We start from the raw sequence: 57,671 nt of genomic DNA, 5'->3' as shown, positions 1-57,671 counted from the left end.
ACGTCACATTATGTTGGCTTATATTCAATAAAAATCTATGTTCACCATTTTTAATGTGATATGTAAATCCTCTCGCTCCGTCAGATAATGTATTAAAGTATTTTGTTTCAGTACTAGTAAGTTCATACGCTTCTTTTTTCTTATCAACCACAATGGCATTATTGACGATTAATTGATCACGTTCTTCGCTTGCTTCAACTAATGGCAATACCGGATTGATGCCTTCGGTAAGGACATCTCTACGCAGTTTGAACAGGTATCCCGTGACGATATACGGGCTTTCATTTGCCGTTTCTCCAAAAGTATTGAATAAGGCAACTGACGCCGGGGCTTCGGTTGAAGGCTCGACTTTTAAAATAGTTTCAGCAGAAGGTTTTGCCCCTGCGATGAAAGCAATTAATGGAATATCACCACGTCGAAAAAAATAATCCATAAATGACTGCATGTGATTCGTCAATAGTTTCTCATGTATCACGATCGTCTTCATTTGACCAAATTCCAATACTTTATCTACATGCGTCTCGAGCATACGGATAGCTTCGCCAATCGATTCTCCTTCTTTGGAAAGATAGGCATATTCCGGTTCAGTCGATTCTTTAATGGCACCAAAAGGGAGGGCTACTTTCAATGTAATTTTAAAACCGTCTTCTAAATTCTCGGATGGATCGATTCCAATTGCCGTTACAAAAAGACGTTTGTCAATATCTTTAAATGCACACCCAGATTGCAGTAAGATACACACCATGCACAAAGAAAGTATTAGTCGGTTGGTGAGAAATCCGATCTTCATAATTTCGCCCTCCTATTGACTAGCCACATGAGTAACATTAACCCTAAAAAAGAAATGGGTATAGTATTGAAGTAATACTTGCTATATAAAAACAAATCATATTCAGTCACTTTCAATGTAGAGAAAATTGCAATTGTCCAAAATACTACAACCATTATCCCGATACCAATATTCTTCTTCATTCCAGCTGACATATTCTTCACACCAAATACATTTTCAAATAATTTAAACGAAACATGCCAATGAAGTATAATATTCAAAAATGCAATAGCAAGAAAAATAAGTAAAAAGATAAAAATAACTCGTTCAATTATGCCAAATTTCATGCGAATAGAATCACTGGTAATCAACCAAGGATATAAAACAGCTTCAATTTTCTCGAAACCTAACATGCCAATCGGAATAAAGTAGGAAGTAAAGATTACAAAAGCACCTAGAAAAAACACGATCAATGCTTGTTTGATTCCAAAGACCATTTTCTTCTTCAATAAAGAGTTGAAAATAATAATATCAAATGAACCGACAAATAAGAAAGCTACCGTAGAAAATATTGTGTAATCTGGCGGGTTATCAATATAGCTCATCGCAAGGGTAACTTGATCCCAACTTAATTGCTTTTCAAAATAAAGTTTTAATAAATAATACACGACGCCCGGGAGAAGCATGACCAATACAAGTTCTAATATATAGAGTATACTGCGGCTTTGCATGATCACTCCAAAACTAATCGTTAACACAAACATTCCTATGATAATGTATATCGACATTTCCGGTGTTAAGTATCTCAACATAATATCGATATACGTTATAAGCGTCTGTAGTCCAGCTATATACCAAATGGTTCCCAAAACTAATAAAGCAGGTATTGAAACCCATTTCGATACGTATGTTGATAAGATTTGGGGCAAATCCTTACCTGGAAATGCTTTAAACGAGTTGATCAACGCCCAATTCATAAATACCCCGAAAAACAAAGCCATGATCATCGTAATGATTGCTCCATCTTCACTCTTAGCAAATAGAATTCTTGGACCTGAAGCTATGAGGTTAGCTGCCATATTAATTATTAGCAAAAAATAGACAAAACGACTCATGAATCATCCGCCCTCAATTCTTCTTGACGATTTTTCCAGAACATTCGTAAATACGGTTGGCCAAAACTATCCTTATTCACTAAATACATTATTATGCCCAGCGTCCCAAGTACCGTACCAGCCAGACCAAACGCTGTCGTAAATAGCAATAGTACAAAACGCAGGATCCTAACCGCATAACTCATTTCACTAATCGGAATAACGAATGTGGAAATCGCCACAAGTGACACAACAATAACCATAATATTAGAAGTCAGCGCAGCGTCTACTGCCGCAGTGCCCAGTATTAATCCGCCAACCGTTGTAGCGGTCGCGCTGATCGTAATGGGCAGCCGCATACTCGCTTCCGTCAGTAATTCAATAAAAACCAGCATGAAAAATACTTCAATAAAAGAAGGATAGGGTACACCTATTCGACTGGCGGCTACTGTCAACGCTAGCTCCGTCTTGAAGATGTCCGGTGTATAGGAAGTAACAGCTACATATAACGCAGGCAACACAATACATGTAAACAGTCCAGTATAACGAAGTAAACGGATCAATGTAGTAACCCAAAATGAATAATACAAATCCTCCATAGACAATATAAAATCTACAAACGTAATGGGTGCGATAATAGCATGAGGGCTCCCATCCACCATAATAATTACTTTTCCACCAGCCACATTGTGAAGCATGCGATCAGGACGCTCAGTCAGTAGACTTGTTGGGAACAAACTGTACTTCTTATTATTTAAGTAATACTGTAAGTCACCACTTCCTTGTACCAACTCTACTTCCATAGTACTTATCCGTTCTTTTATTTTTTCCAATAATCCTGGATATACTCTTTTCTCGTCATAAACCAACGCTATATCTCGATTGGAAGCATCATCCAACTGCATCGTTTCAATCATTAGTGAAGGTTTATGATACCGTTGCCGGATCAGATTGATATTCGTCTCGATGCTTTCACTAAGGCCGAGCTGGGGACCGTGAATAGTGGGTTCCATAGTAGCATCTTGTACTGCATTAGCTGCTACTACTTTTAACTCGAGTAACGTTATTTGCTTGTCGATCATAACGAATACATTACCCTTTGTTATTTCTATCAGGACCTCTTCATCCCCAGTGGGCATCTTGGTTTCATAAGGCAACGAATGTACATACTCCGCAAAGTCTTGTTCGGCTGACATCTCATAGAAAGGTTTTACTACAATTTCCTGTAGTTGCATCATATCCACTACACTTTTCAAATACAGCAAGTGCACTACTCGATCCTTACTCTTCAAAGTCTTTTTCACTATATCCGCGGTTGGTTCCAGTTGTTGAGCTAAACGTGTAAAGTATGCAGGCTGTTCCATATGACGTGTGGTTTCATCCAAACTCATCACTTCTTTCTCATCAAACAAGTTAATTAAAAGTTTGTCCAATCTTTGGAAGTTTAATCATTAGAATGGAAAAAAACTCTTCTTCATTTTATCTTTAAAAGTGTTTCATACGATCAAATATAGGTTATGCTATATAAAGAACTATATTTTTTGAAGTAACGAGAGGAGGAATCGCTATGAACTTAGCCGCAATTGGAGTACCAGGCTTAATTATTATTTTAGTGATTATTTTAATTTTATTTGGCCCCCGTAAATTACCCGAAATTGGTTCGGCAGTAGGTAAGACATTGTCGGAATTCAAAAAATCGGCAAAAGACATTATGGATGACGATGAGGACGAGTCTAAGAAAATAGAAGTGCAAAAAGCTGAAACAAAAGAACAAGTAAAATAAAAATCTCTACAAAAAAATCCAATCACCTATGTGATTGGATTTTTACGTATAGCACCACACAGATTACGTCATAAAGAAAAGCAACGCAGGAAAAAATGCATGCCGATTCAGCTTTAGTCGCCTCGCTTTTGTATCATTATGCTTAATAGGCATCTCACTGGATTTTCAACATCTTCAATTACTATGATCTCGATCTACAGTCGCGATCGCGCCAAGTGAATTATCCTCAGTTAGGAGTACTGTCTGTATTTACAGAATCTACCAAACCCCAAAATTGGGAAGTTGCTTTAGAAATCCGTTCATCTTTGATCTTGATCATAACTGGTTCTACACGAAAATCAAATTGCTGTAATTCATGGATTTTTAACTGATCCATTGGCACCGCATAAGCGACACGCGGAATAATAGAATATCCTAAACCTTTACTAACCATTGCGATGACAGTCGTCAGATCTTTGCTCTCCATTACAATATTAGGTGCAGTATGTGCTTCTTCAAAAGCTTTTAGAATATTTTCATAGTATGAATGTCCTTCCATTGCAGCCAGCATAATAAAAGGATGCGTAGCAAGGTCTTGAAATGTAACATGCTTGGATGGAAAAACATCTCCCCAGCTCCGTGGACTCACCACGACATATTGCTGTTGTTTTAATGCCAATACGTCGCAGTGAGTACTATGTTCTAGTCGCAATAACAACGCCACTTCAATTTCTTTATGATCCAGCTTCTTCAGCAATTCTTCAGAATTTCCTTTATCGATGCTTATTTTGACGCCAGGAAACTGCTTACGATATATGCTGATGTACTCGACGAGTAGATTTAAACAAGCAGACGATACACCAATACGTAATATTCCTGCACTACCTTTTTCGATTTCTTCAATTTGTTTCTTCACATCCCCCATGCTAAGTAGTAACTTTTCTACATATTGATACAGAATATACCCTGTTTCAGTCAGTTCCCATTTTTGTCGATAGCGATGGATCAACGTTGTGCCAAGCTCAATCTCTAGCTTTTTCAATTGTTGACTGAGTGGTGGCTGAGCCATGTGTAGAATAAGCGCAGCTTTCGAAATGCTTTCTTGATCTACTATTTCCTTAAAATAATACAGTTGTTTAATATCCATGATTTCACTCCGTTATATACTATTTCATATATCGTCTTTCTTTATTATATATTATTTATATCTTTCTCTACATGATAATATTAAGTAGATCTACTATTGAAAGCAGAGGTTTTTTTACCCTATGAATATTATTTCCAAACAACTTACCCTTTATGTAATAGGGTTATTTTTATTATCACTAGGCGTTAGTTTCTCTATACAGGCTGACCTTGGGGTTTCCCCTGTTTCATCATTAGCTTACGCTATCTCCCTTACGTCGGGATTGACGATTGGGATCACGACAGTACTTGCAAATATCTTATTTGTTTTCATGCAGATTCTCTTAAATAAAAAACATGTTGGATTACGTGAATTCGTCGTTCAATTAATTATTGTATTTCTATTTGGTGTTTTCATGGATTTGACACTGGCCATTGTACAGCTACTTCCTGCTCCTACTACACTAATAGGAAGATATCTATTTTTATTGATCAGTTTATATATCATATCGGCTGGATTGTTGGCCTATTTTTCAGCTACATTACCTTTAATGCCTTATGATGCATTAACCTATGTGGTGAGTGACCGTTTTAATATGAAATTCGGCAAGGCAAAAGTCTCCAGTGATTTAGTAAACGTCGCAATCGCAGGTATTGTGTGTTTAGTATTTATTCAATCACTTGGAGCCATCGGGATTGGTACCATTCTAGCTGCATACTTTATCGGGAAAATTCTCGGCAAGATTATGCCACGTTTTCAGCCGCTACTTCAGCAATGGGTGTATACGTGTGAAAATAATGTAACGGTAGAAGAAAAAAATGTTGTTGATCCCATTCAGCAAAAATCTATATGAACAAAAAGAGATGCTGAATGCCGTAACAATCCGGCCTCGACATCTCCCTCCCTACCTATCTATGGATTTTCTGCACTCAAGTTTTGTTATGGATATTTACTGTTAGCTCAATAACTCTCTATGACTGGTTTCATTCTTATATAATAATTCGAACGTTTCACAAACTACTGGTATTTCGCGATGAAAATCTTGATTTACTTCCTTTAATTCATTCTCGAAAAACTCTTTATGAACTTCTTGCCAATAGTGTAATGAACGATCACCTTCACCTTCTAAATATGCATGTTCTTCTGTCACTTTATTGAAAGGCACGACTTTTACTGAAGTGGTTTTCACAACTGCAACTGCCATTCCTTCGCCATCCAAAATGATATTGTGAAGACCTACCATTGGTAATGGTTCGTCTTCTATTTCATAGAGCGTATAGTTAGATGAAGTCGCTGTTTTAGTTCCTTCCACTACCAATTCTGCGAGTTCATCTGCCATTTGTTTCGAATTACCGAAAGACCAGGCTTCGTACTGTTCAGGCGCATTGGGATGAATTCTCTTAAATTCTTCCCACATCCGTTCAATCGACTCGTTACTAACATATTCTTTCCACGCGGTTATTCCGCCCTCCAATACCGTAACATCGTAATCTCTGTCGGCAAGAATGTTCGCACATTTAGTTGCAGAGTTTCCTGTTGTACAGGTAATAATCATTCCTTTATTTTTGGGCAACTGCGGAATCACTTTCTCCACTTCATCTTCAAACGTAAAAATTTCTGTTTTCGGCACATTTATATCTTCTACTGTATTCGCCTCGATATGGAAATGATTATATTTATCCTCGGCGCGGACATCTACTAGTACAAGTGCTTCCTCAGCTTTTACCTTCCTGAATAGTTCCTCCGCGGTAATCGTTTTAACCATAAATGAATTCCTCTCCTTACTTCCACTATGATACCTCTCATTATAGCTGTAACTAACGGTCTTTTGATATGTAAAGTCGATTTGTATAGTTAAATATATTTTTAAACAATAAAAAGATAGGTATCCTCCAAGAAAATTAATTAGAGAACGTCCTATCTGTTCATAGTATGTAACACAGTATGGAGTTTTATACATCTTCTTTTAAAAATACTTAGTCAATCTAAGTTGACTAAGTACATTATGCATTAACTTGTGCTGGATCATGCCATGGATAGTTATTCGTTAATACTGAAGCTAGATCTTTACTTTGCTGTTTACGCATTATACGAATTTCAGCTCGCTGTGGTGCTGTTTCATGTAGATATACTTCTTCTTCTGTTTCAGGAATAACACGTGGAACGGTTAGTGGTTTTTTATTTTCATCCAATGCAACAAATGTTAACAATGAAGTGGCAGCAATTTTACAACTACCAGTTGCCAAATCCTCTGCAATAACTTTTACGAAAATCTCCATAGAAGATTTTCCAGTCCAAGTCACATATGATTCAAAGCATACTGAATCAGAAGGACGAATTGGATACAAAAAGTCCACGGAATCCATAGAGGCCGTAACACAATCTGCTCTGCTATGTCGAGCAGCTGAAATCGATGCGATTTGATCAATATCGCTCATTAAACGTCCACCAAACAAAGTATTATGGTTGTTGACATCATTCGGAAATACCCTGCTTGTTCGCACGACTCTTGATTCCCGACACTGCTTTTCTAGTTTCATTAAAAATATGGCCTCCTTCAAGACGTAAATCTACCATTATATAAGTAATTTGAAAAATTAAAATATTCCCTTTATATATATATCCTTTAAATATACTCTTCGTTCACATAATTGTCAAGAATGAATTCTATTTTACAGTTTCCTGCTTATTACTGAATACTATTATGTGCTAATGGAATATCTCTTTCCTCTAGTAAACCTACCTGGATCAAGCCTTTCATAATACCATCATCCGCACAAGATGCAGTGATGAAATCTGCTACATCTTTCAATTCTGGTATGGCATTTTCCATCGCTACCCCGATACCTACTGTCTCGATCATTTGTATGTCATTCGCACCGTCTCCGAATGCATAGCTGTTTTTAATAGGGATACTCATATATTCAAGTACTTTTTGAATACCGATTGCTTTGGATGCCCCTTCTGGCAACATATCTACCGAGTTTTCATCCCATCTAACAAATGAATAACCCTTGAATAATTCTTTGTATTTTTCTATTTCTTTAGGTGTGGAGTAGATCTGTACTTGATTTACTTCAGAATGAGAATATACTTCCGAATCTACAGGAGGATAAGGAAGTCTTAAACGTCCAATCCCCTCTTGGACAAGTGGATGTTCTTTTACGTTCGTCACGAATGATTCAAACGTAGAGTATGTCAATCCATGTCCTTGTTTATGCGCAAATTCGGTAAGCTGTTGTATAACCTCTGGCTTCATAGGATTCGAGTAGATTACTTCTCCATCCAATACCACATGCTGCCCATTCATGGAAACATAAGAATCAAACGATAGTTCTTCTAGTAACCATTTGAACATAAGTGGTGCCCTACCAGTACAAATAACGATATATATGCCTTTGTCCCGCAATGCCGCGAGAGATTGTTTCGTAGATTCTAAAATTGTTTTGTCGTGATTCATTAATGTTCCATCTAAATCAAAGAACACAATCTTTTGATCTTGATTCATTTTCCATACCCCTTTCATTACTCGTTGTCTACCATGTAGTCTATCAATTACCTGTCCCATATGCTGTGAAGTTGCTTATATCTTGAATAGACAATCACTAAAACTACATACAGTATTTGATATTTTCACAATGAAACGTTATTCTCTTTGTAGAACATATTTTTTTATTAAGAAAAGACGGAGGGTTATTTAATGAATTTCATCGAAGAACGTGTAAGTGGAGAGAATGTAATAGACTATTTGCAGTATCCGACATTTTCCACTATCGAAGAGGAACGTCAACACAATAAACAACGATTGGCGGGTGCATTCCGTCTGTTTGCACGTTTCGGCTTTACAGAAGGTGTAGCTGGTCACGCGACGTATCGTGATCCAGAATTCAAAGATCATATGTGGGTAAATCCCTACGGCGTCCCTTTTAGCAAGATGAAAGCTTCTGATCTTGTGTTGGTAAATTCGGATGGAGTAGTAGTAGAGGGTAAGTATTCTCTCCATAAATCTGCTCTAGTGATTCACTCTGCTATTCACGAAGCTAGACCCGATGTTATTGCCTCAGTACATTTGCACCCAGTATACGGAAAAACATGGGCATCGACAGGGAGATTGATCGATCCATTAACACAAGATGCTTGTGCATTTTATAATGACCACTCTGTGTTCGACGAGTTTTCCGGTGTTGTGTATGAGGATGATGAAGGAGTAAAAGTCGCAAATGCACTAGCGGATAACAAAGCGGTATTTTTGAAAAACCATGGTCCATTAACGGTTGGACAAACAGTTGATGCCGCAGCATTTTGGTTTATTACACTGGAACGTTCTTGCCAAGTTCAATTACTAGCGGAAGCCGCCGGGATTGTGAATCCGATTCCTCCCGAGCATGCTACAAGCACTGCAAAACAAGTAGGTAGAGATATTGATGGTTGGGAAAATTTCCAACCACTATGGGAAAAAATCGTCAGTGAAGAACCCGATTTATTGGATTGATTTCTCTGTGTAAGAATTCTTACGTATCTAAAAACCAAGAGATATCGTATGTATTCATATCCATTCATTCTTAGTGTACGCTCGAATCGCGACCAAGTCCCTTCATTCCTTCTACCATCCTATCCTGGTGCAAAAATCCTCGAATTTACAGATGAAGGTATGCAAGAAACGACACTAGAAGAAACGAGTTATCACTAAATTATCAAGCGGTTTTTTGATGATTAATACCGATGCTACATTATTTTCCAAAATAAATGAATATGATGAAAAAGCGATTATTTCCTCGGAAATAATCGCTTTTAAACGTTATTCATTTTCCTTTTTTACTTGTTCCCTTGCATCTTTCTTTATTTCCTCCACTTGTTCTTCCGCTTTTTTTGCTGCATCGTTCGCTACTTTTGCTGAACTCTTATCCTGATCATCTCTAGGTGTATTTGCATAACTCTTTGTCATTTTCCACACTCCTGTCTGATATATGTAATTTTATTGTTCCCCAGAATTACGAAATAAAAACAAGCATTTTAAATTCCTTGTTTTTTCATGCTACAATAAGGGTAGAACCTAAGAAAGGCGGACTACTTGTGTCTAAGAAATTGTCTATCTATTTATCTATGCTTGTGATTGGCTTCACACTTTTATTGTTAGCCATTTTTCTGGATTTACCTGAAAAATTAAAGTGGTTATTTTTAGTGATTGCCGTCATATTAAATGTCACAAGCGCTGTAGCTGCAATGAGAATTGGCCTAAAAGAAATGAAACCGAATAAAAGATAGATCTGTTTGATGCGGAAAGAGGAGCTGCCTATGAAGCGTTCTGCTAGTTATCGTATTATACGCATCGTCTGGATGGCGGTTGTGTTTTTTATACAAATTATAGTTTTTCAGAAACGTCATAGAGGGAAATTCACACCAGCAGTCACGGAAAAGTGGAACACGCTTGTTACGAATCAAGCAAAGAGCTATAAAAAGACAGCAATTGAATTAGGTGGATTACTTGTCAAACTAGGGCAATTCCTCTCGACACGTGCAGATATTATGCCTGCATCTTTCATTGAAGAGTTAGAAGGGCTGACCGATCAAGTAACACCAGTCCCTTCTGAAAAGGCATTACAATTACTAGATGATGAATGGGGAAAACCGCATAGCGAGTACCTGACAGATATTACATCAAAACCTGTCGCATCCGCATCTATTGGCGAAGTATATAAAGCAGTACTACATAACGGAACAGAAGTTGCCATTAAAATCCAGCGTCCTGACATTGAACGGATTTTACGTGCAGATTTTAAAGCAGTAAGAATTGTAATTTGGCTTGCGAAAAAGTGGTCTTCATTAACTAAACAAATCGATTTGGACGTACTTTATCAAGAGATGACAGACGTCATCGGAGCGGAATTGAACTTTATCGAAGAGATGAGAAATGGACGGAATTTTGCCGAACGCTTCCAGAATATGACTGGTGTAAATTTCCCTGTCTATTATGATGAGTATACGACACGAAGAGTGCTTGTAATGGAGTGGATTGAAGGTGCGAAAATAACCGATCTAGCGTTTTTTGAAAAGCATCATATTGATCGCAAAGAGTTATCCAATCGGCTCTTCCGTTTATTTTTAGAACAAATCCTTGAAGGGGGTCAGTTCCACGCTGATCCTCATGGCGGTAATATTCTCATACGCTCAGACGGCACGCTCGTATTAATTGATTTTGGCATGGTAGTAAATATTACAAAAGAAGATGCGGACGCGATGCTTGTCGTTATAGAAGGGTTAATTTTAAAACAATATGATCGTGTGATTGATGGTCTCGAAGCATTGAATTTTTTACTCCCTAATGCAAACCGTAGAGTGTTGGCAAAAGCAATTGAGAAAGTTGTTAAAGCATATGAAACGAATGACTTATACGATGTGAATAGTGTGGTTGTAGAAAATCTTCTACAAGATCTGCAAGTCATTGTTCGAACACAACCTGTGCAAATGCCTGCTGAATTTGCATTTTTAGGTCGCGCAGTCTCTGTTTTTGTCGGTGTGCTGTATAGACTCGACCCCGAAATAGATCTGCTCGCTATTACACGCCCCCGATTAGTTGATTGGGCTAAGAAAAAGAGTAAAGAGAAGAATCCTTTCACGAATAGAAAAGAGTACCAACGCTCCATATTCAATAGCCTAGGACAGATTCGCAGTTTTGGACCAAAAATCTCCTCATTCCTGGAGCAACCTGCATTAATTCATATGTATCTCGAACAACGGGATATAGAGCAACGCACATTTCAAATGAAGATGCAAAACCGTCTATTTGCTGGAATCATCGCGGTTGGGTCTTTCGCAACACTAACCTATAGCTTAATGGATTCCTACACTGAACTAGCGATTGCATCAAGTATAATACTACTCATTTCCTTCTGGAGATATCGTCGTTTAGGAAAATAAAAAATCAGCGGCTCATATAGCCTCTGATTTTTTACGTTATAATCCGCTGCTGTATATAACTTTTTAGTCCATCGACCGAGTATATATCTCGCTTCGGAATGATATATGCACTGACCGTACTCGTATATATGTAGAAATAATCCGCATCTTCTATTAGCTGTTTCACGCCAGACCATTGTACCTTTGTTTCACCAACTGATGTCTGATCTACTATGCCTACCTTATTCATTTTCATGGAATGCTCTCCAACAAGCCCTTCGTTCTTACCACCTTTGAGCATCTTGCTCACTTGCCGTGTAATATGATAGTAAAAGTATTTAGGATAAAAAATCACCCATAAAATAGACGTTAACCCAAACGTAGCAAATAACGGACCTTTCGCCATATCCGTAAAAACAGTTAAAAAGTATGCAAACAGTAAAAAGATTAGTGGCGATATATACCGCTGCCATTGCAATGAATTTTTACCGACTTTAGAATTTTTCACATGATATAAATTAAACGCTACTACATCTTGTTCCGTTAAGTCATAGTGGATTTCCATTTAGTCCTCCCGTTAAGTGTGCTGTGTCATTTAACAGCAGGCAACTTTTCTTTTCTATATCGATTATAGTCAATGAAGCATTATCAATCTTCACAATATATTTTTCATCTTCCAGCAAAGCCACAATCACCCGTTTTATAAAACTACCGTGACTTACGACAAGTAGACGTTGACTAGGATTCTTCTGGACCTGTTCACTTACAAATTCTAGACCTCGAGCCACAACATTTTCTCCCGTCTCGAACTGCAAATCCAGTTCTCTCCACTGAGGCCCCCATTTCTGCTGTCGTTCTTGCTCTGTCGTTCCTTCAATCAATCCGCCGCTACGCTCACGTAATCGGTCATCTTCAACGACTTCAATCCCTGACTGCGCGGCAATTAAATCTGCTGTCTGTCTAGCGCGTGTCAGAGGGCTAGTGAATATGAGACCCCATTCCTCATCCGCCACGCGCAATGCCAGCTTCTTTACAGCCTCTATCCCTTCTTCGTCTAATGGAATGTTCGAACTCCCTTGGGCACGCCCTTCTTTATTCCACGTAGTCACACCGTGCCGGATAAAACCAATAATAGTCAATTTAATCCCCCCTAGATATTAGGCCTAAAAGATGGTGTTCTTTTAATCCACAGATAATTTAATACTACGCCCAGTAATAATACAAATGCTCCGAAATAAAATGGATAATCGACATCCACATCAAATAAAGCACCACCAATGATTGGACCGAAGACATTTCCGATACTCGTGAACATCGAGTTCATGCCACCGACAAACCCCTGTTCATTTCCTGCAATTTTCGACAAATAAGAAGTTGCTGCCGGTCGTATCAAGTCAAAACCTACGAAGATAACCATAGTAACAGCCAGTACGGAAAAGTAACTTTGCACGAATGTTGTCAGAAAAACTAAAATGGATGAAAAGACTAAACAAAAAAAGATTAGACGTTTTTCTCCTATCATTCTCGCCAGCTTGTCGAATAATACTACTTGCGCGACTGCTCCGACCAGCCCGCCTCCTGTAATAATGATCGCGATGTCCTTAGGCGTAAATCCAAACTTATGGTCAACGAACAAACTGAAAATCGATTCAAATGCAGCGAGACCGAAAGATAAAATCAATATAATAATGAAGACAATAAAATAATGACGTGCAAATACCCGCTTTAACCCAGGTTTAGTTGCATCCTCCGCTACCGCTTCTTGATAACGTTCAGGTTCACGTAATGCAATAAAGGAAAAGATCGCTGCAAACAAAGCTAATCCTCCAGCAAAGAAGAAAGGAACTCGAGTACCATACGCTGCTAAAAATCCGCCAACCCCTGGACCTAATATAAATCCAGTAGATATAGCAGCAGACATAAAACCTAATGCCTTAGAACGAGTTTCCATCGTAGTGATATCTGCGATAAAGGCAGTAACAGCCGGCATAATAAAAGCCGCACTAATTCCACCTAAAACTCGGGATGCAAATAGCACGGGCAATGTTTGTCCAATCCCAAACAAGAATTCGGAAGAACTAAAAATGATCAAACCTACGACAATCATCTTTTTTCGTCCAAAGGTATCTACCCATCTTCCTGATAAAGGTGAAATAAGCAGTTGGGCCATCGCGAAAGTTGCGACCATATAACCAACCACTGTACCCGATATATGTAATTCATTCATTAATCTTGGCATGACAGGTATGACTAATCCAATTCCTAAAAATGCGATCAGTAAATTAGTCAGTAGTAGACCTAACGTGATGGATTCCTTTTTCATGTACTCTCTCCTACGCTCATTCTTAGTTGATATTGGAATATCATAGCAACGACAGAATGAAGTTACAAGAAGAAAAGTTCCAGTATTTCACTAATTTTCACCACTTTAATTTCATGAACCGCTCAATGAGTTGCTGGCGTGCATTTTCAGGTAATGGCCAACTTTCAATTTCAGTCACAATTTGATCACGCGTGCCGAAGCCCTTGACAAATCCATTTAATCTGGCCGCAAATGTCGAATCGATAAGCGACGCTTCAGAAGGATATAGCGAATATAACGTATCCAAGACATTCGGATAACGCTTCAAATAATACTTTTGGTGGCGGTCTTCAGCTATAGTAAAATGACCTACAGGGGTAATTTCCGTTTCAATTGGTTCGCCAAGCTCTTTCTCCATTTCAATCTTTACTGTATCGATTATCTGTTTTTGTTGTTGGTTGTGATAACGCAATGATGAGACATACTGTTGCCCTTTGTATTGATCACGGTTTGGATAGTGATTACGCCAAAAATGAAGAAGTATTTCTTCATAAGAAATTATCTTCGGGTCATAATCAATTTCCACCGTTTCGGTATGATCTTTTATTGTCTTATATGTTGGGGCCGCTGTAGTTCCACCTGTGTACCCTACTCGTGTTCTTACGACGCCTTGCAAGCTTCCAAAGCGTGCGTCAGGCCCCCAAAAACAGCCCATTCCAAATGTTGCGGTTTCTAACTCTCTATTTTTCGTCAGTTCTTTATCCATTTCAACAGCAGTTAGCAAGACAATCCACCCCTTCATGTTAATTGTACTATACGCGAAATGAAAATATAAAAAATAGAGTCCATTTTGAGAAGGACTCTGTATGAAACGTATTATGATTTTTCACTTTTTCCACTCATTTTCTAGCATACCGTATACGAGTAAATCATGATAATGACCATATAGAAACTCTCCGTCACGAATGACTCCCTCTTTCTTAAAACCTAACCGTTCTGGAACGGCTTGACTACGTATATTTTCCGTAGCGCATCGAATTTCTACTCGATGTAGATCATATCCTTCAAATGCATAGTCTACCAGCGCGGACACTACTGCCGTCATAATTCCTTTTCCTTGATAATCTTGCGCCAGCCAATAACCAATACTCGTTTGCCTATTTGCATAGTTAATTGAATGGAAGCCTGCAAAACCTACCAAGTCTCCTTTATACATAATACCTGCTTGGAACCCATCCTCTTCAGCAAATTGTCGTAACCACGCATGGATGATGGGTTCATACTGTTCCGCGTCCGTCATGGAATCAACCCAGGATAACCACTCACGCAAATGTTCCCTCGATTCGTCCACAAGGGTGAATAATTCTTCTGCATCTTCCTGTCCTACTAGTTTCAATGAGATATCCTCTGTTACTGGATGTATAAACATAGCATAGCTCCTTTAATAGTCGTTATTTTATTCTATGAATATTCCATTTATACTCCTACTTTAAAGCGGTTGAATTAAAATTACATTAGTCATAATAAGTACACGATATCTTATATTTCACACGTATTTTTAGTACTTCATCATGTCGCTTTATTCATCTTGGATATCTAACCCTAACATGGAAGCGAATTGAATCGCCTGTAACGAAGATACGATACAACCATCCAATTCTTTCATAGACACGGTCATGCTCTCAAATTGTGAAGTGTTGATTTCCACTCCTTTTAGGGGTGTCTCGTCAAAGCTTATTGCATCTAAATTGCACTTCATAAAATATGTATTTTTCAGTTTGCAATCGAAGAAATCCGCATCTTTCACTTGGCATTGATCGAACCAAACTTTATCAAATTTTGTATGTACAAATGTAGATAGATTGCAAATACATTCTTCAAATACCACATCCGTGAATCGGGCATTTGTAAAGTTCACACCAAGCATTTTGCAATTATGAAAGCTCACACGATGAATACTTATACCCGTCAAGTCCGCATTTGAAAAATCACAGTTTTCAAATTGAATGTCTGTAGCGAATAGGTCTGGTAGAATGGCTCCTTGGAAGCTGGAATTTTTAATGAGCATATTTGTTAATTGCGCACGTTCTATGGTTTGCCCATCTATCCGTGAATCGATAATACTTGCGTTTTGAAGGAAGGGGTCTTCCTCGTGTAATAAGTCGTGTAACTGTACCGGCGTTAAACGATCGGGAATTTTAGGTTGATTTGGCTTCATCAGTAGATCTCCTATTCTTCAAGCTTTTAAAAAAGATTATTTGTCTAGACAGTGATACTATAATAAAAAGGGGTGACGACTATGGAAATCAATGACCAAGCACGTAAAGAGCTTTTAGCACAAGTAGAGCACCTGTCAGATGAAGTGATTAATCGTAAACCGGCTGATGACAGATGGTCCATTAAACAAATCTTAGAACATCTATACTTAATGGAAGGTAGTGTCGCTAAAACCATTCAAGCCAAGCTTGCTAACGACAACCAGAGCATCACAACGGTTAAGCCGATTCAACTAACTGTTGATCGTTCTAAAAAGGTAGATGCTCCTAATTTCGTGACACCGACTTCAGAATTTTCTACTCTCCACGACTTGAAATGTAAACTCTCCGCTACTCATTTGACTTTACATGATATAGCCGAAAACGCATTAGAAGATCAATTAGCAGTGAGATCTTATACGCATCCTGTTTTTGGCGATATGAGCCTTACGCAGTGGATTCCATTTGTCGGCTACCATGAACTGCGCCATATCGAACAAATTAAAGAAGTAAAAGAACAACTCGGTATCTGATAAAGACCTCCACTCTAACTTTTCGTTAGGGTAGAGGTCTTTTCTCTATCGCTGAATATAGTAAATGGCTTGCTGTATACTTGAAAAGGTTTTTAATCTTTGCTGGGGATCTTTAGCTGCTGCTAATTTATATGCAAGATCTGGTGTAATACCTGTAATATAAAGATTACACCCAATAAGCGTCAGTACTTGCTGTATTTCCAACAAACGGTCAACTGAAGTCCCTTGTTGCCAATACAAACCTGTTATGTCGATCATTACATGATCTACTTCATTCGTGTGAACGTAGTTACTCAGTTTTGTAATCAATAGATTAAAACGTTCTTCCGTCATTTGACCAATTAGTGATACCGCCGCCAAATTATCATAAATTCTCATAATGGGTAACATGAGCTGTTCTATTTCATGATCTTTCGTATGTAGTTCCTCTATCTGTCTGTATTGTACTGAAACATCAGTTTGCGTACCAATAAAATATGGTACCTCATCAATTACAATCGGACGAAGACTGAGTCGATTCCAAAATAATGTACCGTCTTTTTTATAGTTTTTCAAAACAATCGTAAGAGGCACTCTTTCCGAAACCGCTCTTCTGATCTTCGATACTGTAGATGGATCTGTTTCTTTACCTTGAAGAAATCTGCAGTTCCGCCCAAGTATCTCTTCCTGAGTATACCCTGTTAGGGTCTCGAATGTTTTATTGGCAAAAATTATCGGATTATCCTCTTGCGAAGCGTCTGTTATCAAAGCTCCAACTCTACTACCATCAATGACCGCTTCCATCAATTGTCTTTGAACTGCCTCCGTTAATTTCTTTATTTTAAACACACCCTATCAATTCAAATGGTATTTAGTATTTCAATACTAGCACATTGTTCGATGAAACGTACAGATTATCAGGTAAACTATTGGGTTCCTTAGAGATAAAGAAAATCCCTCTGACCACTATATAGTCAGAAGGATCTTATCTTATACTCGTGTAGCTTGCATCTTAGCAAGTTCTTTCTCTGAACATAATACAAAGTGTTCAGGTGTGATTTCGCGAAATTCCACTTTTTCGTCGGGACCGTATTGATGGTCCTTTGGATTATACGGATGGCGCACACGGGAACGTTCATAAATAGGATCCGGTAGCGGAATCGCTGACAGCAAAGATTTTGTATAAGCGTGCATGGGGTTTCGGTACAATTCATCTGCTGGAGCCATCTCCACTAGTTTACCGAAATACATCACGCCAATACGATCGGATATATACTTAACCATCGATAGATCATGGGCGATGAATAAGTAGGTCAATCCTTTTTCCTCCTGTAGTTCTTTCAACAAGTTGACGACTTGCGCTTGAATAGAAACGTCCAGTGCAGAGATCGGTTCATCCGCAATGATGAATTCAGGATCTACAGCTAATGCACGTGCAATTCCGATACGCTGACGCTGACCACCTGAGAACTCATGCGGATAACGCTCAGCATGTTCACGATTTAAACCAACAGTCTCAAGCAAATCAATGACTCGTTGCTTACGTTCAGACTTTCCTTTTACCAAGCCATGTATATCTAATCCTTCTGCAATAATATCCAAGACTTTCATCCGTGGATTTAAAGAAGCATAAGGATCTTGGAAAATCATTTGCATTTTTCTATTCAATATATGATTGTCCTTTTTGCTTTTCGGCGCATGAACATCTACACCGTCGTAGAGAACTTGACCCGCTGTCGCATCATATAACCGGATCATTGTACGTCCTGTTGTCGATTTACCACAACCTGACTCGCCTACTAAACCGAATGTTTCTCCTCGCTTAATAGTGAAGCTAATGTCATCAATCGCACGGACTTCAGTAGATTTCCCTGCATTAAAATATTGTTTAAGGTTACGTACTTCTATTAAATTGTCTGACATCACACAGTACCTCCCGTCTGATCAACATAGTACCGACTACCTTTAAAGGTTTTCATACGTTCAATAATAAGGGCCGGCGGTTCCACCTGTGGTGCTTGCGGGTGCAATAACCATGTCGCTGCGTAATGAGTATCACTCACTTGGAAGAAAGGTGGCTGCCGCTCCATATCAATTTTCATTGCATATTCACTCCGGAGTGCGAATGCATCCCCCTTTGGAGGATTTAATAAATCAGGCGGTGTACCTGGAATCGCATACAGCTTTTGCTCTTCTAAATCCATAGATGGCATGGAGCTTAGTAAGCCCCATGTGTAAGGATGCTGTGGATTATAGAAAATCTCATCTACTGTACCGATTTCAACAATTCGACCGCCATACATAACCGCCACTCGATCGGCGACGTTTGCTACTACACCCAGGTCATGCGTAATGAATATGATAGATGTATCAGTCTTCTTCTGAATATCTTTCATCAGCTCCAGGATTTGCGCCTGAATCGTGACATCTAGTGCAGTCGTTGGTTCATCCGCTATCAAAATTTTAGGATTACACGCTAGCGCTATCGCAATCACGATACGCTGACGTTGCCCACCAGAAAATTGGTGAGGATACATCTTGTAACGATTTTCGGCATTGGGTATACCGACTAGGTTCAAAAGTTCAATCGTCTGTTGACGTGCTTGTGATTTATTCAACTTCTGGTGTTTTAAGATTGGCTCCATGATTTGTCTTCCAATTGTCATAGTTGGATTTAATGAAGTCATCGGGTCTTGGAAAATCATCGATATATCTTTCCCACGAATCTTTTGCATATCTTTTTCAGGAATTTTCGTTAGATCTCTTCCTTCAAATGAAATTTCACCATGCTTATATTCAGCACTTGATTCAGGTAGGAGTCGCATGATGGATTTCGTCGTAACAGATTTACCCGATCCTGACTCTCCTACGATAGCGAGCGTCTCTCCTTTATGCAAATCAAAGTTTACGCCACGAATCGCTTTCACTTCACCTGCAAATGTATGGAAGGAAAGCTCGAGGTCTTTTACTTCTAATATTTTTGTCAACTTGCTCTCCTCCTCTTAATCTTTCATTTTAGGATCTAGTGCATCACGTAGTCCGTCACCAATCAAGTTAAATGCAATCATGAGAACACTGATGACAATGGCGGGGAACAATAATACGTATGGCTGATTCTCCATCACTTTGTATCCGTCGTTAATCAATGTTCCTAACGAAGCAGCTGGGGGCTGAAGCCCGATCCCGATAAAGCTTAAGAACGCTTCAAAGAAAATCGCATTGGGAATTGTGAACATCGTGTTGATGATAATAATCCCTAGCATATTCGGTAGTAAGTGTTTCGTAATAATTTTTCCATCTTTGGCGCCTAGTGTGCGTGAAGCTAATACGAATTCTTGCGATTTATATTTCAATGTCTGCGCACGTACAATACGTGACATCCCTATCCAACCAGTTATAGTGATCGCGACGATTATGGCGGTTATTCCCGGATCCATGATCATGATCATTAATATAACAACAATCAATGTAGGAATACCAATCAAAATCTCGACAACCCGTTGCATAATATCATCTGTTCGTCCACCAAAGTATCCCGAAATTCCTCCATACGCAACACCTATAACCATATCAATAGCTGCTGCTACAAATGCAATAAATAAAGATACACGTGTACCTTCCCATAACCGTGTAAATAAGTCACGACCCAAACCATCCGTACCGAACCAATAATATTCATCTACTTTTTTCATTTCGTAGAGATTAACAGTCTTTCCTGCCAATTTACCATCTCCATCAAAAAATCCTGTTGCTTCGATACCAGGTATTTTAGGCGGTAAGTTTGCGTGACGTAAGTTTTGTGCATCCCCTGCGTGTCCATTTAAATGAGGACCGATGAGCGCCATAAGTATAACTAATAAAAGAACAATCATACTAACAATAGCTGCTTTATTTTTACGGAGTCCTAACCATGCGTCTTGCCAGAAACTTAAACTCGGCTTCTCTATTCGTTCTGCCTGTTCCGCGTCGATCGTGATCCGTTCAAAATCCTCTTGCGTCAGCTCTTCCTGTTCAAATTCATTGCGCATTATCCCTTACCTCCAGACACGCGGATACGCGGATCGATAACTCCATATAAAATATCCACTATAAAAATAACCAAAATGAGGAAAGCGGAGAACAATAATGTCGTACCCATGATTGTTGCATGGTCATTCGTCATGATGGACGAAACGAATTGCTCACCTATTCCTGGAATTGCAAAGATTTGTTCTACAACGAGTGACCCTGTTACTAAACCAGCTGCGAGTGGTCCGAGAACTGTGATCAAAGGTATTAATGCATTTCGAAAAGCGTGTTTGAAAGCAATTTCAAAACCATTGGCACCTTTTGCTTTAGCCAAAATAATGTAATCTGAATTCAATACTTCTATCATCTCAGTCCGTATGAAGCGCGCGGATAGGGCAAGTGGCCCCATAGCGAGTGCAAGCGATGGCAGGACACTAGATTTCCAACCGTCGTTCCACAAACCGACCGGTAATAAATGCCATTCTGAAGCAATCCAATATTGCAGCAACGATGCAAATACAAAGGACGGAATGGAAATACCGAGTATTGCAAAGAAAGTGCTTCCATAATCCCAAAATGTATTATGCTTCAAAGCAGCAAGCATACCTAATAAGATTCCAACAATAGTCCCGAAGACCATCGCTTGCGCTCCCAAGATTAAAGAAGGTTTTAATCTCGTAGCCAATAAATCGTTGACACTTTTCCCCTTAAATACGAATGAGGTTCCCAAATCACCTTTTGCCAAGTTTTTCATATATATTGCGTATTGCACAGGCTTAGGCTTATCGATTCCATACTTCTTTTCAACAATCGCTTTCTGTGTATCATTCAATTTGTTGTAAGAAGCGATCGGTGAACCTGGCAAAGTTTGCATGAGGAAAAAAGAGGCCGTTGCAATTAAAAACAGCGTTATGAACATATATACTATGCGTTTTCCAATATACTTAACCACGGTACGTTACACCTCCAAAAGAGTTTCTTACTTGCTATGCAAGTACTCACGTGACAATCTTCGACAAGAAATTAAATATTGCAACTATTTGATGTTACTAAAAAGAGAGTATATGGATAGTGATCACCATATACTCTCCCCTATTAAACTTGAATCCTTACTACATTACAATTATTTACCTGAAATGTACGCCCACTTGTAGCTATAGTCCGCGCCAAATGGATGATCTACTAAACCTTTAAAGTAAGGTTTGTGTAAAAAGATTAAACCACGCTGATAGATTGGTGCAATTGCAGCATCTTCATCGAGCAACATTTTTTCAGCTTTTGCGAATGCTTCATAGCGCTCTTCTGGTTTAAGAGCTAATTCTCCTTTTGAATCTTCAATCAATTTATCGTATTCAGGGTTAGAATAAGACATTAAGTTGTTCGTACCATCTGTTACAAATAGATCCAAGAATGAAATCGGGTCTTGGAAATCTGGTCCCCAACCTGATACTTGAATATCATAGTCTTGGTTTCCATCTAAATCCAAACGTACAGAGAATGGTACTTCTTTCAATGAAATTGAAAGTCCTTCTAGGTTACCTTCTAATTGAGACTTAAAGTACTCGTCCATTTTCTTAGAAAGCTCAGTATCTCCGCCAAGAATTTCAAGATCAAGAGATTCAACACCTAATTCTTCAAGTCCTTTTTTCCAGTGCTCTTGTGCTTCTTCCACGTTGTACTCCAAGTGGTCGCCGCTCAACTCACGGAAGTCTTTTTCATTTTCATCAAACGTAAAGTTTTTTGGTACTAGGAAGTTTGCAGGTAATGAACCGTTAGCTAATACTACGTCCGCCATATCTTCCTTCTCGAATGATTTAGCGATAGCTTTACGGATGTTCTCATTCGCAAGCGGTGTTTCTTTCCCATCACGTTCTTGGTTAAACTTGAAGTAGAAAACAGATGTTTCCGGCTGGATAACAGCTTCTTCATCATCACGATATTGCATAGCCAAGTCGCCAGAAACTCCTGCGCGATCTAACTTGCCATCTTGGTAAAGCTTTACAGCAGTCGCAGAATCTTTAACAACGTTTACATGAATTTCATTAAGTTTTACGTTTTCTGCATCCCAGTAATGTTCGTTTTTCACATAAGTCCAGCTATCGCCTGTTCCATCCCATTCAGTTAAAACAAACGGTCCATTTGATAGTAGGCTATCAGAGTTTGTAGCGTATGCATCTGCTTTAGAAGCTACGAACTCTTCTTTAAGAGGATAGAATGTTCCGAATGACATAAGTGACAAGAAATAAGGTACTGGACGTTCAAGTGTTACTTCAAACGTCTTTTCATCTACGGCTTTAACGCCAAGCTCAGATACTTCCATTTTTTCTTCAGAGATTGCTGTCGCGTTTTTCACTACGCCAGACATCATGAATGGTCCGTAAGGTGAACCTGTCGCTGGATCAATTGCACGCTGCCAAGCATAAACGAAGTCATCCGCTGTAACAGGTGTTTCATCAGCCCACATTGCGTCGCGAAGTTTGAACGTATACGTCAACCCATCTTCGCTAACTTCTGCTTCTTCAGCAGCCATCGCAGGTTCTGCAATGTTTTCTTGATTTAAACGATATAAACCTTCGTTGATATTGTTTAATACATTGAAACCAACTTGATCTTCCACGATTGAAGAATCAACAGACGGGATAGCTGCAGATTCGGCTAAGTATAGTACTTGCTCAGCGTCCGGCTCCCCTTCTTCGTCTTTAGCATGCTGTTTTTCTTCTGGCTCTTCAGTTGTTGCCTGGTCTTTGTCGTCCCCGTCTGCCGGCTTTTCTTCGTCTTTCGAACCGCCACATGCAGCTAGGAACATACTTAGCACTAATGTTAGCGCCATTAATAAAAGCCACTTATTATTCTTCAAATTGTTGACCTCCCCTTTGGTATTTTTGAAGTGCTAGCTTTTTCATTATACAAGAAAAATTTATAGATGTAAACGCTCACAACGTTATTGTCTTAATTTTAAACTATTATAGAAGATTCTACACATTCCGACTCGTATATTGTAAGATAGATAGTAGTTCCAAACTTTATAAATGAAAAGAAGGATTTCTATGAAACGTAATAGTATTGTATTTCTCATATCTCAATTGATAATTGTTATTTCTGTCTATTCAATTTACGGTAAACTCTCACTACTTGGCTATATTAATGCTTCCTTTTTCGTTAGTAGTTCCTTGCTATTCATTGGAGGAGTTGTGTTTGTTGTCCGTACCGGCTTCTTTGATTTCTTTATGAAAAGTTCGCGCAAAGTATTTGCTAGAAAGGGGCAAAGAGAGGCAATCGAATCTATGCGTGCCCCATCTGAAGTACTGTCAGCGAGCCCTGCTTGGTTGTTCCTTGCAGGGATGCCAACCTTTATATTAATGATGGTGGCGCTTATCTTATACTATCTATAAAAAGTCTCGGCACTTCCAATAAAGGAGATGCCGAGATTTTTAGTTTATTAATATACTTTATACAAATGATCCCAACTATCTTTAGAAAGTCGTGATCATTTACGATCTTCTATCTTCAACTTACTTCCATCATTGAATTTAATTTCCACTTCAAATTCTTGATAGTCCGCTTGGAGATTAAAAGCTTTTAGTATGTCATCAATTGTTTCTTGTTGTGAGCTATCTTTTGTCACATCTAGACTTTTCACTTTTGAATATACATCATCAAATGCTTCCTGACCTGTCAAATACATTTCATTTAGTTCATCTTCTACTTTAGCTTTAATTGGTTCGTTTTCATCTTGTTCAATTTCCGCTTCATATTCTTTGTTGTTACCGTAAGAAACCTCCAATTCGATTTCTTTAAATGAGAGCTTGTCCATGTCTGCTTGCATATCCTTTGTTGCTGAGTCAGTGGTGGAGTCTGTTGCAGTATCGGTTACAGCATCATCAGTATCTTGATTCGTATCACCGGTAGCTGGCTCTAATGGTTGCTCTACTGGAGGATTAACTGCATTAGAATTCTCTTCTACTTTATCATCTGTCGCATCCGTTCCACATCCCGCCAATGCTAGCGCCACGACTGATGCTCCTGTTATTACCAAACGTTTCATGAAATATTCCTCCTAAATGACATAGTACTTTTTAGTGGTTCCCTATTTTGCTACTTCCCAAACGGTTAGTTTTATTTAATGAAGGGTATGTTGGTAAGTATAGGAGTGATATCAAATGAACAATCAGAAACCCATAACTGCTGTCGAAGCAATTGATTCCATTGAATCAACATTCCATACAGAAAACCATTTACGACGTGCGCATGCGACCGGTATCGCATTTGATGCAACTTTCCAACCAACCGGGGCGGCTGTTCCTTGGACTACAGCTGCTCATCTACAAAAAGCTGAAGTTCCCACTGTTGTGCGTTTTTCTCACAGTTCTACAGATCCAAACTCAACTAAACGATTGAATCCAATTAAAGGTATGGCCGTGCGTTTTCAATTACCTGATCATACATACACAAATTTAACAATGGTCAATGTACCAATATTCATCAGCAAAACTCCAGAAGCCTTTATTCGTCTACTACAAGCATTCGACTCAACCAGTACATGGTCACAACGAATAGATGCACTTATGCATAATACAGAGTACAAAGCTTTTGGTTCAATTTTAAAAGAACTGAAACCGTTTCGTAATTTCGAATCTCTTCATTACTACTCTATTCATGCGTATTTTTTAAAGAACGACGATCTAGAGAGACAAGCTGTCCGTTTTGAATGGCAACCTTTTATACAAAACAATGAAAATACTACTAGTAATTCTATGGAAAATGAACTCATTCATAAAGTGCAACAAGGACATCCTGTACGTTTTCGCTTACGTATGCAGCTAGCTGAACAAGGGGATGAAACAGCTGATCCCACCATCGCCTGGCCAGATGATCGAAAATTAATTGAAGCAGGAATCCTTACACTGCACTCACTACGTACAGATAATGCAGAGTCCTTTGTCTTTGATCCAACAGTTACTATAAAAGGTATAGAATGCAGTGATGATCCCGTATTACACTTCCGTTCCGCAGCGTACGATGAATCTGCTAAACGACGTGGCGTCAAAAATAGCATGTAAGCATTACTAGATTAACATAATGCAAGTGACGATAAGATAGTATTCACTCTTTCTATTTTCACTAAAAAACTTACAATATTAGGGATGACTTATTTAGGCTTTATTTCATTAGAAAGTCTATAATCATTTAGAAAATCAAGTACTTACCTTGTTACTATTACCAAGTCATCCTAAACTTGATTTTTTCATTATGTTTTTGTTAAACTAATACCGTGTCGATTCAAAGGACGAACCAATATCATCATCCTATATGATTAAGAACGTGCTAGCTAAGCAGCCAGAGGGGTTGACTATTTATTACGAGGAGCTGATGTGTATGACAACAGAAAAAGAAAAAGTACTGGGGACTATAGAAGATGTTGACACAGAAAAGGATTATTCCTTAGATCGTGTACCTTTAGAAGACCGTAATAAAGGTTGGCTGAGCATTACGAACATTACGTTCGGAATCGCAACTGCCATCTTTTATTTTCAAATGGGTAGCGTCATGGCTTTGCAATTCGGTGCACCAAACGCTATTGTATCGGCTATTTACGCCATCATTGTAGCTGGTCTACTTGGTACCGTGATTGCGTACTTATCCGCAAAATCAGGCATGAATGTTAATCTTTTATCACGGAGCGGTGGATTCGGTTATATTGGCTCTTCGCTAACTTCATTAATATACGCCTCAAACTTTATTATGTATTGTGCGTTTGAAGGGTTGATTCTCGTATCTGCTGTTCACTATTTCACACCGGACTTTCCTAAGTGGATTTTGATTGTGATCTTCGGAACACTTGTTATTCCACTGAACTGGTTCGGAATCGAGCAGCTGGACAAACTTCAAAAATGGTCCATGCCAGTATTTATGATATTCCTAGTTGCTGCGATTGTCGTATCGTTCATCAAACCGGCTGTTTACACAGGATCTGTGTTCTCTTATATGCCTGAAGGTGTTCAATTTGGAGGAACAGCGTTATTGTTCTGTATCGGGATGCACAATGGAATTATGGGACTGACCGCTCTACTAGCTTCAGACTATGCTCGTTTCCTAAAACCATCTGATCGAAAATTCGGTTCAATTGCAATCGGTTTCATTCCACAGATTTTCTGTTATGGAGTAATGGGCGGACTTGGTATTTGGTTCGGTGTAAGATTCTTAGAAAAAGATCCCGGCGTCTACATCGTCTTATTGCTAGGAATTGGCGGTGCATTATTTACGATGCTGACACAGTTACGAATTAACGTAACCAATATATACAGTAGTTCCCTTTCACTATCGAATTTCTTTGAGAATGTATTTCGGTTCACGCCTGGCCGTAGATTCTGGGTAGTCATCTCAGCTACAAGTGCGATCTTACTGATGCTCGGTGGAATCGTAGATCATCTAGATACTGTCATGACTTTCCAAGGTGTGTTTCTATTTTCCTGGGCTGCCATTCTGGTGACGGATGCATTGGTTGTCAAAAAGTGGCTTAAAATCGGTCCAACTTATTATGTATCGAGGCAAGAATATTTGTATAAGTGGAATCCTGTTGGCGTCGCTTCGTTACTAATAGCCAGTACATTTGGGGCCATCGCAGCGTCTGGTTATCTCGGCATATTCCTGCAATCTACAGCCGCATTCGTCGCTTCCATACTGGCCGCGATATTGACAGTAGTAATCGCTATATATACAAAAGGTAAATATTACTTAGTACGTGAACCAAATGACATTACAGCAGATGATAAATTAGGGTAATAACTATAGTATGCCTTTATAAAAAAAGCCTAAATGATCGGTTAAGCCGACCATTTAGGCTTTTTCATTCCCTATCTTCAGATAATCCCCTACGTTGAATGCTTCCCCATTCACGTTTACCACGCAGAGCACGTATAATTCCTTCAGCGCGCCAAACTAGCGTTAGCGGGCGATACCAAAACGCTTCAGTCAGCGATAGCATCACTAGACGGAATAAATCTTCTACTTTTGGATATGTATTACGGCTCCACGCTTCTAATAATACCGATGCCATCGAAAACAAAGATCCATATAAAATAAATAATAATCCAAGGATTCCTGCGAATATCATATATACTTCTCCCATAAATAAAGAAAGTACCATATACGCGTAACCAGCCAATTCAATTAAAGGTCCAAGTAATTCAATGAACAAGAAATACGGAATGGATATCAGACCTACTGAACCATACCTCGGATTGAATGCCATCTTTTTGTGTAGCCAGAGACTTTCGGCCAATCCTTGATGCCAGCGCCGACGTTGTGTGCGTAAATCCTTGAAGTTATCAGGAGCTTCTGTCCAGCAAACAGGATCAGGTGTAAAGATGATTTCTTTGCCTTCTTTACGATCAGAAATCTCTTCATGTAGCTTAACTACAAGTTCCATATCCTCACCGACTGTATTCTTGGCATAACCACCTACTTGCAGCACCCATTTCTTTGAAAAAACACTGAATGCACCTGAAATGATTAATACTAGATTATACTTACTAAGCGCCATACGCCCCATAAGAAACGCACGCATATACTCCACGATCTGCATCATGACGATGGCAGAGTTTGGCAGCCCTTCTCTAACGACTTGCCCCATTTGAATTTCGTAACCATTGGCAATGCGCACGTTGCCACCTGTCGCTATTACTTCTTTATTGGATTCCATAATAGGCTTCATCACACGTAACAGTGATGTGCGATCCAGTATTGAATCTCCATCAATCGAACAGAAATATGGATACTTAGAGACATTGATTCCCACATTTAATGCATCTGCTTTTCCGCCATTCACTTTCGTAATCAGTAATAAATTAGGGTGCATATCGGACTGATAGATCGCTTCAATAGGTTGTGTTTCAATCTGCTTGTTCACTACTTTACGAATCGGTTTCATATTAAAGTGTTCAATTACTATGTCTTCCGTATTGTCTGTAGATCCGTCATTGATTACCAATATCTCAAATTGTGGATACTGCAATGCTAATAATGAATAGATATTTCCAAGCACTCCTTCTTGCTCGTTATAGGCAGGGACGATAATAGTCACAGGTTGTGTATATATAAAGTCTACCGCTTCTTCATCCGATAAATTTTTCTGCAACTTTCGTTCTTTTCCTAATTGAATGAATGCAATTATTAACATTGATGTATACGCGAAAATAACAGCCAGCATATATGCGAGTAAAATATAGCCAACAAACGCAAAAAACGAAGAAGTAATTACAGGTAAATTCATCTCATTACTCCTTTCCGAACATCTCTTCTGCCACATCTACGGCGAACTCATCGGACGACGTCGTAATAACAGAATAAAGTGCTTGTTGGCCATTTCTTAATGATTTCATAGATTTTGCAGCTTGTGCACGAACTGGATAAGTGGGATCCTTTATCAAGTGATTGAGTACAGGTAACGCCTCTTCTGTAGGTGCGGAACGAAAAATCTTAGCTGTCATCAAACGTTCTTCCCAAACAGGTGAATATGAGAATCCTTCATATAACTTAAGCGCATCTGCCACTTCTAGATCAGCTATACTCTTTAATGCGTGGATCCGTAATTCTTGCGTTGAGCTTTTTAAACATTCATGTAGCAACGGAAGCCAATCAAGATAGTGGCGAACACCTACAATTTCAATCAACGTCAATTGCAACACTTCAGATAGTTCGTTAAAATTTTCGGCTAGCAAACGAATTTGCGTCTCATCTAATTCCATCAATAGTTTTTTATAATCAAACTCACCTAGTGGAACTCTGGGGTGGATGAAGTGTGCAACGAAGTCCATTTCCGAGAACTTTGCCATCACCTCATACATCAAAATGTATTCCGTCTTAGAATATTTTTCCTTCTCTTGAAGTTGCTGTATAACTGCATCTAGCATAAAAGATAAGTTAAATAAATGAATTTTGTTTAGCGTATTGATGCGTACACTGCCACTCCGACTGGCGAGACCTGTATGATAGTAGTCAGTCATGTACATCGCTGCAAAGGCATTTATTTTATCTGTAATTTCATCGGATGCAAAATGATAACTAAAGCGAAAAAACAACTCATCGATGGCTTCTAATTCTAAATGGCTGACTGGTTTAAGTGAATCGATCGGAAACTTCTCTCCCAGCAAATACTCGCACCAATCAGCTTGATGTTCTTCGATATATCTGTTCATTTTGTTTTTATTTTTCACTTCTCGCATTCTATAGAACACAAGCAAGAAAAATAGAGCGAAAAGTATAATCAGTAATACTAGGATGACGAAAAGCAAAGACAGTAAAAACTTATCCATAATAAATCCGGTTCAACACTTTCTTTATTTGCGATTCAAATAAATTGGGGTTAAATGGCTTTGTTATATAATCATCTACTCCATTTTCATAAGCAAAAATCATTTCAGTTTCACTTTTTCGTTTCGTCATCATGAAAACATGATACTTTTTCGTGTTCGGTAATGTACGTAGTGTATATAGTACTTCCAGTCCGTTTTTTCTTGGTAGAATATCATTCACAATGACTACATGGGTATGGGAGGATGTATACCAGTCAGATTCAATAAAAGATTGTCCATCATAAAACACTCGGATATCGAGTTCCAATTGACTTAAAGATACACGCTCTATTAGCTTCTGAATAACCGTTGTGACAAGAGGATCTTCGTCAATAATGCTAACCCGTACACATTGTCGCTCTAACTTTCTAAACGAACGATCTTTCACATAAGGTGTACTTCCTGTTAATTGGAATGCACGATTTAGCGATTCGTTCCCCGCCTGCAATACTTCTTCTAGTGTCGCATCACCATTACGGATTTCCATTACTGAAACCACCATACGATAGGACCGATTAGTCTCAGTCCTACGTAATCTTTCAATAAATACATCCACTTCTTCTTCACCAGTATGCGCCATTAAAATAATGTCAGGTTCACCTTTCGGGAAACTAAATAACAAGTCGGAATTTCGCATGTGTTCAAGTAGAATATGTTTACTCTCGGGATTTTCGGGACATTTCACAAATACTAATGTGAATACTTGCCGGAAGCGTTTCATGTTCGCCAATTGCCAACGAAAGAGTTGTGGAAAGAGTAATCCATCCAACATATTTACATCTCCATTTTTCATTTTCATCGTCATTACACCTTTCATCAGCCCGTTCGCTGTTAGAATTTCTTCAAATAGGCGTTTACTTCAGAAGTAAGTGAATCCTCGGTCATAATATAATTCAGCCCACTTTCCCGATCCAGTAAAGGTATCAATTCTTCCTCGTATCCTGTAGTCATTTGAACTACTTTCACTTTAATATGGTGAGCTGCCCCTAATTCTTTTACTTGCTTCATCTCTTCCTCCGAGCTCGTACTCGGAGATTGCAAGTAAATAACTTGCGCCACACCATAAGCCGTTGCAAATGTCATATACTCCGACGATTCAAGCATTGGCCCGACCAACAAATTACGTTCATGTCGCTTCGCTTGTCCATTTATAAATTTTATTTCTTCTAATTCTTCACCTCGTTGTGCCGATCCATAGAGTAAACCTGTTGCCATACGTGTTACTTGTTTTTGATATGGACCCGCCACTAAATATGCTAAGCGTTTTTGGTCTTTCACTTCTTTAATCAATTGATATTGTTCCGTTAAGCTTAATCCATCAAGTTGGATGAAGTCTGTAGTACCTATTTTACGTAAACGATCTCGTTCTACCTTATCGGGCTGACAACCGACCAACATTTTGCGCCCAATCCATTCCGTTTCACCGCACTGTACTATTGGTGAGGTATCTCCCAATAAGGTAGTGCCCCAGTCTATGTACGACTCCAACATAGCGGTCGCTGTACTATTCGTAAAATCATGTACGTATACTTTATGATCTAGTGATTGTACATACGAAGCTACCTTTTTAATATCATCCAGTGTCGGTTCTTCTTTCAATGGCATACTAGTATATTTTATTTGAATTTCTGATACGGTCTTTTTTTCTTTTATCGGCCATTCGGAATCTTGCGGATCCTTTAATAGGGAAACGATTTCTTCTACCTCACCTCGCTTAATTCGCGTAAACCATTCTTCTTCTGTCGGATAAGGTCCTAGCAGGATGGATTGATCTGGGAAGTAGAATAGATTTCCTCTTTCTAATGTTGTAGGTTGCAAAAAGTGAAGTGCATATAAATCATCACCCAATTCTTCATTAATTACCTGTTTTACTACATCTACTCGATGTCTTCCTAAATAACAATGAACGTAATATTTTTTATCATCCTGAGTAATTAATTCTTTTACTTTTTCAATAGATTTTGTATTATCACCAACCCAAGGCAACATAGGAAGTGAATGTACTTCTAATTCTACTTCTTCTGCGAAACGAACTTCCTGACCTAGAAGAGGTTTTTCAATAGGTAATGTCGGATTGAGCAACGTAATGACACCATCATACCCACGTTCTTTTAAACTAAGTAAATCTTCTTTTTCTGGATACGGTCCGAAGGTAAAACGTTCTCCTTCCACCACTTCTCCTTGGGACGCTTGAACGATTCCAGAACCCGTGTTTAGAAAGTAATATAATCCTGCAACGGTTAACATAATTGAACTTGCTGCCAACAGCCAAGTCAGTAGCCAGTGATTCTTTTTGACAATAAAATTATAATAGAGAAATGACACAACAAAGCCAAATATTACCCAGCCTACTACAAAGTACTTCATGGCATGATCTATCTTAAACTGTGACCAGCCACGATCCGTAAAGGCTTGCTCTATCGGCACCACAACGAACAACAGGAAGAAAACCCCTCCCCCTACGCCTAGTGTACTTAAAAAAACAAACCATAAGAGAAGCTTTAAGAAAAACCGGTTTTTAGGTTCATTTGTCAATTTCCTCACCATTCTTCCTATCATAGGTTTCATCCAAGATTTCTTCCATCATTGGAAAATAGGTCAACCAGTAGAAAGCTGATACATCTTTGGCAAAGTATTTATAGACATTATGTATCCCTTGCCATTTAACGATTGACTTTTTATCAAAATCTGCATAATCTCCTGCAAAATAATACGTATTTTCCTGTTCTTGATGTAATACTGCTGGAAATGTTTCAGGGATGCCAGCCTCAAGTAATACACTGCGCCCTTTTTCAGTCAAATTAAATTCATAGGTTGCCAGTACATTCGTTTGTCCATACGGCTCTACCACATCAAACCAATAAAGATAATCGGATGAATACACTTTGGGAAACCTTTTCTTTCCGTCTTTTGTTAATTCGAAGTGAGCGGCACTTTTACTTTCTTGTCCATCCAGAACAATCACTTCTCCAGATGTATGAACAAACGCAAGACCTGCGCCTGCAAACACCCACTCACTATTCATCTGTTCCCTATATCCTTCAACAAGCCATCGGGGTATTTCTTCATTCGCCAAGTCAGTGAAATAACGACCAATCCAGCCTGTCCACGTAATGCCTAAATTTTTTTGCATAACTGTACTCACTTCTTCGCTGGTAGGTGATGCAAAACTATTAAACTCTGCAATTAATGTTGTATTTTCATTTTTACTAGCCATTAATTCGTTCCACTCTAGTAGTTCCATTCCTCCGTATAAGAGTTCGGAACGAGAACCATCAGGTTGATCTTTAAGGTCATCACCGAATACCCCATATGTATCCGCTACGTAAATCATATCGAGCGGTCGGGCACGAAACGGTTCCATGGCCACTTGATCATATGGATCAAAACCATAATAATCGAGACCCAAGTCATAAAGCTCACCGTCTAGCCGCGTAATTTTCTTTCCATTTAATATCTGAAATAAACCATTGTGCTCACGATAATCTTTTTTTGCAACGGACTTATCTATCACTGCTATATCCATGATTTTCTCTTCTTTAAGAGTCCAATAGATCCTTGGCGATAACACGAGTAAGATCAGCAGTACGGCTATAGCTAGTTTCTTCACGAATTATATCTCTCCCTTACTCCTGTCGAATATCGACCAAATATCCAAATTATAGTCTTACTATATCACCGATTATTCTTTCAAACAAACAATATATCTACCTATTTAGTATAAATATACTAGATTTAATAAGTAATATTATTGTATAATTAATCAGTAGGTCTTAATAATTACAAAGTTCTACTCTATTTTAATTTATTAGAGAAAGGTGACGACTATGTCAAAGAAAGTACGACTTGTTTGGATGGCGGTGATTCTATTGATTGTATCCAACTTCATTTGGTTAAAACCTATGTTAACGATGCGTATAGATCAGCCAAAAGCTACATGGTTATGGCACACAACGCAAATAGTAGATCAATCTAATTCACTTGTTGAATTCTTAGATAAAAAGAACGTATCTACGTTGTATTTGCAAGTTAATGAAGATATACCAGATGATGCATATCAACACTTTATAAAAAAAGCGAGTGAAAAGAATATTGAAGTACATGCTCTTGATGGTGCACCTCATTGGGCAACTAATCAACATTCTGTTCAAAGCTTCTTCCGATGGGTAGAAAAATATCAATCTGTTTCCGAAAAAACTGAACAATTTGCTGGTATTCATTTGGACATCGAGCCATACATACTGCCTACATGGGAATCTAGTTTACAAATGACGATCGAAAGTTATCAGCAAAATATCCGATACGCTGCCGGAGAGTCGGCTCTTCTTGGATTGCACTTTGGGATTGATATACCCTTTTGGTTCGATAAAACCTTCTATTCAACTATTATGGGTGAAGGCGTTCTATCTGAATGGTTGATCGACCAATCCGATAGTATAAATGTCATGGCTTACCGCAACAAAGCGAATAGTCGTAACGGAATAATTAGTTTAGCTCAAAGCGAAATAGACTACGCTAATGCCACAGGTAAGCAAGCACGCGTAGCAATAGAAACTAGTAAATCTTCCGAAGGTGACTACCTATCTTTCTTTGGTAAAAATAATGCGTATATGGAGAAACAGTTAAAGGAAGTAGAACGTTCATTTAATCACTCTGAAGAATTCCGTGGGATTGCTATCCATTCATTAGAAAGCTGGATGAAACGTAAATAATATATGAAGAAAAGCCGTCTCGTTAAGGAGACGGCTTACTATATAACGGTCTGCATGCTTCAAATTCATGCTTTGTCATCTTGTTGATAGAAAACAGGTGGCACAGATCCAAACACTCTACGGTGATATAGCATAGGATCTTTATTTTTCTCTACTTGAAGATCTACTACTTCTCCAATAATAATCGTGTGGTCACCCGCTTCAATCGTTTGGAAAGTCTTACACTCAAACACACCGAATGCATCTTCAATAATGGGTACGCCATTATCCGACATTTCCCATTTACAAGTAGAAAAACGATCTTCTACACGGCTCGCGAATGTACTACATAGCTCTTTTTGATCTCCTGCAAGTACGTGTACAGCAAATTTTCCACCTTCTGTGAATGCTTTAATGGAAGATACCTTATGATCGATCGACCATAGGAGTAGCATTGGATCCAAGGATACGGAAGCGAACGAGTTTACCGTCAGTCCAACTGGTGTACCATCTTCAGTTACTGCAGTAACAACTGTTACACCAGTTGGATAATTCCCCATAATTTCTTTAAATAGATTCTGTTGTTCTTCTTTTTTCATGAAATATTCTCTCCTTTATAAATAAGCCAATTCAAATAACGGATCAAGTCCATCACATTTGAAATAGGCATCTCTCTATCCATCATAGCACTTTCAACTTCATTCTTCAGTTTTTCTACTCGTTGTTTAGTTTTTTCTAGTTTATGTACCTGTACAATTGTTTGCTATCTTCTTCGCTATATTCGTTATCAGTACTAAAGAATTACTTATAGATTTACATGTTTACAAAATATAAATAAGGATATTATTAATATATGCAAGACTATCAAACATCTAGAGGAGGATCTTTACAATGGACTTGAATAAACTAAAGAAAAACAATTTATTAAAGGTAGGAGCGGCTGCCATTCTTTCTGTCGGCGTCCTTAGCGCATGCGGGGACGATGACCCAGTGATCGATGATAATGACGATGTAGAAGTAGATCAACCAGCAGATGTTACACCAAATGATGACGTGGATGTAGATGTGGATGAACCAGAAGATGGTACGACAAACGATGAAGTAGATGTAGATGAACCAGAAGTAGATACGGAACCAGCTGTTGATGAAGAAAGTTAATGAAAAATAAGCAATAGTAGCAACGTTAAGCCCCTGAAATCGATTACGTAATTTCAGGGGCTTTTTTTACTTAATAATTTATTCTGAATATTGCATAAACCGTACGTTTTATTTCAATCTATAAAAAATCATTACTATGTATAATCTCTACCCATTCATCACAATATGATACGTAGATGCACATTGGTAAAATTTGAAAGTCATATGTACAAGGAGGAGAACAACGTGACAGAACCTAGACAACCTGAAGATACACAAAATGGGATCAGTCGTAGAAATTTCATGAAAAATACCGGCTTATTGGCTGGAGGTCTAGTTGGCGGAACATTATTCGGCGGTCTATTGACTAATCAGCTCCAAAAACCAGGCGAATCTACAGATTCAGGGAAAGAAGATGGCCATTTACTCGAAGCACGGATATTTTTCAGTAATAGCGAGGACTTCCTGATCCTATCCGCTGCTACTGAAAGGATATTCCCGAAAGACGATTTAGGCCCAGGCGCTATTGAACTTGGCGTGCCTTACTTTATCGACCGACAACTTGCCGGCGAATGGGGTACGAACGCAAAAGAATATATGAAAGGACCGTTTTTGCAGACAGGTGCCGTCGATGCATATGAAAACCTAGAAGACACGGAACAAGACAAAGGCCCCAATGCTGAGACGCAAATACCTACACCAGCCGTTAGATATCAAACTCCTATGACAAGAGGAGAGATTTTCCTAGAAGGTGTACATGCATTAGAAAAAACGGCACAAGAGAAATTCGAAACGAATTTTCCTAAGCTAGAATCAGAGCAACAAGACGAAATTTTACTGATGTTCGAAGAGGGAAAAGCGAAGATGAACGGAGTTGCTTCGACGACGTTCTTCAATCTACTATTACAAACCACTATAGAAGGTGCGTATGCTGACCCAGTCTATGGCGGGAACCGCAATATGGACGGCTGGAGGATGAAGGAATACCCTGGTCCACGTATGAGCTACACGGCAGAAATAGAAGCAGAAGACTTCATCGTAATGAAACCTGAAAGTTTACGGAATTACCAAGGACACTGATAACAGGAGGAACTCATATGGCGAAAAAATTAAAAAAAGTAGATGTAGTTGTAGTCGGAAGCGGTTGGGCAGGAGGAGTAGTTTCTGCCGAGCTAGCGAAAGCCGGCTATCAAGTAGTCACGCTGGAACGGGGTAAGAAACAGGATCGACAAGACTATATTGGTGTTAAAGATGAATTACGTTATACAAATCGTTACGAGATGATGCAAAATCTATCACCTGAAACCATTACATCACGAGTGAAAATGGAAGACACCGCTCTTCCTGTCCGCACGAGAGCAGAAATGATGGCTGGGACTGATTTAGGTGGAGGTAGTGTGCACTGGGCAGGTGCTACATATCGCTGGAGAGCTATCGACTTTGAATTACGTTCCAAGACTATTGAACGGTATGGCAAAGAAAAAATTCCTGAAGGCATGACGATTCAAGACTGGGGTATCACGTATGATGAAATGGAACCTTATTACGATAAATGGGAGAAAACTGCTGGAATTTCAGGAGAGCCTGATCCGCTTGGCGACAAGCGTTCAAATGATTATCCTAACCCTCCTATGCTTGCATCACCTGCCGTGAAATTGTTTAAAGAAACAGCAGAGAGAATGGGTTACCATCCATTCCAAGTGGCTTCCGGTAACTTATCACAAGCCTACACTAATCCCGACGGTGAAAAATTAAATGCTTGTATGTTCTGCTCTTATTGTACGATGTACGGCTGTGATTTTACGGCTAAATCAGACCCATTGGCTACTGTTATTCCAACAGCACGAAAATCTGGAAACTGCGAAATTCGTACCAATTCTTTAGTACGACGTGTACTGCATCAAAACGGTAAAGCAACCGGTGTAATGTTTACTGATACACGAACAGGTATTGAATATGAACAACCAGCAGACGTTGTCGTACTAGGTGCATTTTCATTCACCAACAATCGCTTGTTGATGCTTTCAGAAATCGGGACGCAGTATGATCCAACAACACGCAAAGGAACCATTGGACGTAATTTTAATGGACAATTCAATATTACATTCTTAGGAGCAAGAGGGTTCTTTGAAAAGAAGAAGTTCAACCTCTACGCGGGCGCAGGTGCTCTTGGTGGTACTATGAGTGACTTTGCAGGTGATAACTTTGATCACTCTAATGTAGACTTCATAAATGGTGGCGGTATAGAATTACGACAATATGGCGACGGAGCTATTTCATCAAACCATGTCCCACGTGGCACGCCAAAATGGGGATCTGAGTTTAAGAAGAATTCGGTCCATTATGCGAACCGTTCGCTAGTAGCATGGTATACACCCGCTGTTATGTCATGGTGGCATAATTACGTAGATTTAGACCCCACGTACAAAGATGAATACGGAGATCCCTTATTACGTATTACGAATCGTTACACGGATCATGATCGGAATATGGCCAAATTCGGGATTGAAAAATGTAGTGAAATCATGAAAGAAATGGGTGCTGATATCGTCGATGAAGATGAAGTGCCTGAAGAGTTCGATCATATCTATTCAGGTGGTCATTATGCGGGCGGAATTATTATGGGTGCCGACCCCGAAACGTCCGCAGTGAATAACTATCTTCAAATGTGGGAAATGGATAACTTATTCGTAGTAGGCGGTTCAGCGTTCCCTCAATTCGGAGGCCATCATCCCACTTCAACCATTGGTGCATTGGCATATCGTGCAGCTGAAGGTGTAGAGAAGTATTTAAAAGAAGGCGGGCAGCTTGCGGAAGCGAAGCAACAAACTTTAAACGCATAACGAGCTAAGCAGCCGGATCGATATCGGCTGCTTTTCGATCTATACTTCCTATGGTTTACACAGTATACAAAAAGTCGTGTATGTTATTTTTTTGGCGAGGCTTGCATCAACAACTTGTCATCGAATTTTTACTTGAAAACCACCTGAATGTATAGTGCTAGTAAAGCTCATCTATCCTAGAATATAAAAGTTCGGATTAGCAATGTAACACTGCTGTCCGAACTTTATTACCGCATATTAGAAGCAACAACGCCTAAGCGATCACGTTCAATAGCACTAAGATTCGCGCAAAATGCCGACAGCAACCAGACACGACAAACGCGTGCATATTGGCTTGTGTGACATAATAGACAATTTGTTTAACCTCCTGTTTTTTGGCGGACTGCGCAAAGTTATCCATTAAAATAACATCCATGTCTTCAAAAGTTCCTTGAGATAATTTCGCTAATTTCTGCATAGAATAAACGAGATATACCGCAATATCAGCGACAGCCAAACCTTTCTCGGCATCTTTCAAAGAAAACAGATCTCAAGATCGCTACTCTACGTCTTCCGTGTTCCCTCACTGATCTTCATTACGTGAAAGACCAATAACATTTGCTTTTCTACTTAGCTATTTCAATAAATTATTACCAATATATCCACGAGCACCCGCAACAGCTACAACCAATTTCTCTTCTATCCCCTCCCTCCTACGTAAACAGTTAAATTAGCCTGTACACAGAATTTTTAAGCCTATCTATTACTAAATACTATTTTCAAGCAGCAGTCTTTGCTTTTTATAGTAAAAGTACTTATACTAAATAAGAACGGTGAAAACTGGATATGTTTTTTTAGTTTTCATTCTGTATATAAGGATAGGAGTACGATAAATGAAGGCACGGATTATGAAAGCTTTCCTCGAAGAAGTTCATGAAAAAAGTATGAAGTTCACAATGGATGATCTAGCCAAAAGACTAGGTATCAGCAAACGTACATTATACGAACACTTTTCTTCCAAAACGGAAATTTTAGATGCGTTGATTAACTCAACATTACAAGAGTTCGACGAAAAAACCGATATAATTATGAAGGACGAGGAACTACATCTCGTAGATAAGATTAAGAAAGTCATTACGGTCATACCGAAGTACAATGACTTTTATAACTGGCAAATACTTGATCAAATGAGAAAAACACATCCCGCACAATGGGAACGAGTGCACGCTGCACTCCATGAATGGGATGAACTTCGTGAATTAATTGAACAAGGAATTCATGAAGGGATCATTGCAGATCAAAACGTAGAGTTGCTTATGAAGTTGATTATAGATGCAACGAACTCTACACTTGATCGAAAGTTTTTCTATGAAAATCGCATGACGGTTACCGAAGCATTAGATTCTATAGTAGATATCCTATTGTTCGGATTCATTAAGAAACGTGATGACTAAATAAACTAATAAAACAAAAGAAGTTTTACTGTTTTACAATAAATCGAAAGCGAGATGGAATTATGAGCCTCCACGCATGTGAGGTAACGAATGAAAATTGGCAGGAAGTTGCCTATTTATCCGTACATGAAAACCAAAAGAACTTTATTGAAAGCAATTCATTTTCACTAGCACAATCTCAATTTGAACCAGAATGGAAGTCCATTGGCTTATATGATGGAGAAGAATTAGTCGGTTATGCGATGCACGGTCGTGAAGCGGATGGCAACGTATGGCTTGATCGTTTTATGATAGATCAGCATCACCAAGGTAAAGGTTATGCTAGCAGATTTCTTAAACTTCTCCTTACGAGAATGGAAGAAAAGTATCAATGCGACAAGATTTTTTTAAGTATTTATCCAAGTAATAAAGCCGCACAGCATGTATATGAAAAGTTCGGTTTTAGGTTAAATGGTAAAATTGATGATGTGGGTGAATTCCCTTGTCTTATTATGGAACTTGATCTACAAAGGAGCCCTGTGCAATGAGTTCTTCTTCACCCAAATTCAATCAATTGGATACTGAGCCTGTAGGACGTATCTTTTTACGTTATTTAATACCGTCAACTGTCGGTATGTTACTAATGGCCATCAACATTGTGGCAGATGGCATTATGGTCGGTAATCGATTGGGTGCAGAAGCATTAGCGGGAGTCGGAATTTCGGCTCCCGTTTATACTATCTTTTTTGCTATTTCTTTGTGGATTGGTATAGGCGCCGCTACGAAATACTCTATGGCGATGGGTGCCAAAGATGTGCAAAAAGCTCGTTCGATTTTCACACATGCGATCGTCTCTATTTTCTTATTCACCACTATAATAGGCTTGACCGCCTTTATTTTTAGAGATCCGCTAGCGTATGCGTTAGGAGCGAATACGACCACTTTCCCTTATGTATCACAATACTTATTTGTGATTTTACTGTTTGGTTTTATCTTTACTGTAGAAAACACGTTTAGCATTTTCGTGCGCAATGATGGAGCACCGAACCTTTCAATGGCCGGGTTAATTGTAACGTCCGTCGTGAACATCATCTTGAATTATGTGTTTTTATTCATTCTAGATTATGGCGTCGCCGGTGCTGCAAGTGCTACAATTATCGCTTCCTTTTTGGGCATGTTAGTACTAGTCACCCACTTTTTTAAGAAAAACAATAATTTAAAACTAATTCGCTTACGATTCAATAGAAAGCTATTCCTAGCTATTCTATTCATTGGTTTTCCGAGCTTCCTTTCCGAGTTGGGAATCTCTTTTTTTACTATTACGCACAATATTGCATTCGAACGGATGGCTGGTACGGAAGGCGTTGCGGCGTTCTCTATTTTGAACTATGTGCACAGTGTTATGCTGATGCTATTCCTAGGAATGGGCGGCGCGATTCAGCCGCTGATCAGTTATTATCAAGGCTCTGGTAATCGAGCACGGATGAAGGAAACTGTAAAAAAGGCCACTCTTACTGTCATGATCGCGGGCGCTGTGTTTTTCCTTGTCGGCCAATTCGCAGCAGGGCCTATCGTATCGATTTTCGGAGACTTCCCACAAGCCGTTAGAGATTTGGCTACTACTGGAATTAACCTGTTCTTCTTCGCTTATTTGTTCACAGGTACGAACTTTGTCATGATGACCTATTATCAGTCTGTCGGCAATGTACGGATGGCTACTTGGATCACCGCGTCACGTGAAATCATCGTCATGTTAATTTTCCTAATGATTTTACCACGCATTTTCGGATTAAATGGTATTTGGTTGTCCATTCCTGCTTCTGAGCTTGTCGTATTTATTAGTGTGTATTTACATCAAAGGAGCGCTACTCGACATTCGTTCATCCACTAAACATTGATCTATAGAACGGGACGGTAAGACCGACATTCCAAGCGGTGCGTTCCGTCGAATTAGTGTCATTCCGTGTTGTAGTAGCAGTGTAACATTATTTTTGTTCATTTCATAAATAAGCGTGATATACTGAAAGAGCAACTGAATATCGTGTTAGAGATAGGTGCGTTTATTTTTCTTAAACGCTTAAAAGGGAAATCGGTGAAAAACCGATGCTGTCCCGCAACTGTGAGTTGGAGTATAATTCGTTACCACTGTTTTACCGCAAGGGAAATGGGAAGGTGGATTATACGATGAAGACGAGCCAGGAGACCTGCCTAGATCAGTACACACCAATACCCTACGCGGATAGGAGGTGTCAAGTGCGGCTTATGAAAAATCATACACAAGCCGACGTACGAAAAAACGGAATCAGGACATTCATTAGGTGGCTTCGATACAGTTTCTATCGATCCAACGTAGATGTATTTCCTGCCGAACCGTTTACTTCGTCATGGCTTCCCACTTAACATCCTTCCAAGCATTTACCGGACGGATGTTTTTTTATGTCAACGAACCAATACACACACGATGAGGAGAATGATTCATGCACAATCAAACAATTGATGACTTTACAAACTTACTAAAAGATACACTGATGTCGGACCGAGTGAGCACTCACTCCACCCCCCTCTCTTTACTAGTAAAAGATATAAAAAAACAGATTTTCGAAGATCAGGCGAATAACACTGCAGAAAAAATTGTGCAACTAGCTAATTTGGATAAAGCATATCAAATTGTGGTTACTGAATTGGTAGGTAGTAACTAATTCATAGTAAAATCCCCCTGACTTAGATGTGTCAGGGGGATCACTTGGTTATAAAGAATCTTTGATTACACGTTTATAGTTCAATACGGATAGCAAGCCAAATATAGAATATAGTACCGTGTAGATGAACATCACAATAATCGTAGGTGCTAACATTTCCGTACCGAATAGGAACCAGCCGGATTTCACAGCAAAATAGCTGTGTAAAAGACCGACGACCAATGGAATGCCGAAATTAAATAGCTGCTTTCGTTGAACCCCTTTAAGTAAATCCGTTTGTGTAAAGCCGAGTTTACGAAGAATAGTGTAGTTCGATTTTTCATCTTCACTTTCGTCCATCTGTTTAAAGTATAGTATACAGCCAGACGTAATAAGGAAGGCGAGACCGAGGAATCCCACGATGAACATGATCATGCCCGCACCTTGCATTTGTTCAGTTCTTTCCTCAAACTTCGATTCATGTCCTGCCCAGTCGTTTATTCCCAACACACTAAATAATTCATTTGCTTTTTCTAGATCATTTTCATTGTCTATATCCACTCCATGATACTCTGTAAATTCAGATGTTATAGACGGATCTTTATCTTTATTCATCTTCCCGAATACTTGATCATCCACCACTGCGACAACGAAAGCATAGGTCACACGCGTTGGAAGGACAGCTGTTTTTTCTATCCCTTTCAGTGTTAGATCATACATATGCTCTTTGCCTCGAAATACGATTTGCTGGTCTGTTTGAAATTTCATGAAATTTTCCGTCAAGCTATCGAAGTTAATGAAGAGTACTTCCTTCTCTGCTACATCTATTTCCGACAATCCTTCATCACTAATGACAATCATTTCTGTGTCGGTATAACTCATATTTTGACTCTCCCCACCAGGAATAGATAGCACTCTCAATAAATCCACAGGTGTAGTCAATAGATCAACAGCTGTCTCAGTATAAGAAATATTTTTACTTTCAAGTGCCTGTGTAAATTCCTTTGCACGTGTAGTATCAGGAATAGTGAAGTCGGCCGGAATAGTTCGCTCTACGGTCTTCTCTACTGAGTAGTATGATATATAACTTAACGACAGTAACGCTATGGATAGCGCAGATAATGAAGTAATAATCATTAATAGAAAGGAATTTGATTTCATTCGAAACATAATTGAAGAGAGAGACAGCACGTCGTTAACGTTCAGATACCCCCCTTTATGTTTACGAATCAGATTAAAGATAAAGCTGACCGAGCCTTTATAGAACAAATAGGTTCCCATGATTACTGAAGCTAGTATGATGATCATGACCAGAAATAGCTGATCACCAAGGAACACACTACTAAACAATCGGGATGATAAATAATAGCCGAATACAATGAGTAGAATACCCAACACACCGATGACCGCCTGGAATACTGTCATCTTTTTGACCCGCTGTTGCGTCACAGTCGTTACACGGAACAAAGATAATATACTTTGCCGTTTAATGAATAGCGCATTCATGATCAAAATTAATACGAAGATTGCCGCAAACACAATCAATGTCCGAACCAAAGCTTCTGAAGAGAAACGTAAGGTTGCAACATCCGTTACACCAGTGACCTTAAATAAAATGAGCATGAGTAATCGTGACATCGAAAATCCTAAGAATAGCCCGATAACGAGAGAACCTACGTATAATACAAAATTCTCTACACTTAAAATACGGAAAACAGTTCCTTTTGTCATCCCGATCAATTGGAATAATCCAATCTCTTTACTGCGTCGTTTAATGAATAGATTGTTAGCATATAGCAAGAATACAGACACGATCACAATCAGAAAAACTGAACCTGATTTAATAGCTGCAGCACCTTTCACTCCTCCTGTTGCATCGTCCAATGCCGGATCGAATTGCAACGTGACAAATGAAAAATACAAACCTACGCTAAAAACCAAGGCAAAGATATACACATAATAATGTTTAAGGTTTTTCTTGATATTGCGGAAAATCAGTTGATTAAGCGTCATGTTGCACACCACCCAACACACCTTGCGTTTTGATGATGTCAGTAAAGAATTCGTTACGCGTCTGATCTCCTTTATTTAGTTGCGTGTAGATTTGTCCATCTTTGATGAACACCACACGTTCACTAAAACTTGCGGCGAGAGGATCGTGAGTCACCATGACAATAGAAGCATTCCTCTTCCTATTGAGATCACTTAGTTTGTTCAACAAATCGGATGCCGCTTTTGAATCGAGAGCGCCTGTCGGTTCATCCGCAAAAATAATGCTCGGATCATGGATGAATGCTCGTGCTGCAGACGTCCTTTGCTTTTGCCCACCTGAAATTTCGTTCGGGTATTTGGCAGCAATTTCGGAAATCCCCAATTCCTCCGCCACTGCATGAAATTTTTCATCGGCTAGTTTTCTAGAAACTTTCTGCACCGATAGCGGAAGCAGTATATTTTCTTTTACTGTTAGCGTATCGAGTAGATTATAGTCCTGAAAGATGAAGCCGAGATGACGTTTTCGGAATTCTGCCATTTGCTTCTCTTTCATCTCGTTGAGGTTCTGCCCTTCTATGTTGATCGTTCCTTGGCTGACGCGATCAATAGAAGAAAGGACATTTAACAAAGTCGTTTTCCCCGAACCCGATGCTCCCATGATGCTGACGAATTCACCTTTTTGTACTTCAAGGTCCAGTGCACGTAATACTTCCTGTTTATTGAATGTATTGCCGTATGTTTTATAGACTTTCATTGCTTGTAAAATCACCATATCCATCACTCCTTGTTCATTCTATCTTAATCAATGTATAGAATTTTCTCCTGCCTTTAATATGACAATTTTAAAAAGCATGTGACGATGCTGTCACATGCTTTTACATACGTGTCATACGAATCATTTCGTTTTCTTTCGCAAAAACCAGCGACAACCGAGTACCTTTCCCTACTGTCGACTCTACTTCCATCGTAATCAACAAGGATTCTGCAACTTGTTTTGCCAAGTACAGCCCCATTCCTGTAGCGGCATGATTTGGATGGTTTGCTGTACCAGTAAAGCCTTTATCGAATATACGAGATACGTCTCTTGGCGCGATTCCCTGCCCAAAATCTTCAATCGATAACGTGGTGATGCCATTCTGGCTAGTACACCGAATACGTACGTCCGAATCCTCACTGTATTTCACTGCATTCGTCAGTAATTGTCTACTAATGAAGCCAAGCCATTTGGCATCGGTCAGTACGTCTATTGTTTCCAATGATACATCAAAACCGATTCGTTTTTGCATACACCATTGCTTTAATGATTTTATCTCCTGAAATAGCAACTTCTGTACATCGACTTTTTCGATATACAAATCATTCTGGATGAATGGAATACGCTTTTGATGAAGTTGCTGATCCAGTAGCAAATGAATGCGAAGCCACTCATACATCAACTGTGAACGAAGCGCAGGGTCTTTTGTACGTTCGATCATTAATTGCAACGTCGTCAAGGGTGTTTTCACTTCATGTATCCAATTCAATATGTCATCTTTTTCTTGTTCTAAATCGGTTTGCAATTTATCCAACTGGTTTTTATACACTTGAATTTGTTCGGAAATTTTTTCGTGAGTAATTGTTTCAAAAGGACTGTTAGCTTCAGGTATTGTAGTCAGATCGAATGATGGCTCTACTGAATGGATGTGTTTATAAAATCTTGTTTCTTTTCCATAACGTGCAACGATAAATAGAACGAAAGATAAACAGGAAATGAATGCTATATAGACAGTAGACGTAAATGGAACGCTCGTGTCCAAATAGCCCATTGCTAGAACGAGCAGTTGCAAGAAGATAAAGAACAGTATCCAACTAACACGTTCCTTTAAAAACATTCGAATCATAATTGCTTTTCCTTCGCCATATAACCTTGCCCCACCTTTGTTTCAATAACATCAGTCAATCCGATTTCTGCAATTCGTTTACGCAGTCGATTGACGTTGACAGTAAGCGTATTATCACTAACAAATCGTTCATCATCCCATAAACTGGTGATGATTTCTTCCCTTGTCACAATTTCATTTATTCTTTCGATCAGGACTTTCAAAATATATATTTCATTTTTGGTAAGCTCAATAGTTCCGTTATCATTTGTCAGTGTGCCCTTAACAAAATCCACTGCCGCCCCACACCAGAACTTTACTTCCCATGTCTGTTCTGTGTTGTAATTATAGACACGGCGCAATATCGCTTGGATTTTCGCTATCAGTACATCAAAATGAAATGGTTTTTGAATGAAGTCATCGGCTCCAAGCTGCATCGACATCACCATATCTGTTGGGTGATCACGTGAAGACAGGAAAATAATTGGTACATTGGAATGCGAGCGAATCATCCGACACCAATGAAAGCCATCGAACTTCGGCAATTGGATATCTATAATTACCAGATCTGGATCGAGCTCTATAAACTCTCGCAATACATTACCGAAGTCTTTAACTCCTTCCGTCTGGTAAGACCATTGCGTCAGGCGGTCTTTTATTTCCATAAATAAGGTTTGATCATCTTCAATCAGCATAATTGTAAACAACGGACTCACCACACTTTTCTTCAGTGCTTTTAGTTTATCCTATCTTTGTACAAAATTAAAATAGCTCAACCTAACATGTAAAACAAGTTAAGTATGAGCTATGTATGATTCACTATTAATTCTTTTCCACCACATCGAGTTCAGTCCAGTCAAATTCACCCTTCCGAATCTTCTCTCGGCGTTCCTTCGTGATATAGTCACGTTCCGGATCCTTATGGTAATCTCCCACTTTCTCTGGATCACCCTCAGGACGGTCATGGGACAAGACGAACGCTGCTAAATCTGCGGCTTCCTGGTCTGTCAGCGTTCCAGCATGTCCTTTCGGCATATTGTTTTGAATGAAACCTGTCGCTTTGTTAATCCGGTTTATACCTGCGGCTTCATTGAATGACCCATCACCCCATAATGCGGGACCTGTATGGTCACTCGTCCCCGATCCATCTCCTGCGTGGCAGGAAATACAGTTTTTATCAATGAATAATTGCTGCCCATTGTCCACGTTCGGCTCAGGAATAGAGTCTTTATTGTTATTCATTCTCCAAGTAATATCCTCATCAGTTTTTACATCTTTTGAGATAAACGTCAAATACTTGACCATCGCTTTCATTTCTTCACTGCCTTGATCAAGTTTTGATCCATTCATACTGCGGACAAAGCAGCCATTGACACGATCTTCAATCGTCGTCCAATTTCCATGGTGCTCTTTCGGATATTTCACAGTCGCTCCGACCATCGGGGAATTTGCCGACAATCCGCCATCTCCATGACAGCTAATACAGGACAGATTATTCCCTACGTTTTCAGGCAGTACTGCATTCGTAGCATCAAATAGCTCTTTACCCCGAACGATCTTTTCGGTATTTGGGTCATTAGGGTCCAAGTTTTGTAAATCTCTGCGGATATCTGCTTCGCTGTATCCTTGATCATGACTGCAGGCACTGACAATCATTAAAATCAACATCAGCATGATTGCTGCTGATTTGCGTATAGACATGCATATCCCCCCTGTAATTACACAATCTATTATTCCCGTACCCGAAACTGCTATCAATATAACTGATTTATGCAAACAAAATATATTTTTCCGTGTTAATACTTCTCCACCCCCCTTTGTAAAGCCATATAAGACATAATGAGAAAGTATATTCTTAATTAATACAGTAATTTTATGTTTTATTTCAACGCGACCGGGTACGGCAGTTAATAAATAGGTTCATGCGCTGGAAGGAGGCTGTTTAAGTGAAAAAGATTCGTTTATTGATTCCATTTCTTCTGCTCTCTGGCTGTTCAAATATCACCGTTTTAAATCCGAAAAGCGCCACTGGGAAAGATCAGGCCTTCCTGATTTGGCTTGGGTTTGGTATTATGCTGCTGGTACTAGCAGTGGTTCTCTTTTTACTCGTCAGGACAGTGATCATGTATCGATATACAAAAGCACGGGAACATGACCCCACACATTATTTGGATGATAAACAAAAGCGCAATTTACAGCTCGCATGGACTATCATCCCTGTCATATTGCTTGTTATTATTGCAATCCCCTCTATACGTATTGCGTATCACCAGTCACCGGTTGCGGAAGCTGACTCGCGCCATGAAGGAGAACATATTCATGTCTCCGCTAAACAATTCCAGTGGACATTCACTTATGATACAGACAAAAAAGAGAATAATTTGCTGGTATTGCCTGAGGGAGAAACTATCATACTGCATCTCTCCACAGAAGATGTAATCCATTCTTTCTGGGTACCTGAGCTTGCAGGTAAAGTAGACGCCATTCCAAACAAACCCATTGTTTATGAAATTGATCATCCTGAAAAAGGAATCTACAAAGGTAAATGTGCAGAATACTGCGGAATCCAGCACGCGAATATGACGTTTACCGTAAAAGTTGTTTCCAAGGAAGAATACGAAAACTATATCAATGACTAAGTGAACGGCAACAAGTCCATGTTGTCATCCAAGTCTAACGTGAGGAGTGAAAGGTCATATGCACATCCCTTTTTTGGGCAAATCAGTATTTCTGACAATTGATTTAGTCATTGCCTGGAGCTTACTTATTATCCTGCTAACTACTGCCATTATTTATGCAGCCAGAAAACATCAATTCCCTGTCATTTGGGAGTACATACGCACAACTAATCACCGAAAAATCGGTACATTGTATATGGTATTCGGTTTTCTATTTTTCTTAAGAGCGGGTCTTGACGCCTTACTGATCAGGATACAGCTGGCTTTGCCAAACCATGAATTTATGGCCTATCAGTTAGAGAAATATAATCAAACGTTTACATCACACGGTACGATGATGATTTTTTTCGCAGCCATGCCTTTACTACTCGGCTTAATGAACGTAGCTGTGCCATTACAGATTGGTGCGCGTGATTTAGCATTTCCATTCTTGAACGCATTGGCGTTGTGGCTGTTTGTTGCAGGCGGGGTCATGTTTGGTTCTGCATATTTCCTGGACAGTTCACCTGCGGTTGGCTGGACAGGCTATGCACCTTACTCCACTGCTCAATTTACACCGGGAGCCGCCACCAACTTCTATGTTTTCGGGGTTCAGATTGCAGGCTTTGGAACTTTGTTAACTGCACTGAATTTGATTGTCACGATTATAAGGAACCGAGCACCCGGCATGAAATTCATGCGCATGCCGCTATTTCCCTGGGCCGCCTTGATCACGTCTTTTCTGATTTTAATCGCATTCACCGTTCTGGCAATTGCCCTCTACTTGCTGATGTTTGACCGTCTCTTCGGTACAACATTCTTTTCTGGTGAAGACGGTGATCCTGTTTACTGGCAGCATTTATTCTGGTTCTTCGGTCATCCGGAAGTCTATATACTGGCACTGCCCGCATTTGGACTGTTCTCGGATATTGTCTCGACCTTCTCCAGAAAGAAAATATTCGGTTACCCTGCAATGGTTGTTTCCTTACTGCTAATTGGAATTTTAGGATTCATGGTTTGGGTACACCATATGTTTACAGTTGGACTGGGCCCGATTGTCAACACATTCTTCGCTGTCACGACGATGGCCATCGCAATTCCGACGGGTTTAAAAGTATTCAACTGGATCTTTACCATGCGCGGTGGAAAAATTATTTTTTCTGTCCCTATGTTATTTGCCATCGGTTTTATACCGTCATTTGTCATGGGCGGTGTGACAGGAGTAATGCTTTCTGTATCCGCAGCTGATTTCCAGTTCCATGACACACATTTCGTCGTAGCACATTTTCATTATGTTATTTTGGCTTCTACGATTCTAGGAATTTTTGCTGGATTGTATTATTGGTATCCGAAAATCACCGGATACAAACTCAATGAGACATTGGGTAAATGGCATTTTTGGTTATTTCTCGCTGGTTATCACATGACATTCCTGCCGATGCATATAACCGGTTTACAGGGAATGCCGCGACGTGTCTACACGTACGGTTCGGATGAAGGGATCACAGCGCTGAACTTTACCAGTACAGTTGGTGCATTCCTAATGGGGATCAGTATCATCATTCTTGTCATCAATATTTGGAGAACGAATCATCAGGCACAGCCGGCTGGAAATGATCCGTGGAACGGTCGGACTCTTGAATGGAGCGTTGCTTCCCCTTCACCTGAGGACACTTTCACACCCATGCCGCTAGTCGAAAGAACGGATGCATTCTGGTATGTGAAGTCCCATAATGAAGAAATGAAAATTGCGGAAAGTCCTCGTTACTCCCCTATTGCCAGGGATACAGTATTGCCGTTCCTGATGGCATTGGCTATATTCGTAACAGGATTCGCCTTAATTTATCAATCCTATTGGACCGCTGCCATCAGCGGAGCAGCAGTGTTCGCCTTATTCATTATTCGTTCATTCCACGATGAACGAGAAGAGGTTTACGGAGAGGGGGGTGCGAAATGAACAGTACAGAGACAGCTTTATTCAAGGATAAGCAGCTAGGCTTTCTCATCTATCTCGGTGTCGAAGCCATCATGTTCATGGTACTGTTTGTTACTTACTTCATTTTCACCCCTGCTTCAAGCGGACCGCAGCCTTCCGAAATTTTCGACTGGAGGACTGTTGTTTTCGCATCAGTCTTTCTTCTTTCAAGCAGTGGAACCATATTCCTGGCAGATCGTAGCTTAAAAAAGGCTAACAGGAAAGCAGCCGTCACCTGGATGATCGTTACACTTCTTTTAGGACTCGCATTTCTCGGTGTAGAAATTAATGAATTCGCGGCTTACATGCAAGAAGGCTATACGACAAGAAGCAACGTCTTTATGGGGGCCTTTTATGTATTGGTCGGTTTACACGCTGCACACGTGGCTTTTGGCTGCGGATGGCTAACTGTCATCCTCATTCATCTCAAAAGAAAAATTCCGTATGCTTTGTTCCTGGAGAAGCAGAAAATCTTCTCTTATTACTGGCATTTCGTAGACCTGGTCTGGATTGTGATTTTGGTGATCGTCTATATTCCATACCTATAGAAAGACGCAGCAAAGCGCCGTTGAAAGTGCAGGTAACTTTCATCGGCGCTTTTTCATTTCAGATAAAACAGACCGCCATTGACGACATCTACAGTAATTCGTGGCTTAAAGCGTTCTTCCATGGCCTGCTTCTCCATCTCGTAACATTCAGGTTTAGGTTCTTGTCCCTCGTAGAAATAATCTAATACCGCTTGATCTTTCCTCCATCGCTTTTCTGCTTCCTCCACCCATGTCAGGTCTTCGTCTTCAATTATTTGAGAAATTACAGCATCCAATCGATCAAGCGCGCGAATAGGTGTGATGATATAAGGCAAATGAAATACTTGTTCAGATGACTGATCGGACAAATCCCGCATACTAACAGTTTCATGGAACTCTTTTATGACTGCCCCTGTCATCAAATTCATACCTACTGAATACAGTATCTCTTTTGTTTGATGACTGGTAAATGATACTTTATAATTGACACCGATCCAGGGAGTCAATATCAGTTGCTCGCTAGTACCCTCCTCTGTACGTTCATACATTTTCACATATTGTCCCATTTCCTTAGTTACTTGAAATAATTGATGTAGCCGCGGAGATCCTAGGTGGATTACTTCCCCCTTCATTCCGTTTTGCAACTGTTGCATATCCGTAATTAACGTGAGCTGTGCGGGTTTTGGTACTTCATTCACGCTTTCTATATACCTCCAATAAAAAGGACGGTTCATAATTCTTTTATCCATATCGATGGTCAACTGTATAGTTAGATAATGTTCATTTCCATGAAGTATTTCACAGTCATTCTCCGTGAAAAATTTATGAAGATACGTATGGATTTCCGTTGAGTGCATGCATTTCCCTCCTCACATAGACCGTTCTTTCATTTCCAAAATATCATCTAATTCTCCCACTACTTGTTCAAATGTTTCAATCTTTCCTTGCAAGATATTCATCACATGATCATCAATCGTTTCTTTCACAGCCAGATTATAAATCTGTACATCGTGCTCTTGGCCTAATCGATGCACACGACCAATTCGCTGTTCTAACTTCATTGGGTTCCAAGGAAGATCGTAATTGATGACGTGATGGCAAAATTGCAAGTTAATTCCTTCCGCTCCAGACTCTGTTGCGATCAGCACTTGTGCTTGTTGCTTGAACAAATGCTTAATCCATTCACGGCTACTTTTGCTTAGCTTGCCATTGAAAATAACATTCGATATTCCATTTTCATACAGATAATCACTTAGATACAACTGTGTCATCCGATACTCAGTAAATATAATTACTTTTTCATTCGCTTGTTTAATCAATTCCGTTGCCTTTTTAGCTTTTGAATGAATCGATAATTTCTCCAATTGTCTAATGACTTCTTCCACATGTGTAATTTCATCAACCTGTTTACATTCTGGCAATAACTTCCTCAATGTAACGATTGTCGCCTCGGGGCTACTACACATTTCCCTTTGTAATGTCATCGTAGAAAATGCACCTGAAAATACCGGTGAGATTTGTTTCAGGTTGGATATGGCTGTGTAGGCTTGTCTTTCATGGTTCGTGAATGTGATTGGAACTGTATGAACTTTCCGCGTGGACCATTCTACACCCGTGTCCTGCCGCCTGTTTCGTACCATAACTTGGCTGACTAGTTCTTTTAAATAACTATCCCGTTCTTCATCACGATTTTTAGCAGAAAATACGGATGAAAACTCGTCATAGTTTCCTAAGTGACCTTGTTTCAGTAACGTCACCAGATAAAACAATTCAAACGTATCATTTTGAATCGGTGTAGCTGTAAGCAATAAACAAAATTTCTTTTTCAAACTTTGTACAAATTCATAGCTAATGGTCTTATGATTTTTTAACTTATGCGCTTCATCTACAATAATCAAATCATAGTCTTGCGCTACGATTTTCTCTTTATGCGGACTACGTTTGGCTGTATCCATACTCATGACGACTACGTCCACATAATCAAGCTCGTAATTCTTTTTGTACAGCAGCGCAGGGATGTGGAATTTTGTATACAACTCTTCCACCCATTGATTAACGAGTGAAGCAGGTACTAGAATTAGCACTTTTTTCACAAGGCCTCGCAACAAGTATTCCTTAATGATGAGACCTGCTTCAATGGTTTTACCGAGACCTACTTCATCTGCTAAAATCGCTTTGCCATTCATCTGTTCAATCACTCGTTCAGCCGCCTCTATTTGATGGGGTAACGGTTTTACGTTTGGTAAGTAAGCAAGTGACTGCAATCCAGTAAAATCAGTTATTAAATTATTTTTTGTAATGGCATAACTCAAGTTATACAGAACTGAATTATTCCATGGTTCATGGTTTTCAAGTCGTTGAATAAATCCTTCTTTCCAAGAAGACGATCTTTCAATTAGCATTCCAATCACCTCAACTAGCTTATATGTTTTGATTAGAATACCCAGAATAGAAAATATTATGATAAATAAAAAAGACCCTCCAAATGCTGAAGGGTTTTAGTTCTGGTATTTATTAGATTTCAAAAGCAATAAAGCTACCATCATCGGAAAAGTCGGTTACATGAAGTACTCGGTCTGAAAATGATTCTGCAATCTTCGTATCTTTCCCGAGTGCTAACGTGAGCACATTAAATTCTTTTTGTTTTTTCTTCTCATTGAATTCAGTAAGAAAACTATCGCTAATTTCATCTTCTCCATCACTTACAAAAATAATGTCAGCATGTTTGAAAGTGCTATCTTCCAGCACTTCAAGAGCTCCTTGCAGTGATAGTGTAAAGTCGGTTCCGCCACCTAAATACGTTCTGGCAAGTCGTGCAAGTTCATTTGAAGTGATATTCCCTTTAGTGAACACTTCTTTTTGAATGATCGTAGAAAATAATAGAACGCATAGATCCCGGCGTTGTTTCTTGGCGATTGATAGAAGCGCCAACATGAATCCTTTTGACTGATTATCAAGCAACTTCATACTTCCTGATTGGTCAAGGCAAAAGATAATGGGGCCTTTGCCAAGATTCTCTCGCTTCTTCTGTTCAAACTGCATCGTGTTGCCCTCTGCAAAGCGGCGTAAGAAATCTTTTTTCGTCGAGCCATTTGCATATAATCCCAATTCCATCGGTAAGAGACGTTCTATTTCACTCCCAATAGTTACACCACGTCTCTCGATCGCCTCTACATAATTTGTCTTCTGCTTTTGACGCGCTACTTCTTGAAAACGACCAGCCCACTCTGCAATTTCTTGCATTTTCGGATCCATCGCGACTTGGTCTGCCACTGCAAGTTGTTCACGCAACGGCACTTTCTTTAACTCTGCGTCTCCTTTACCTGCACTGCTCCCACCCATCAGGGAAATTAGGCTGTCTTTTACTTTGATCGACTCTTCTACCGCTTCATCGATCGTTTGCAGAAATCGTTCGCCATTCGTTTCAAGTGTAAATTCGAGTTGATCATTTAACTGATCCGTAGCATCCGCTAGTTCTTGTATGGGGCCATTTTCTATTTCGTCCTGTGATTCATCTAAATGGTCAACTGGCACGTCATCTTGTAGCGCGTCTACGTCTTCCATTTTCTTCAGTAAGTCATCATCCATAGCTTTTGCTTCCGCTAGCCATCGATTGATTTTCTCAACTAATTTAACAGTGCAGACAGTTGCCGCCAGATCATCCAGTCGAGTAAAGTTTCTATATTCTTCAAAACGTTCATCTTTCATCAGCTTTTCTATAATCGTTTTGTTCGGTTTTAGTGCTGGATCTATTCGCCCTAGCACAATTCTTGGCTTCATTTTATATAGCGACGCCCAAACGTCACCAAGCAATGCTTCAGTAGTTGGCAATTGTCCTTCTTCCCTGACCTTTTGCAAACCGTCTGACATCTCAAACAATTCTTTAAAGCGCCTTTTATCAAATGCATCTGTATTCAGTACGGAGCGATGATCTCTAATAATTTTACTTCTTTTCATAGAATATCACTCCTTTTACATTCTGAAGAAGACTCCATGTTGCTCACCATTTCCACCCTTCTTTTCATTTGTTTCGCCATAGTAAGCCGCATCCATACGACTACTTTCTACTTCTTTTTTCAAGGAATTAATTTGTTCTTGTAAGTGGTCTACTTCAGTCGCACGGCTTGTATTTTTTTCTTTTAACTCATCTAACTCTGTTGATAAGGCAGAAATTTTCTGCACTGCTTCCATACCTGCTTCAGTTGACTGATCACGTACCGCAGAATCATAGATTTCATTCGCTTCGTTTTCAATGGCCGAAAGCCGCTGTGCTATACCATCTTGTGAATGTTTACGAACAATGTTGCAAACAGTCTCTTTTTGGTCCAAAGTCTCCCAGAGTGCATTCTCAAGAATCACCAGATCAGCTGTCTGTACAGACTCTCTTTGATGGATCAAAGCTCTCGCTTGTAAAATACCCAAAGATTGTTTGAATCGACGATCGGACGGCTGAATTCCTTCGTCTTGAAGTTCTCTTCGGATTGTAGATAATGTCTCATATACTTCATCAGGAATATGCACTCCGCTGGTCATCTGTTGAAGTTGCACTAAGTCATCCAGATGCATCGTCGGAATGTCGACATGTTCACCTTCATCTTTCATCATCGATACAAAGTTTGATTCATCCGCAATGAAATTAATTTCGAAACGTAACAGGAAGCGGTCAAATAATGCTTCGAGCCCTTCTCCTTCTTCAGGATATTCGTTAGACGCACCAATTACCGACATTAATGGGGCTTCAATAGGTTGTCCATCATTATAAAATAGTCTTTCGTTAATTAAAGTCAATAAACTGTTTAATATTGCAGAGTTTGCTTTGAAAATTTCATCCAAAAACACCAAATGTGCTTCCGGCATTTTCGTAGCAGTATTGCGCTTATATACGCCTTCTTCTAAATCTTTTAACGACAATGGTCCGAATACTTCTTCTGGGGTACTGAATCTTGTCAATAACCATTGAAAATAAGACGTACCATTGACGATCTTTGCCAACTCCACTGATAATGCTGATTTCGCTGTCCCCGCTGGCCCAATCATCAACATATGCTGTTTAGAAAGGAGAGCTACTAAAATTCCTTCTACTTCGTTTTCACGTTCAAAAAACTTTGCGTTTAATGCCTTTTTTATTTCATGTAACTTCTTTATATTCGTATCCATATAGACATCTCCTCAAATCATAATAGCGAATTATCGTTCTCTTTATGTAACAGTGTGACTGTAATATGAAGATTTTAACCGCTCATGCCGTAATTCTTTCATCACTCATGTACGAATCCACCTTGTATTCTTGTCTAACGTTATATACATAGTTAGAGCTTTGGATTTAGTAATCATGTATCGTAACCTGTCTATTTCTCTTACCCCTTTTAATCTTGATCAACTCCTCACACAAGTACTTTCTGAATGCAAGATGTTGATTGAAAGTAAAAGTACTCATGTTGTCATAATAAGTCATGAAGAAAAAATGATGGTGTCACACTTGCTTCTAAAGTAAAACTCAAAATAAACTTAGAAAAGTAAAACGATAACTACAGGTTCGAAGTAGAAATGATTCGCGTATCTCGATTAGTTAAATACCGTGATAACAAAAGAGGTTGAGGCAGAACAGAAAAAACGTAAAGGGAATGTCCTTTACGCTTTTTTTCTGTTCTTATCAGTAATTATTTATATATATTTTTTTAGAGTAGCAGAGTGTACCGGAACGGAGAAAGGCCGACTCCTGAGGGATCAGCGTGCGTCTTGAGACCCTGGACAGGTGCCTTAATTTCTGCAAAGTACACAGAAATACGGCAAAGCGAACCCTACGTTGTTCGCTTGGCTCA

The 57,671-nt window shown here is 39.3% G+C and carries 58 protein-coding genes and 1 riboswitch (1 of these 59 running past the window's edge); of the genes, 21 read left to right on the top strand and 37 right to left on the bottom strand.

What is annotated here, in order from left to right:
• The 3 genes in view from CSV61_RS14555 to CSV61_RS14545 are tightly spaced (each overlapping or abutting the next) and all read right to left on the bottom strand, a layout consistent with a single transcriptional unit that may run on beyond the window.
• Positions 1-790, bottom strand: partial view of a Ger(x)C family spore germination protein gene (locus CSV61_RS14555; RefSeq protein ID WP_099639812.1) — the 5' portion only. Its footprint begins 335 nt before the window's first position; 790 of the gene's 1,125 nt are visible here — the first part of the coding sequence; the start codon lies at positions 788-790; the stop codon falls past the left edge of the window.
• Positions 787-1,884 (bottom strand): GerAB/ArcD/ProY family transporter, encoded by a 1,098-nt coding sequence (locus tag CSV61_RS14550; RefSeq protein WP_099639811.1) that lies wholly within the window; start codon positions 1,882-1,884, stop codon positions 787-789. Before CSV61_RS14550 ends, CSV61_RS14555 begins: the two co-directional genes overlap by 4 nt.
• Positions 1,881-3,254, bottom strand: a complete 1,374-nt coding sequence (locus CSV61_RS14545; protein ID WP_233193639.1) for a spore germination protein — start codon at positions 3,252-3,254, stop codon at positions 1,881-1,883. The genes CSV61_RS14550 and CSV61_RS14545 overlap by 4 nt, the downstream gene beginning before the upstream one ends.
• A gap of 176 nt (positions 3,255-3,430) precedes the next feature.
• On the opposite strand from CSV61_RS14545, the gene tatA reads away from it, so the two are divergent.
• Positions 3,431-3,646, top strand: coding sequence for a twin-arginine translocase TatA/TatE family subunit (gene tatA, locus CSV61_RS14540; protein WP_099639810.1), 216 nt, complete (start codon positions 3,431-3,433; stop codon positions 3,644-3,646).
• Positions 3,647-3,872: 226 nt separating this feature from the next.
• Here the strand turns inward: tatA and CSV61_RS14535 are convergent, their stop codons facing one another.
• Positions 3,873-4,772 (bottom strand): LysR family transcriptional regulator, encoded by a 900-nt coding sequence (locus CSV61_RS14535; protein ID WP_099639809.1) that lies wholly within the window; start codon positions 4,770-4,772, stop codon positions 3,873-3,875.
• A gap of 121 nt (positions 4,773-4,893) precedes the next feature.
• Between CSV61_RS14535 and CSV61_RS14530 the strand changes: the two genes are divergently transcribed.
• Positions 4,894-5,604 (top strand): YczE/YyaS/YitT family protein, encoded by a 711-nt coding sequence (locus tag CSV61_RS14530; RefSeq protein WP_233193636.1) that lies wholly within the window; start codon positions 4,894-4,896, stop codon positions 5,602-5,604.
• A gap of 102 nt (positions 5,605-5,706) precedes the next feature.
• Here the strand turns inward: CSV61_RS14530 and CSV61_RS17380 are convergent, their stop codons facing one another.
• The 3 genes from CSV61_RS17380 to CSV61_RS14515 all read right to left on the bottom strand — a co-directional run bounded on the left by CSV61_RS17380 (position 5,707) and on the right by CSV61_RS14515 (position 8,259).
• A complete protein-coding gene (locus tag CSV61_RS17380; protein WP_158233864.1) occupies positions 5,707-6,516 on the bottom strand; it encodes an ASCH domain-containing protein in 810 nt (269 codons plus the stop codon).
• A gap of 238 nt (positions 6,517-6,754) precedes the next feature.
• Complete coding sequence (locus CSV61_RS14520) at positions 6,755-7,291, bottom strand: acyl-CoA thioesterase (protein WP_083033942.1); 537 nt, start codon at positions 7,289-7,291, stop codon at positions 6,755-6,757.
• A gap of 149 nt (positions 7,292-7,440) precedes the next feature.
• On the bottom strand, positions 7,441-8,259 hold the full coding sequence (locus CSV61_RS14515) for a Cof-type HAD-IIB family hydrolase (RefSeq protein WP_099639807.1): 819 nt from the start codon (positions 8,257-8,259) through the stop codon (positions 7,441-7,443).
• 192 nt (positions 8,260-8,451) lie between these two features.
• Between CSV61_RS14515 and CSV61_RS14510 the strand changes: the two genes are divergently transcribed.
• Positions 8,452-9,243: a class II aldolase/adducin family protein gene (locus CSV61_RS14510; protein WP_099639806.1), complete on the top strand. Its 792-nt coding sequence runs from the start codon at positions 8,452-8,454 to the stop codon at positions 9,241-9,243.
• A 48-nt stretch (positions 9,244-9,291) separates the two neighbouring features.
• The gene (locus CSV61_RS17000; protein WP_199173646.1) at positions 9,292-9,441 is read left to right on the top strand and encodes a hypothetical protein; all 150 of its coding nucleotides are present in this window, start codon (positions 9,292-9,294) and stop codon (positions 9,439-9,441) included.
• Positions 9,442-9,549: 108 nt separating this feature from the next.
• Here the strand turns inward: CSV61_RS17000 and CSV61_RS16885 are convergent, their stop codons facing one another.
• Complete coding sequence (locus CSV61_RS16885) at positions 9,550-9,696, bottom strand: hypothetical protein (RefSeq protein ID WP_158233863.1); 147 nt, start codon at positions 9,694-9,696, stop codon at positions 9,550-9,552.
• A gap of 128 nt (positions 9,697-9,824) precedes the next feature.
• On the opposite strand from CSV61_RS16885, the gene CSV61_RS14500 reads away from it, so the two are divergent.
• On the top strand, positions 9,825-10,016 hold the full coding sequence (locus tag CSV61_RS14500) for a hypothetical protein (RefSeq protein ID WP_083033947.1): 192 nt from the start codon (positions 9,825-9,827) through the stop codon (positions 10,014-10,016).
• Between the two features lie 30 nt (positions 10,017-10,046).
• Entirely contained in the window at positions 10,047-11,669 is a 1,623-nt protein-coding gene (locus CSV61_RS14495) for an ABC1 kinase family protein (RefSeq protein ID WP_099639805.1), read from the top strand.
• Positions 11,670-11,700: 31 nt separating this feature from the next.
• On the opposite strand, the gene CSV61_RS14490 is transcribed toward CSV61_RS14495, so the two are convergent.
• The 6 genes from CSV61_RS14490 to CSV61_RS14465 all read right to left on the bottom strand — a co-directional run bounded on the left by CSV61_RS14490 (position 11,701) and on the right by CSV61_RS14465 (position 16,168).
• On the bottom strand, positions 11,701-12,213 hold the full coding sequence (locus tag CSV61_RS14490) for a YcxB family protein (protein WP_099639804.1): 513 nt from the start codon (positions 12,211-12,213) through the stop codon (positions 11,701-11,703).
• Complete coding sequence (locus CSV61_RS14485) at positions 12,197-12,787, bottom strand: histidine phosphatase family protein (RefSeq protein WP_099639803.1); 591 nt, start codon at positions 12,785-12,787, stop codon at positions 12,197-12,199. Before CSV61_RS14485 ends, CSV61_RS14490 begins: the two co-directional genes overlap by 17 nt.
• A gap of 11 nt (positions 12,788-12,798) precedes the next feature.
• A complete protein-coding gene (locus tag CSV61_RS14480; protein WP_099639802.1) occupies positions 12,799-13,971 on the bottom strand; it encodes an MFS transporter in 1,173 nt (390 codons plus the stop codon).
• Between the two features lie 97 nt (positions 13,972-14,068).
• A complete protein-coding gene (msrA, locus tag CSV61_RS14475; RefSeq protein WP_233193635.1) occupies positions 14,069-14,734 on the bottom strand; it encodes a peptide-methionine (S)-S-oxide reductase MsrA in 666 nt (221 codons plus the stop codon).
• Positions 14,735-14,836: 102 nt separating this feature from the next.
• Positions 14,837-15,379, bottom strand: coding sequence for a GNAT family N-acetyltransferase (locus CSV61_RS14470; protein WP_099639801.1), 543 nt, complete (start codon positions 15,377-15,379; stop codon positions 14,837-14,839).
• Positions 15,380-15,529: 150 nt separating this feature from the next.
• Positions 15,530-16,168: a pentapeptide repeat-containing protein gene (locus CSV61_RS14465; protein ID WP_099639800.1), complete on the bottom strand. Its 639-nt coding sequence runs from the start codon at positions 16,166-16,168 to the stop codon at positions 15,530-15,532.
• Positions 16,169-16,249: 81 nt separating this feature from the next.
• On the opposite strand from CSV61_RS14465, the gene CSV61_RS14460 reads away from it, so the two are divergent.
• Positions 16,250-16,738, top strand: coding sequence for a DinB family protein (locus tag CSV61_RS14460; RefSeq protein WP_083033962.1), 489 nt, complete (start codon positions 16,250-16,252; stop codon positions 16,736-16,738).
• Between the two features lie 45 nt (positions 16,739-16,783).
• Here CSV61_RS14460 and ytvA read toward each other — a convergent pair whose 3' ends face one another.
• From ytvA to CSV61_RS14430, 6 genes are all read right to left on the bottom strand, one after another.
• Positions 16,784-17,566: a YtvA family blue-light photoreceptor gene (ytvA, locus tag CSV61_RS14455; RefSeq protein WP_143561102.1), complete on the bottom strand. Its 783-nt coding sequence runs from the start codon at positions 17,564-17,566 to the stop codon at positions 16,784-16,786.
• Positions 17,567-17,707: 141 nt separating this feature from the next.
• Complete coding sequence (locus CSV61_RS14450; RefSeq protein WP_099639798.1) at positions 17,708-18,640, bottom strand: ABC transporter ATP-binding protein; 933 nt, start codon at positions 18,638-18,640, stop codon at positions 17,708-17,710.
• Positions 18,640-19,704: an ABC transporter ATP-binding protein gene (locus CSV61_RS14445; RefSeq protein ID WP_099639797.1), complete on the bottom strand. Its 1,065-nt coding sequence runs from the start codon at positions 19,702-19,704 to the stop codon at positions 18,640-18,642. The genes CSV61_RS14450 and CSV61_RS14445 overlap by 1 nt, the downstream gene beginning before the upstream one ends.
• 15 nt (positions 19,705-19,719) lie before the next feature.
• Positions 19,720-20,745: an oligopeptide ABC transporter permease gene (opp3C, locus tag CSV61_RS14440; protein ID WP_083033970.1), complete on the bottom strand. Its 1,026-nt coding sequence runs from the start codon at positions 20,743-20,745 to the stop codon at positions 19,720-19,722.
• The gene (gene opp3b, locus CSV61_RS14435) at positions 20,745-21,677 is read right to left on the bottom strand and encodes an oligopeptide ABC transporter permease (protein WP_083033972.1); all 933 of its coding nucleotides are present in this window, start codon (positions 21,675-21,677) and stop codon (positions 20,745-20,747) included. The genes opp3C and opp3b overlap by 1 nt, the downstream gene beginning before the upstream one ends.
• Before the next feature lie 171 nt (positions 21,678-21,848).
• Entirely contained in the window at positions 21,849-23,582 is a 1,734-nt protein-coding gene (locus tag CSV61_RS14430; protein ID WP_099639796.1) for a peptide ABC transporter substrate-binding protein, read from the bottom strand.
• A gap of 190 nt (positions 23,583-23,772) precedes the next feature.
• On the opposite strand from CSV61_RS14430, the gene CSV61_RS14425 reads away from it, so the two are divergent.
• Positions 23,773-24,117: a DUF3899 domain-containing protein gene (locus CSV61_RS14425; protein WP_158233862.1), complete on the top strand. Its 345-nt coding sequence runs from the start codon at positions 23,773-23,775 to the stop codon at positions 24,115-24,117.
• 95 nt (positions 24,118-24,212) lie between these two features.
• Here the strand turns inward: CSV61_RS14425 and CSV61_RS14420 are convergent, their stop codons facing one another.
• Positions 24,213-24,770 carry a YusW family protein gene (locus CSV61_RS14420; protein ID WP_099639794.1) on the bottom strand — a complete coding sequence of 186 codons (558 nt, stop codon included), beginning with the start codon at positions 24,768-24,770 and terminating at the stop codon, positions 24,213-24,215.
• A 115-nt stretch (positions 24,771-24,885) separates the two neighbouring features.
• On the opposite strand from CSV61_RS14420, the gene CSV61_RS14415 reads away from it, so the two are divergent.
• Together CSV61_RS14415 and CSV61_RS14410 are read left to right on the top strand one after the other, a co-directional pair.
• A complete protein-coding gene (locus tag CSV61_RS14415) occupies positions 24,886-25,785 on the top strand; it encodes a catalase (RefSeq protein ID WP_083033988.1) in 900 nt (299 codons plus the stop codon).
• A 316-nt stretch (positions 25,786-26,101) separates the two neighbouring features.
• Positions 26,102-27,508 (top strand): purine-cytosine permease family protein, encoded by a 1,407-nt coding sequence (locus CSV61_RS14410; protein ID WP_083033990.1) that lies wholly within the window; start codon positions 26,102-26,104, stop codon positions 27,506-27,508.
• A gap of 64 nt (positions 27,509-27,572) precedes the next feature.
• Here the strand turns inward: CSV61_RS14410 and CSV61_RS14405 are convergent, their stop codons facing one another.
• From CSV61_RS14405 to CSV61_RS14385, 5 genes are read right to left on the bottom strand one after another with little or no spacing between them, the layout of a single operon-like run.
• On the bottom strand, positions 27,573-28,997 hold the full coding sequence (locus tag CSV61_RS14405) for a glycosyltransferase family 2 protein (protein WP_099639793.1): 1,425 nt from the start codon (positions 28,995-28,997) through the stop codon (positions 27,573-27,575).
• Positions 28,998-29,001: 4 nt separating this feature from the next.
• Entirely contained in the window at positions 29,002-30,039 is a 1,038-nt protein-coding gene (locus CSV61_RS14400; RefSeq protein WP_099639792.1) for a HEAT repeat domain-containing protein, read from the bottom strand.
• A complete protein-coding gene (locus CSV61_RS14395) occupies positions 30,032-30,877 on the bottom strand; it encodes a response regulator (protein ID WP_158233861.1) in 846 nt (281 codons plus the stop codon). Before CSV61_RS14395 ends, CSV61_RS14400 begins: the two co-directional genes overlap by 8 nt.
• A 32-nt stretch (positions 30,878-30,909) precedes the next feature.
• Positions 30,910-32,646 carry a hypothetical protein gene (locus CSV61_RS14390; protein ID WP_158233860.1) on the bottom strand — a complete coding sequence of 579 codons (1,737 nt, stop codon included), beginning with the start codon at positions 32,644-32,646 and terminating at the stop codon, positions 30,910-30,912.
• Positions 32,603-33,688 carry a hypothetical protein gene (locus tag CSV61_RS14385; protein WP_099639789.1) on the bottom strand — a complete coding sequence of 362 codons (1,086 nt, stop codon included), beginning with the start codon at positions 33,686-33,688 and terminating at the stop codon, positions 32,603-32,605. The genes CSV61_RS14390 and CSV61_RS14385 overlap by 44 nt, the downstream gene beginning before the upstream one ends.
• Before the next feature lie 217 nt (positions 33,689-33,905).
• On the opposite strand from CSV61_RS14385, the gene CSV61_RS14380 reads away from it, so the two are divergent.
• Positions 33,906-34,790, top strand: a complete 885-nt coding sequence (locus CSV61_RS14380) for an amidase (protein ID WP_099639788.1) — start codon at positions 33,906-33,908, stop codon at positions 34,788-34,790.
• Positions 34,791-34,855: 65 nt separating this feature from the next.
• Here the strand turns inward: CSV61_RS14380 and CSV61_RS14375 are convergent, their stop codons facing one another.
• Positions 34,856-35,368, bottom strand: coding sequence for a flavin reductase family protein (locus tag CSV61_RS14375; RefSeq protein WP_083033995.1), 513 nt, complete (start codon positions 35,366-35,368; stop codon positions 34,856-34,858).
• Between the two features lie 292 nt (positions 35,369-35,660).
• Here CSV61_RS14375 and CSV61_RS14370 point away from each other — a divergent pair, with 292 nt between their 5' ends.
• The 3 genes from CSV61_RS14370 (at position 35,661) to CSV61_RS14360 (ending at position 38,749) form a co-directional block, all read left to right on the top strand.
• Positions 35,661-35,927 (top strand): hypothetical protein, encoded by a 267-nt coding sequence (locus CSV61_RS14370; RefSeq protein WP_099639787.1) that lies wholly within the window; start codon positions 35,661-35,663, stop codon positions 35,925-35,927.
• A gap of 225 nt (positions 35,928-36,152) precedes the next feature.
• A complete protein-coding gene (locus CSV61_RS14365; protein ID WP_099639786.1) occupies positions 36,153-36,986 on the top strand; it encodes a gluconate 2-dehydrogenase subunit 3 family protein in 834 nt (277 codons plus the stop codon).
• Between the two features lie 17 nt (positions 36,987-37,003).
• Positions 37,004-38,749, top strand: coding sequence for a GMC family oxidoreductase (locus CSV61_RS14360; RefSeq protein ID WP_083034002.1), 1,746 nt, complete (start codon positions 37,004-37,006; stop codon positions 38,747-38,749).
• 253 nt (positions 38,750-39,002) lie between these two features.
• Here the strand turns inward: CSV61_RS14360 and CSV61_RS14355 are convergent, their stop codons facing one another.
• Positions 39,003-39,266, bottom strand: a complete 264-nt coding sequence (locus tag CSV61_RS14355) for a hypothetical protein (RefSeq protein ID WP_099639785.1) — start codon at positions 39,264-39,266, stop codon at positions 39,003-39,005.
• A gap of 355 nt (positions 39,267-39,621) precedes the next feature.
• On the opposite strand from CSV61_RS14355, the gene CSV61_RS14350 reads away from it, so the two are divergent.
• The 4 genes from CSV61_RS14350 (at position 39,622) to CSV61_RS14335 (ending at position 42,860) form a co-directional block, all read left to right on the top strand.
• Complete coding sequence (locus CSV61_RS14350) at positions 39,622-40,182, top strand: TetR/AcrR family transcriptional regulator (protein ID WP_099639784.1); 561 nt, start codon at positions 39,622-39,624, stop codon at positions 40,180-40,182.
• 62 nt (positions 40,183-40,244) lie between these two features.
• Positions 40,245-40,709, top strand: coding sequence for a GNAT family N-acetyltransferase (locus CSV61_RS14345; protein ID WP_099639783.1), 465 nt, complete (start codon positions 40,245-40,247; stop codon positions 40,707-40,709).
• Positions 40,706-42,052 (top strand): MATE family efflux transporter, encoded by a 1,347-nt coding sequence (locus CSV61_RS14340; protein WP_099639782.1) that lies wholly within the window; start codon positions 40,706-40,708, stop codon positions 42,050-42,052. Before CSV61_RS14345 ends, CSV61_RS14340 begins: the two co-directional genes overlap by 4 nt.
• 144 nt (positions 42,053-42,196) lie before the next feature.
• Positions 42,197-42,387, top strand: a riboswitch (cobalamin riboswitch).
• A gap of 251 nt (positions 42,388-42,638) precedes the next feature.
• Positions 42,639-42,860 carry a hypothetical protein gene (locus CSV61_RS14335; RefSeq protein ID WP_099639781.1) on the top strand — a complete coding sequence of 74 codons (222 nt, stop codon included), beginning with the start codon at positions 42,639-42,641 and terminating at the stop codon, positions 42,858-42,860.
• Between the two features lie 48 nt (positions 42,861-42,908).
• On the opposite strand, the gene CSV61_RS14330 is transcribed toward CSV61_RS14335, so the two are convergent.
• The 5 genes from CSV61_RS14330 to CSV61_RS14310 form a co-directional block, all read right to left on the bottom strand.
• Positions 42,909-44,852 (bottom strand): FtsX-like permease family protein, encoded by a 1,944-nt coding sequence (locus tag CSV61_RS14330; RefSeq protein WP_099639780.1) that lies wholly within the window; start codon positions 44,850-44,852, stop codon positions 42,909-42,911.
• The gene (locus CSV61_RS14325) at positions 44,842-45,603 is read right to left on the bottom strand and encodes an ABC transporter ATP-binding protein (protein WP_099639779.1); all 762 of its coding nucleotides are present in this window, start codon (positions 45,601-45,603) and stop codon (positions 44,842-44,844) included. The genes CSV61_RS14330 and CSV61_RS14325 overlap by 11 nt, the downstream gene beginning before the upstream one ends.
• Before the next feature lie 103 nt (positions 45,604-45,706).
• The gene (locus tag CSV61_RS14320; RefSeq protein WP_099639778.1) at positions 45,707-46,711 is read right to left on the bottom strand and encodes a sensor histidine kinase; all 1,005 of its coding nucleotides are present in this window, start codon (positions 46,709-46,711) and stop codon (positions 45,707-45,709) included.
• Positions 46,708-47,397, bottom strand: coding sequence for a response regulator transcription factor (locus tag CSV61_RS14315; protein WP_099639832.1), 690 nt, complete (start codon positions 47,395-47,397; stop codon positions 46,708-46,710). Before CSV61_RS14315 ends, CSV61_RS14320 begins: the two co-directional genes overlap by 4 nt.
• A 115-nt stretch (positions 47,398-47,512) precedes the next feature.
• Entirely contained in the window at positions 47,513-48,391 is an 879-nt protein-coding gene (locus CSV61_RS14310; RefSeq protein WP_099639777.1) for a c-type cytochrome, read from the bottom strand.
• Positions 48,392-48,636: 245 nt separating this feature from the next.
• Here CSV61_RS14310 and coxB point away from each other — a divergent pair, with 245 nt between their 5' ends.
• Genes coxB through CSV61_RS14295 form a run of 3 tightly spaced genes read left to right on the top strand, consistent with a single transcriptional unit; the run spans position 48,637 to position 51,870 of the window.
• Entirely contained in the window at positions 48,637-49,329 is a 693-nt protein-coding gene (coxB, locus tag CSV61_RS14305) for a cytochrome c oxidase subunit II (RefSeq protein ID WP_099639776.1), read from the top strand.
• A 58-nt stretch (positions 49,330-49,387) separates the two neighbouring features.
• A complete protein-coding gene (locus tag CSV61_RS14300; RefSeq protein ID WP_099639775.1) occupies positions 49,388-51,304 on the top strand; it encodes a cytochrome c oxidase subunit I in 1,917 nt (638 codons plus the stop codon).
• A complete protein-coding gene (locus CSV61_RS14295; protein ID WP_099639774.1) occupies positions 51,301-51,870 on the top strand; it encodes a cytochrome c oxidase subunit 3 in 570 nt (189 codons plus the stop codon). The genes CSV61_RS14300 and CSV61_RS14295 overlap by 4 nt, the downstream gene beginning before the upstream one ends.
• A gap of 53 nt (positions 51,871-51,923) precedes the next feature.
• Here the strand turns inward: CSV61_RS14295 and CSV61_RS14290 are convergent, their stop codons facing one another.
• From CSV61_RS14290 to CSV61_RS14275, 4 genes are all read right to left on the bottom strand, one after another.
• Positions 51,924-52,706: a YqhG family protein gene (locus CSV61_RS14290; protein WP_099639773.1), complete on the bottom strand. Its 783-nt coding sequence runs from the start codon at positions 52,704-52,706 to the stop codon at positions 51,924-51,926.
• A gap of 12 nt (positions 52,707-52,718) precedes the next feature.
• Positions 52,719-54,251, bottom strand: a complete 1,533-nt coding sequence (locus tag CSV61_RS14285; protein ID WP_099639772.1) for a DEAD/DEAH box helicase — start codon at positions 54,249-54,251, stop codon at positions 52,719-52,721.
• Between the two features lie 112 nt (positions 54,252-54,363).
• Complete coding sequence (locus CSV61_RS14280; protein ID WP_099639771.1) at positions 54,364-55,806, bottom strand: VWA domain-containing protein; 1,443 nt, start codon at positions 55,804-55,806, stop codon at positions 54,364-54,366.
• A gap of 15 nt (positions 55,807-55,821) precedes the next feature.
• A complete protein-coding gene (locus CSV61_RS14275; protein WP_099639770.1) occupies positions 55,822-57,006 on the bottom strand; it encodes an AAA family ATPase in 1,185 nt (394 codons plus the stop codon).
• Positions 57,007-57,671 lie beyond the last annotated feature (665 nt).

The organism is Sporosarcina sp. P3 (assembly GCF_002743415.1).
Taxonomy (GTDB): Bacteria; Bacillota; Bacilli; order Bacillales_A; family Planococcaceae; genus Sporosarcina; species Sporosarcina ureae_A.
This window is presented reverse-complemented; position numbering and strand designations above follow the sequence as displayed.

What these genes read in the sequence shown, in the direction of transcription:
- CSV61_RS14550 (WP_099639811.1), bottom strand. Translation starts at nt 1,884, where the DNA reads ATGAGTCGTTTTGTCTATTTTTTGCTAATAATTAATATGGCAGCTAAC.
- CSV61_RS14545 (WP_233193639.1), bottom strand. Translation starts at nt 3,254, where the DNA reads ATGAGTTTGGATGAAACCACACGTCATATGGAACAGCCTGCATACTTT.
- tatA (WP_099639810.1), top strand. Translation starts at nt 3,431, where the DNA reads ATGAACTTAGCCGCAATTGGAGTACCAGGCTTAATTATTATTTTAGTG.
- CSV61_RS14535 (WP_099639809.1), bottom strand. Translation starts at nt 4,772, where the DNA reads ATGGATATTAAACAACTGTATTATTTTAAGGAAATAGTAGATCAAGAA.
- CSV61_RS14530 (WP_233193636.1), top strand. Translation starts at nt 4,894, where the DNA reads ATGAATATTATTTCCAAACAACTTACCCTTTATGTAATAGGGTTATTT.
- CSV61_RS17380 (WP_158233864.1), bottom strand. Translation starts at nt 6,516, where the DNA reads ATGGTTAAAACGATTACCGCGGAGGAACTATTCAGGAAGGTAAAAGCT.
- CSV61_RS14520 (WP_083033942.1), bottom strand. Translation starts at nt 7,291, where the DNA reads ATGAAACTAGAAAAGCAGTGTCGGGAATCAAGAGTCGTGCGAACAAGC.
- CSV61_RS14515 (WP_099639807.1), bottom strand. Translation starts at nt 8,259, where the DNA reads ATGAATCAAGATCAAAAGATTGTGTTCTTTGATTTAGATGGAACATTA.
- CSV61_RS14510 (WP_099639806.1), top strand. Translation starts at nt 8,452, where the DNA reads ATGAATTTCATCGAAGAACGTGTAAGTGGAGAGAATGTAATAGACTAT.
- CSV61_RS17000 (WP_199173646.1), top strand. Translation starts at nt 9,292, where the DNA reads ATGTATTCATATCCATTCATTCTTAGTGTACGCTCGAATCGCGACCAA.
- CSV61_RS16885 (WP_158233863.1), bottom strand. Translation starts at nt 9,696, where the DNA reads ATGACAAAGAGTTATGCAAATACACCTAGAGATGATCAGGATAAGAGT.
- CSV61_RS14495 (WP_099639805.1), top strand. Translation starts at nt 10,047, where the DNA reads ATGAAGCGTTCTGCTAGTTATCGTATTATACGCATCGTCTGGATGGCG.
- CSV61_RS14490 (WP_099639804.1), bottom strand. Translation starts at nt 12,213, where the DNA reads ATGGAAATCCACTATGACTTAACGGAACAAGATGTAGTAGCGTTTAAT.
- CSV61_RS14480 (WP_099639802.1), bottom strand. Translation starts at nt 13,971, where the DNA reads ATGAAAAAGGAATCCATCACGTTAGGTCTACTACTGACTAATTTACTG.
- CSV61_RS14470 (WP_099639801.1), bottom strand. Translation starts at nt 15,379, where the DNA reads ATGTTTATACATCCAGTAACAGAGGATATCTCATTGAAACTAGTAGGA.
- CSV61_RS14465 (WP_099639800.1), bottom strand. Translation starts at nt 16,168, where the DNA reads ATGAAGCCAAATCAACCTAAAATTCCCGATCGTTTAACGCCGGTACAG.
- CSV61_RS14460 (WP_083033962.1), top strand. Translation starts at nt 16,250, where the DNA reads ATGGAAATCAATGACCAAGCACGTAAAGAGCTTTTAGCACAAGTAGAG.
- CSV61_RS14450 (WP_099639798.1), bottom strand. Translation starts at nt 18,640, where the DNA reads ATGTCAGACAATTTAATAGAAGTACGTAACCTTAAACAATATTTTAAT.
- opp3C (WP_083033970.1), bottom strand. Translation starts at nt 20,745, where the DNA reads ATGCGCAATGAATTTGAACAGGAAGAGCTGACGCAAGAGGATTTTGAA.
- CSV61_RS14425 (WP_158233862.1), top strand. Translation starts at nt 23,773, where the DNA reads ATGAAACGTAATAGTATTGTATTTCTCATATCTCAATTGATAATTGTT.
- CSV61_RS14420 (WP_099639794.1), bottom strand. Translation starts at nt 24,770, where the DNA reads ATGAAACGTTTGGTAATAACAGGAGCATCAGTCGTGGCGCTAGCATTG.
- CSV61_RS14415 (WP_083033988.1), top strand. Translation starts at nt 24,886, where the DNA reads ATGAACAATCAGAAACCCATAACTGCTGTCGAAGCAATTGATTCCATT.
- CSV61_RS14410 (WP_083033990.1), top strand. Translation starts at nt 26,102, where the DNA reads ATGACAACAGAAAAAGAAAAAGTACTGGGGACTATAGAAGATGTTGAC.
- CSV61_RS14405 (WP_099639793.1), bottom strand. Translation starts at nt 28,997, where the DNA reads ATGAATTTACCTGTAATTACTTCTTCGTTTTTTGCGTTTGTTGGCTAT.
- CSV61_RS14400 (WP_099639792.1), bottom strand. Translation starts at nt 30,039, where the DNA reads ATGGATAAGTTTTTACTGTCTTTGCTTTTCGTCATCCTAGTATTACTG.
- CSV61_RS14395 (WP_158233861.1), bottom strand. Translation starts at nt 30,877, where the DNA reads ATGAAAATGAAAAATGGAGATGTAAATATGTTGGATGGATTACTCTTT.
- CSV61_RS14390 (WP_158233860.1), bottom strand. Translation starts at nt 32,646, where the DNA reads ATGAAACCTATGATAGGAAGAATGGTGAGGAAATTGACAAATGAACCT.
- CSV61_RS14380 (WP_099639788.1), top strand. Translation starts at nt 33,906, where the DNA reads ATGTCAAAGAAAGTACGACTTGTTTGGATGGCGGTGATTCTATTGATT.
- CSV61_RS14375 (WP_083033995.1), bottom strand. Translation starts at nt 35,368, where the DNA reads ATGAAAAAAGAAGAACAACAGAATCTATTTAAAGAAATTATGGGGAAT.
- CSV61_RS14370 (WP_099639787.1), top strand. Translation starts at nt 35,661, where the DNA reads ATGGACTTGAATAAACTAAAGAAAAACAATTTATTAAAGGTAGGAGCG.
- CSV61_RS14360 (WP_083034002.1), top strand. Translation starts at nt 37,004, where the DNA reads ATGGCGAAAAAATTAAAAAAAGTAGATGTAGTTGTAGTCGGAAGCGGT.
- CSV61_RS14350 (WP_099639784.1), top strand. Translation starts at nt 39,622, where the DNA reads ATGAAGGCACGGATTATGAAAGCTTTCCTCGAAGAAGTTCATGAAAAA.
- CSV61_RS14345 (WP_099639783.1), top strand. Translation starts at nt 40,245, where the DNA reads ATGAGCCTCCACGCATGTGAGGTAACGAATGAAAATTGGCAGGAAGTT.
- CSV61_RS14340 (WP_099639782.1), top strand. Translation starts at nt 40,706, where the DNA reads ATGAGTTCTTCTTCACCCAAATTCAATCAATTGGATACTGAGCCTGTA.
- CSV61_RS14335 (WP_099639781.1), top strand. Translation starts at nt 42,639, where the DNA reads ATGCACAATCAAACAATTGATGACTTTACAAACTTACTAAAAGATACA.
- CSV61_RS14330 (WP_099639780.1), bottom strand. Translation starts at nt 44,852, where the DNA reads ATGACGCTTAATCAACTGATTTTCCGCAATATCAAGAAAAACCTTAAA.
- CSV61_RS14325 (WP_099639779.1), bottom strand. Translation starts at nt 45,603, where the DNA reads ATGGTGATTTTACAAGCAATGAAAGTCTATAAAACATACGGCAATACA.
- CSV61_RS14320 (WP_099639778.1), bottom strand. Translation starts at nt 46,711, where the DNA reads ATGATTCGAATGTTTTTAAAGGAACGTGTTAGTTGGATACTGTTCTTT.
- CSV61_RS14310 (WP_099639777.1), bottom strand. Translation starts at nt 48,391, where the DNA reads ATGTCTATACGCAAATCAGCAGCAATCATGCTGATGTTGATTTTAATG.
- CSV61_RS14300 (WP_099639775.1), top strand. Translation starts at nt 49,388, where the DNA reads ATGCACATCCCTTTTTTGGGCAAATCAGTATTTCTGACAATTGATTTA.
- CSV61_RS14295 (WP_099639774.1), top strand. Translation starts at nt 51,301, where the DNA reads ATGAACAGTACAGAGACAGCTTTATTCAAGGATAAGCAGCTAGGCTTT.
- CSV61_RS14290 (WP_099639773.1), bottom strand. Translation starts at nt 52,706, where the DNA reads ATGCACTCAACGGAAATCCATACGTATCTTCATAAATTTTTCACGGAG.
- CSV61_RS14285 (WP_099639772.1), bottom strand. Translation starts at nt 54,251, where the DNA reads ATGCTAATTGAAAGATCGTCTTCTTGGAAAGAAGGATTTATTCAACGA.
- CSV61_RS14280 (WP_099639771.1), bottom strand. Translation starts at nt 55,806, where the DNA reads ATGAAAAGAAGTAAAATTATTAGAGATCATCGCTCCGTACTGAATACA.
- CSV61_RS14275 (WP_099639770.1), bottom strand. Translation starts at nt 57,006, where the DNA reads ATGGATACGAATATAAAGAAGTTACATGAAATAAAAAAGGCATTAAAC.